At 62.1% G+C, this 57,047-nt stretch carries 50 protein-coding genes (1 of these 50 cut by a window edge); 26 read left to right on the top strand and 24 right to left on the bottom strand.

All coding sequences use genetic code 11. The features are described from left to right. Window positions 1–59: 59 nt before the first annotated feature. Genes RRF64_RS04085 through RRF64_RS04075 form a run of 3 tightly spaced genes read left to right on the top strand, consistent with a single transcriptional unit; the run spans window position 60 to window position 2,746 of the window. The gene (locus RRF64_RS04085) at window positions 60–878 is read left to right on the top strand and encodes an ion transporter (protein WP_323844547.1); all 819 of its coding nucleotides are present in this window, start codon (window positions 60–62) and stop codon (window positions 876–878) included. A gap of 15 nt (window positions 879–893) precedes the next feature. Beyond that, window positions 894–2,045, top strand: coding sequence for a sensor histidine kinase (locus tag RRF64_RS04080; RefSeq protein ID WP_323844546.1), 1,152 nt, complete (start codon window positions 894–896; stop codon window positions 2,043–2,045). A gap of 8 nt (window positions 2,046–2,053) precedes the next feature. Beyond that, window positions 2,054–2,746: a response regulator gene (locus tag RRF64_RS04075; RefSeq protein WP_323844545.1), complete on the top strand. Its 693-nt coding sequence runs from the start codon at window positions 2,054–2,056 to the stop codon at window positions 2,744–2,746. A gap of 138 nt (window positions 2,747–2,884) precedes the next feature. Here the strand turns inward: RRF64_RS04075 and RRF64_RS04070 are convergent, their stop codons facing one another. From RRF64_RS04070 to RRF64_RS04055, 4 genes are all read right to left on the bottom strand, one after another. Next, the gene (locus RRF64_RS04070; RefSeq protein WP_323844544.1) at window positions 2,885–4,348 is read right to left on the bottom strand and encodes a potassium transporter TrkG; all 1,464 of its coding nucleotides are present in this window, start codon (window positions 4,346–4,348) and stop codon (window positions 2,885–2,887) included. Between the two features lie 115 nt (window positions 4,349–4,463). Further along, window positions 4,464–5,831: a TrkH family potassium uptake protein gene (locus RRF64_RS04065; protein ID WP_323844543.1), complete on the bottom strand. Its 1,368-nt coding sequence runs from the start codon at window positions 5,829–5,831 to the stop codon at window positions 4,464–4,466. Continuing rightward, window positions 5,828–6,478 (bottom strand): potassium channel family protein, encoded by a 651-nt coding sequence (locus RRF64_RS04060; protein ID WP_323844542.1) that lies wholly within the window; start codon window positions 6,476–6,478, stop codon window positions 5,828–5,830. Before RRF64_RS04060 ends, RRF64_RS04065 begins: the two co-directional genes overlap by 4 nt. Window positions 6,479–6,538: 60 nt before the next feature. Then, the gene (locus tag RRF64_RS04055) at window positions 6,539–7,003 is read right to left on the bottom strand and encodes a PaaI family thioesterase (protein WP_323844541.1); all 465 of its coding nucleotides are present in this window, start codon (window positions 7,001–7,003) and stop codon (window positions 6,539–6,541) included. Window positions 7,004–7,070: 67 nt separating this feature from the next. On the opposite strand from RRF64_RS04055, the gene RRF64_RS04050 reads away from it, so the two are divergent. The 7 genes from RRF64_RS04050 to RRF64_RS04020 all read left to right on the top strand — a co-directional run bounded on the left by RRF64_RS04050 (window position 7,071) and on the right by RRF64_RS04020 (window position 12,848). Continuing rightward, a complete protein-coding gene (locus RRF64_RS04050; protein ID WP_323844540.1) occupies window positions 7,071–8,255 on the top strand; it encodes a serine hydrolase domain-containing protein in 1,185 nt (394 codons plus the stop codon). Next, a complete protein-coding gene (locus RRF64_RS04045; protein ID WP_323844539.1) occupies window positions 8,255–8,482 on the top strand; it encodes a SlyX family protein in 228 nt (75 codons plus the stop codon). Before RRF64_RS04050 ends, RRF64_RS04045 begins: the two co-directional genes overlap by 1 nt. A 641-nt stretch (window positions 8,483–9,123) precedes the next feature. Then, complete coding sequence (locus RRF64_RS04040; RefSeq protein WP_323844538.1) at window positions 9,124–9,774, top strand: YiaD family glycine zipper/OmpA-like lipoprotein; 651 nt, start codon at window positions 9,124–9,126, stop codon at window positions 9,772–9,774. 271 nt (window positions 9,775–10,045) lie between these two features. Beyond that, window positions 10,046–10,504 (top strand): hypothetical protein, encoded by a 459-nt coding sequence (locus tag RRF64_RS04035; RefSeq protein ID WP_323844537.1) that lies wholly within the window; start codon window positions 10,046–10,048, stop codon window positions 10,502–10,504. 511 nt (window positions 10,505–11,015) lie between these two features. Then, window positions 11,016–11,498, top strand: a complete 483-nt coding sequence (locus RRF64_RS04030) for a hypothetical protein (protein ID WP_323844536.1) — start codon at window positions 11,016–11,018, stop codon at window positions 11,496–11,498. Between the two features lie 119 nt (window positions 11,499–11,617). Beyond that, window positions 11,618–11,989 (top strand): SpoIIAA family protein, encoded by a 372-nt coding sequence (locus RRF64_RS04025; protein ID WP_323844535.1) that lies wholly within the window; start codon window positions 11,618–11,620, stop codon window positions 11,987–11,989. A 55-nt stretch (window positions 11,990–12,044) separates the two neighbouring features. Beyond that, on the top strand, window positions 12,045–12,848 hold the full coding sequence (locus RRF64_RS04020) for a class I SAM-dependent methyltransferase (protein WP_323844534.1): 804 nt from the start codon (window positions 12,045–12,047) through the stop codon (window positions 12,846–12,848). A 35-nt stretch (window positions 12,849–12,883) separates the two neighbouring features. On the opposite strand, the gene RRF64_RS04015 is transcribed toward RRF64_RS04020, so the two are convergent. The 4 genes from RRF64_RS04015 to RRF64_RS04000 form a co-directional block, all read right to left on the bottom strand. Next, a complete protein-coding gene (locus tag RRF64_RS04015; protein ID WP_323844533.1) occupies window positions 12,884–14,269 on the bottom strand; it encodes an L-serine ammonia-lyase in 1,386 nt (461 codons plus the stop codon). 199 nt (window positions 14,270–14,468) lie between these two features. Then, window positions 14,469–15,446 (bottom strand): tRNA 5-methoxyuridine(34)/uridine 5-oxyacetic acid(34) synthase CmoB, encoded by a 978-nt coding sequence (gene cmoB, locus RRF64_RS04010; RefSeq protein WP_323844532.1) that lies wholly within the window; start codon window positions 15,444–15,446, stop codon window positions 14,469–14,471. 8 nt (window positions 15,447–15,454) lie between these two features. Continuing rightward, a complete protein-coding gene (gene cmoA, locus RRF64_RS04005; protein WP_323844531.1) occupies window positions 15,455–16,198 on the bottom strand; it encodes a carboxy-S-adenosyl-L-methionine synthase CmoA in 744 nt (247 codons plus the stop codon). A gap of 290 nt (window positions 16,199–16,488) precedes the next feature. Further along, the gene (locus tag RRF64_RS04000; protein WP_323844530.1) at window positions 16,489–19,401 is read right to left on the bottom strand and encodes an insulinase family protein; all 2,913 of its coding nucleotides are present in this window, start codon (window positions 19,399–19,401) and stop codon (window positions 16,489–16,491) included. Window positions 19,402–19,779: 378 nt separating this feature from the next. Between RRF64_RS04000 and RRF64_RS03995 the strand changes: the two genes are divergently transcribed. Genes RRF64_RS03995 through RRF64_RS03985 form a run of 3 tightly spaced genes read left to right on the top strand, consistent with a single transcriptional unit; the run spans window position 19,780 to window position 21,638 of the window. Further along, window positions 19,780–20,493, top strand: coding sequence for a DUF599 domain-containing protein (locus RRF64_RS03995; RefSeq protein ID WP_323844529.1), 714 nt, complete (start codon window positions 19,780–19,782; stop codon window positions 20,491–20,493). 4 nt (window positions 20,494–20,497) lie between these two features. Then, the gene (locus RRF64_RS03990) at window positions 20,498–20,836 is read left to right on the top strand and encodes a MazG-like family protein (protein WP_323844528.1); all 339 of its coding nucleotides are present in this window, start codon (window positions 20,498–20,500) and stop codon (window positions 20,834–20,836) included. Next, the gene (locus RRF64_RS03985) at window positions 20,826–21,638 is read left to right on the top strand and encodes a methyltransferase domain-containing protein (protein ID WP_323844527.1); all 813 of its coding nucleotides are present in this window, start codon (window positions 20,826–20,828) and stop codon (window positions 21,636–21,638) included. The genes RRF64_RS03990 and RRF64_RS03985 overlap by 11 nt, the downstream gene beginning before the upstream one ends. Before the next feature lie 14 nt (window positions 21,639–21,652). Here RRF64_RS03985 and RRF64_RS03980 read toward each other — a convergent pair whose 3' ends face one another. Both RRF64_RS03980 and RRF64_RS03975 read right to left on the bottom strand, forming a co-directional pair. After that, window positions 21,653–22,147: a J domain-containing protein gene (locus RRF64_RS03980; protein ID WP_323845592.1), complete on the bottom strand. Its 495-nt coding sequence runs from the start codon at window positions 22,145–22,147 to the stop codon at window positions 21,653–21,655. A gap of 47 nt (window positions 22,148–22,194) precedes the next feature. Further along, a complete protein-coding gene (locus RRF64_RS03975; protein ID WP_323844526.1) occupies window positions 22,195–23,460 on the bottom strand; it encodes a porin in 1,266 nt (421 codons plus the stop codon). A gap of 324 nt (window positions 23,461–23,784) precedes the next feature. Between RRF64_RS03975 and RRF64_RS03970 the strand changes: the two genes are divergently transcribed. Both RRF64_RS03970 and msrA read left to right on the top strand, forming a co-directional pair. Continuing rightward, complete coding sequence (locus tag RRF64_RS03970; protein WP_323844525.1) at window positions 23,785–24,408, top strand: class I SAM-dependent methyltransferase; 624 nt, start codon at window positions 23,785–23,787, stop codon at window positions 24,406–24,408. Between the two features lie 65 nt (window positions 24,409–24,473). Beyond that, on the top strand, window positions 24,474–25,103 hold the full coding sequence (gene msrA / locus RRF64_RS03965) for a peptide-methionine (S)-S-oxide reductase MsrA (RefSeq protein WP_323844524.1): 630 nt from the start codon (window positions 24,474–24,476) through the stop codon (window positions 25,101–25,103). Between the two features lie 105 nt (window positions 25,104–25,208). On the opposite strand, the gene RRF64_RS03960 is transcribed toward msrA, so the two are convergent. The 4 genes from RRF64_RS03960 to RRF64_RS03945 all read right to left on the bottom strand — a co-directional run bounded on the left by RRF64_RS03960 (window position 25,209) and on the right by RRF64_RS03945 (window position 29,842). Beyond that, window positions 25,209–26,051 (bottom strand): sulfurtransferase, encoded by an 843-nt coding sequence (locus RRF64_RS03960; protein ID WP_323844523.1) that lies wholly within the window; start codon window positions 26,049–26,051, stop codon window positions 25,209–25,211. A 146-nt stretch (window positions 26,052–26,197) separates the two neighbouring features. Then, entirely contained in the window at window positions 26,198–27,793 is a 1,596-nt protein-coding gene (locus RRF64_RS03955) for an alpha/beta hydrolase (RefSeq protein ID WP_323844522.1), read from the bottom strand. A gap of 31 nt (window positions 27,794–27,824) precedes the next feature. Then, window positions 27,825–28,442 carry a trimeric intracellular cation channel family protein gene (locus tag RRF64_RS03950; RefSeq protein ID WP_323844521.1) on the bottom strand — a complete coding sequence of 206 codons (618 nt, stop codon included), beginning with the start codon at window positions 28,440–28,442 and terminating at the stop codon, window positions 27,825–27,827. Between the two features lie 215 nt (window positions 28,443–28,657). Then, window positions 28,658–29,842, bottom strand: a complete 1,185-nt coding sequence (locus RRF64_RS03945; protein ID WP_323844520.1) for an acyl-CoA dehydrogenase — start codon at window positions 29,840–29,842, stop codon at window positions 28,658–28,660. A gap of 394 nt (window positions 29,843–30,236) precedes the next feature. Here RRF64_RS03945 and RRF64_RS03940 point away from each other — a divergent pair, with 394 nt between their 5' ends. Genes RRF64_RS03940 through RRF64_RS03930 form a run of 3 tightly spaced genes read left to right on the top strand, consistent with a single transcriptional unit; the run spans window position 30,237 to window position 36,072 of the window. Then, a complete protein-coding gene (locus tag RRF64_RS03940) occupies window positions 30,237–31,679 on the top strand; it encodes an efflux transporter outer membrane subunit (protein WP_323844519.1) in 1,443 nt (480 codons plus the stop codon). Further along, entirely contained in the window at window positions 31,679–32,932 is a 1,254-nt protein-coding gene (locus tag RRF64_RS03935) for an efflux RND transporter periplasmic adaptor subunit (RefSeq protein WP_323844518.1), read from the top strand. Before RRF64_RS03940 ends, RRF64_RS03935 begins: the two co-directional genes overlap by 1 nt. Next, window positions 32,929–36,072: an efflux RND transporter permease subunit gene (locus tag RRF64_RS03930; RefSeq protein WP_323844517.1), complete on the top strand. Its 3,144-nt coding sequence runs from the start codon at window positions 32,929–32,931 to the stop codon at window positions 36,070–36,072. Before RRF64_RS03935 ends, RRF64_RS03930 begins: the two co-directional genes overlap by 4 nt. Before the next feature lie 185 nt (window positions 36,073–36,257). Here RRF64_RS03930 and RRF64_RS03925 read toward each other — a convergent pair whose 3' ends face one another. The 3 genes from RRF64_RS03925 to phhA form a co-directional block, all read right to left on the bottom strand. Further along, complete coding sequence (locus RRF64_RS03925; protein WP_323844516.1) at window positions 36,258–37,427, bottom strand: cation:proton antiporter; 1,170 nt, start codon at window positions 37,425–37,427, stop codon at window positions 36,258–36,260. Between the two features lie 244 nt (window positions 37,428–37,671). Next, complete coding sequence (locus RRF64_RS03920; protein ID WP_323844515.1) at window positions 37,672–38,142, bottom strand: Lrp/AsnC family transcriptional regulator; 471 nt, start codon at window positions 38,140–38,142, stop codon at window positions 37,672–37,674. A gap of 327 nt (window positions 38,143–38,469) precedes the next feature. Further along, window positions 38,470–39,273: a phenylalanine 4-monooxygenase gene (gene phhA / locus RRF64_RS03915; protein WP_323844514.1), complete on the bottom strand. Its 804-nt coding sequence runs from the start codon at window positions 39,271–39,273 to the stop codon at window positions 38,470–38,472. Window positions 39,274–39,520: 247 nt separating this feature from the next. Here phhA and RRF64_RS03910 point away from each other — a divergent pair, with 247 nt between their 5' ends. Beyond that, window positions 39,521–40,894, top strand: a complete 1,374-nt coding sequence (locus tag RRF64_RS03910; RefSeq protein ID WP_323844513.1) for a TyrR/PhhR family helix-turn-helix DNA-binding protein — start codon at window positions 39,521–39,523, stop codon at window positions 40,892–40,894. Between the two features lie 3 nt (window positions 40,895–40,897). Here the strand turns inward: RRF64_RS03910 and RRF64_RS03905 are convergent, their stop codons facing one another. Further along, window positions 40,898–41,215 (bottom strand): Mpo1-like protein, encoded by a 318-nt coding sequence (locus RRF64_RS03905; RefSeq protein WP_323844512.1) that lies wholly within the window; start codon window positions 41,213–41,215, stop codon window positions 40,898–40,900. 147 nt (window positions 41,216–41,362) lie between these two features. Between RRF64_RS03905 and RRF64_RS03900 the strand changes: the two genes are divergently transcribed. From RRF64_RS03900 to RRF64_RS03885, 4 genes are all read left to right on the top strand, one after another. Further along, window positions 41,363–42,586 (top strand): CaiB/BaiF CoA transferase family protein, encoded by a 1,224-nt coding sequence (locus RRF64_RS03900; RefSeq protein WP_323844511.1) that lies wholly within the window; start codon window positions 41,363–41,365, stop codon window positions 42,584–42,586. Between the two features lie 60 nt (window positions 42,587–42,646). Continuing rightward, window positions 42,647–44,107: an amidohydrolase family protein gene (locus RRF64_RS03895; protein ID WP_323844510.1), complete on the top strand. Its 1,461-nt coding sequence runs from the start codon at window positions 42,647–42,649 to the stop codon at window positions 44,105–44,107. An 82-nt stretch (window positions 44,108–44,189) separates the two neighbouring features. Beyond that, window positions 44,190–44,564 carry a VOC family protein gene (locus RRF64_RS03890; protein ID WP_323844509.1) on the top strand — a complete coding sequence of 125 codons (375 nt, stop codon included), beginning with the start codon at window positions 44,190–44,192 and terminating at the stop codon, window positions 44,562–44,564. 34 nt (window positions 44,565–44,598) lie between these two features. After that, window positions 44,599–45,195 (top strand): rod shape-determining protein, encoded by a 597-nt coding sequence (locus tag RRF64_RS03885; protein WP_323844508.1) that lies wholly within the window; start codon window positions 44,599–44,601, stop codon window positions 45,193–45,195. Between the two features lie 183 nt (window positions 45,196–45,378). Here the strand turns inward: RRF64_RS03885 and asnS are convergent, their stop codons facing one another. The 5 genes from asnS to metH all read right to left on the bottom strand — a co-directional run bounded on the left by asnS (window position 45,379) and on the right by metH (window position 53,802). Then, window positions 45,379–46,779, bottom strand: a complete 1,401-nt coding sequence (gene asnS / locus RRF64_RS03880) for an asparagine--tRNA ligase (protein WP_323844507.1) — start codon at window positions 46,777–46,779, stop codon at window positions 45,379–45,381. A gap of 213 nt (window positions 46,780–46,992) precedes the next feature. After that, the gene (locus RRF64_RS03875) at window positions 46,993–47,541 is read right to left on the bottom strand and encodes a DUF934 domain-containing protein (RefSeq protein WP_323844506.1); all 549 of its coding nucleotides are present in this window, start codon (window positions 47,539–47,541) and stop codon (window positions 46,993–46,995) included. Next, window positions 47,531–49,186 carry a nitrite/sulfite reductase gene (locus tag RRF64_RS03870; RefSeq protein ID WP_323844505.1) on the bottom strand — a complete coding sequence of 552 codons (1,656 nt, stop codon included), beginning with the start codon at window positions 49,184–49,186 and terminating at the stop codon, window positions 47,531–47,533. The genes RRF64_RS03875 and RRF64_RS03870 overlap by 11 nt, the downstream gene beginning before the upstream one ends. Window positions 49,187–49,753: 567 nt before the next feature. Further along, on the bottom strand, window positions 49,754–49,972 hold the full coding sequence (locus tag RRF64_RS03865; RefSeq protein ID WP_323844504.1) for a DUF2970 domain-containing protein: 219 nt from the start codon (window positions 49,970–49,972) through the stop codon (window positions 49,754–49,756). Between the two features lie 92 nt (window positions 49,973–50,064). After that, on the bottom strand, window positions 50,065–53,802 hold the full coding sequence (metH, locus tag RRF64_RS03860) for a methionine synthase (protein WP_323844503.1): 3,738 nt from the start codon (window positions 53,800–53,802) through the stop codon (window positions 50,065–50,067). A gap of 216 nt (window positions 53,803–54,018) precedes the next feature. Here metH and RRF64_RS03855 point away from each other — a divergent pair, with 216 nt between their 5' ends. From RRF64_RS03855 to nfuA, 3 genes are all read left to right on the top strand, one after another. Next, window positions 54,019–55,053 (top strand): NADP-dependent oxidoreductase, encoded by a 1,035-nt coding sequence (locus tag RRF64_RS03855; protein WP_323844502.1) that lies wholly within the window; start codon window positions 54,019–54,021, stop codon window positions 55,051–55,053. Window positions 55,054–55,092: 39 nt separating this feature from the next. Continuing rightward, window positions 55,093–55,773: a type 1 glutamine amidotransferase domain-containing protein gene (locus tag RRF64_RS03850; RefSeq protein ID WP_323844501.1), complete on the top strand. Its 681-nt coding sequence runs from the start codon at window positions 55,093–55,095 to the stop codon at window positions 55,771–55,773. A gap of 132 nt (window positions 55,774–55,905) precedes the next feature. Beyond that, the gene (nfuA, locus tag RRF64_RS03845; protein WP_323844500.1) at window positions 55,906–56,496 is read left to right on the top strand and encodes a Fe-S biogenesis protein NfuA; all 591 of its coding nucleotides are present in this window, start codon (window positions 55,906–55,908) and stop codon (window positions 56,494–56,496) included. 142 nt (window positions 56,497–56,638) lie between these two features. Here nfuA and RRF64_RS03840 read toward each other — a convergent pair whose 3' ends face one another. Then, window positions 56,639–57,047 carry the end of an endo alpha-1,4 polygalactosaminidase gene (locus RRF64_RS03840; protein ID WP_323844499.1) on the bottom strand. 596 nt of this gene lie beyond the right edge of the window, so only the last 409 of its 1,005 coding nucleotides appear in the window; the start codon falls outside the window, past its right edge; its stop codon occupies window positions 56,639–56,641.

The following is a 57,047-nucleotide window of genomic DNA, read 5'->3' as shown; positions in this document are numbered from 1 at the left end:
TGTCTAGCGGCGTCCCTTCACTGGCGCTATAGTTTGTGCCTCGAGAAAAGGGGAAATCTATGGCTTTGACCGGCAGACGCAAGTGGCTCAACGAGGTGATATTCGGCACGGATACACCGGCGGGCAGGGGTTTTGATGTCTTCCTGATCTGGGCCATTCTGATCAGTGTCGCGCTGGTGCTACTGGCGTCTGTTCAGAGGATCGCCGGTCAGTACGGCGAACTGTTGTTTGCCCTGGAGTGGTTTTTTACCGTTCTGTTTACCGTTGAGTACCTGCTCCGCATCTACTGTTCGGTAAACCGCCGCCTTTATATCACCAGCTTCTACGGCATCGTCGATCTGCTCGCCATACTGCCCAGCTACCTGGCCCTGATCTTTGCCGGAGCCAGCACCCTGCTGGTGGTGCGTCTGTTGCGGGTGCTGCGCATCTTTAGGATCCTGAAACTGGTGCGCTACCTGCGCGACGCCAATACGCTGATGCGGGCCCTTTACCAGTCCCGGCACAAGATATTGGTTTTCTATGCCAGTGTCCTGGTGCTGTGCGTGATTTTTGGCTCCGTGATGTTCCTCGTGGAAGGGCCGACCCACGGCTTTACCAGCATACCGAAAAGCGTTTACTGGACCATCGTTACCATCACCACGGTGGGTTTCGGTGATATCACGCCGCAGACATCTCTGGGGCAGGCGATTGCGTCGCTGACGATGCTGACCGGCTATGCCATCATCGCCGTGCCCACTGGCATAGTGACTGCGGAACTGGCCTCAGAGCTGCACTACGAGCGCACCCTGAACCGCTGTCACAACTGTAGCCGCACCGGCCACGACAGGGATGCGGAGTACTGTAAGTTTTGCGGGTACAAACTGGATGAGGTGGGGTAGATTCCGGGGGAGCGCATGACTGCACGGCCTGAACCGCCGAATGAAAAGCCGTCACCGGTGATTGGCAGCTGGCGGGGTCATCTCTTTGCGGTGACGGTAGTCGCCGCGGTTACTGCGGTTACGGTACTGCTCGAAGTCTGGATCAAGAACTACAATCTGGTGTTGCTCTTTGTCCTCGCCGTAGTCATTACGGGGCTCAAGTATGGCTCCCGACCCGCGATTGTCGCGGCCGTCCTTTCCTTCCTTGGATTCAATTTTTTTCTTACCGAACCGAAATACACCTTTGAGGTATCGCAGCGGGATGAGCTGGCGACGCTGGTAATTCTGTTTGCAATCGCTTTGATCTGCGGCCCGGCGGCGTCGCGTATCCGCAGCCAGATTCTGCTGCTACAGGAACGTGTTGCACTGACCCGCGACCTGCAGTCCGCGCGGCTGCAGAGCGAGATGGAGCAGTTGCGCTCTGCGCTGTTGTCCTCGGTATCTCACGATCTCAGGTCTCCGCTGGCTGCGATGATGGGGGCGGCGGAGAGTCTGAAGGTACTCGATAAGCAATTGACGCCGGTGGACAGGGATGACTTGCTGGATACCATATTGCAGGAGAGCCGCCGTCTTGATAGCTATATACAGAACCTGCTGGATATGACCCGCCTCGGCCACGGAACTCTGAAAATTGAGCGCGACTGGGTTTCCATTGCCGATATTATCGGCAGCGCCGTGGCGCGGCTTCGGCGTTATTTTCCCGGTGTGAAGACAGAATTTTTGGCCAAATCTCCCCCGCCGCTGTTGTACGCTCACGCGGCACTGATCGAACAGGCTCTTTTTAACATCCTGGAAAATGCGGCCAGGTACTCACCCGCGGATGAGTGCATCCGCATCAGCGTAGCGCGGCAGGGTGATACCTGTGTGATCGAAATTGAGGACCGCGGGCCCGGGATTCCGGAAGCCCTGCGCGAGCAGGTCTTCGACATGTTCTATGCGGTCGCGGAGGGGGACAAGAAGGCGCAGAGCACGGGCATGGGGCTGGCGATCTGCCGCGGAATGATAGGCGCGCATGGCGGTACCGTGCGTGCCCTTGCCGGCACGCAGGGGAGGGGTACGCGGATAGTGGTGAAGCTGCCCGTCGATTATCCAAGCAGTCCCGCTGGTGGTTTGCCGCCGGAACATTGAGGTAGCGAATGAGCGCGAAGATAGCCGTCATCGACGATGAAACGCAGATTCGGCGCATGCTGCGCATTGCGCTGAAAAGCGAAAGCTATGAAGTTGTCGAGGCGGATTGCGGCAAAGGGGGGCTGGCGCTGATCGCCCGGCAACAGCCGGATCTGGTGGTGCTGGATCTGGGGCTGCCTGACATGGATGGCCACCAGCTGCTCAGCGAACTGCGCGGCTGGTCATCGGTACCGGTCATCGTGCTGTCGGTGCGCGCCGGCGAACGGGAAAAAGTGCGGGCGCTGGACGCGGGCGCGCAGGACTATGTGACCAAGCCTTTCAGCATCGAGGAGCTGCTCGCGCGCATTCGCGCCGCACTGCGCGACCGCATCAAACCGGACCAGCCCGCGATGCTCGACGACGGCTATCTGAAAATCGACCTGAGCCGGCGCCTGGTCGAGGTCGAGGGCAGCAGGGTGGATCTGACCCCGAAGGAATATGCAGTGCTGTCGGCGCTCGCCAGATCCCCCAATTGCGTGATCACCCAGACCCATTTGTTAGAGGAAATTTGGGGTCCCGGCCACAAAAATGATACCCACTATCTGCGCATTATCGTTAGCCATCTGCGGCAGAAGCTCGGCGACGATCCCACAGAGCCCAAATACATCAAGACCGAGGCCGGTGTGGGCTACAGGTTTATCTATTCCGATAATTCTGTTTGATGGACCGACATGCAGTTGTTGAACAGGGAAAAATTCCGCTGTAGGAGCGGCCCATGGCCGCGATCGGCGGTCGGGAGTAACAGAGGTCCGATCGCGGCCGTGGGCCGCTCCTACAGGGCATTATCGTTTCCCGGACGATCAGTAGCGCCAGAATATCCGCGTAAAAATAATCAGCAGCGGGAATATCTCCAGGCGGCCGCACAACATGGCGGCGTACATCAGCCATTTGGCCTGATCGGTGAGGCCGCCAAAGCCGGCGGCGGTGTCGCCGTAGCCCACGCCCATATTGTTCAGGCAGGCTGCGACCGTGCCGAAAGCGGTCTTTAAATCATGCCCGCAGGCGACCAGCCCCCAGGTAAAGACACAGGCCAGAAACACATACAGGAAGAAGAGTCCCCAGACCGAGCGGATAACCCTTTCCGAAACTACATGACCGCCCACCTTGGGCAGGCTGAGGGCGTTCGGGTGCACCAGCTGCTTGATCTCCTCCTTGCCCTGGCGGTAAAGCACCAGGAAGCGCATCGCCTTGATGCCGCCACAGGTGGAACCCACACAACCGCCGAAAAAACTGGAGCCGATTAGCAGGATCGCGACATGGTCCGGCCAGTTGGGATAGCCGGCTGTGGTCAGGCCGTTGTCGGTCATGATCGACAGCGTCTGGAAAAACCCGTGCACCAGGGCGCCCTGGCTGTCGAAGGTACCGGAACGATACAGCTCCACAACGGTAAAGCTCACAAGTATCCCGGTGACCGTAATGAAAAAGCGGAATTCGGAGTCCCGGAATATCGGTTTCAGACTGCGCCCGCTGATCACCAGGAAGTAGAGCGCAAAATTGACCGCGGCCAGCAGGGTGAAGACACCGCCCACCAATTCGATGGCAATGCTGTTGTTGTAGAAACCGAGGCTGTCGCCGTGGGAGGAGAAACCGCCGAGGGAAACCGTGGACAGGCTGTGACAGACGGCGTCGAACCAGGTCATGCCGGCAAGGCGGTAGGACAGGGTGCAGAGCGCAGCCAGGGCCAGGTAGATAAACCACAGGTGCTTGGCGGTATCGGCGATGCGCGGGGTGAGCTTGGATTCCTTCAGCGGCCCGGGCATTTCGGACTGGTACAGCTTGGCGCCGCCGATGCCGAGCAGCGGCAACACGGCGATGGCCAGCACGATAATACCGAGACCGCCGAGGAAGTTCAGCTGGGCGCGGTAATAGAGGATGGAGGGCGGCAGCGTATCTATATCTGACAGTACCGATGCGCCCGTCGTGGTAATGCCGGAGATCCCCTCGAACAGTGCATCGGTCAGGGTCAGGCCGAGGCGGCTGTCGAGAATAAACGGCGTGGCGCTGGCCGCGGAAAAGATGACCCAGAAGAGCACCACCACCAGGAAGCCGTCGCGGGTGCGCAGGGTGGCGGTGCGCTGCTGCGTAGCCAGAAAGCCAGTCAGCCCCAGCACCAGGGTGATCGCGAAGGTGATCAGGAAGGCGGAGATATCGCTTTCGTCATACAGCCAGCCCACCGCCACCGGCACCAGTGTGGTCAAACTGAACAGCAGGACCAGGAAACTGCACAGGTGGAGAACGGTGGTTATTCGTTGGTACTTTTGCATCGAGTCGGCCGTGTGGCCCGCTAGCCGGAAACGCGAGGAGATGCTAGGGAAAGGCGGCGTAATGATTCCAGTCGAATTTGACGGAATTGCGTAAAGAATTCGTAAAATTGCCCGCTCAGCCGACCTGGACCTGTTCTTCCACGTAGCGCACGCGCCAGCGGCGCGGACGGGCCAGTGAGAACGCCAGGGCCAGTGGACCAATGCGGCCGGCGAACATCAGCAGCATCAATACCACCTGGGCGGGCAGCGAGAGCTGCGCGGTGATGCCCCGCGAAAGGCCCACGGTGCCGAACGCGGAGAAGCCCTCGAACATCAAGTCCAGCAGCTGCAGTTGTGGCTCGAAAACGACCAGCAGGAAGTTGCCGAGCATCACCATCAGCAGGCTCAGCACCACGACACAGTTCGCCCGGAATACGGCATCGGTGGCCACCGCGCGCCCGAAGGCACTGGGCTGGTGCCGCCCGCGCAGGAAGGAACGGGTGGCGAGGACTACCACCATAAAGGTGCTGACCTTGATACCCGAAGCCGTGGAATTGCTGCCCCCGCCGATAAACATCAGCAGCATGATCAGCAGGGTGCTCGGCACCAGCAGGCCGGCGGTGTCCAGAGTGTTGAAGCCGGCGGTGCGTGGCGCTACTGCGGTGAACCAGGCGGCCCAGGGGCGCTCGCCCGCGGCCAGTGCGCCCAGTGTCTGCGGATTTTGCCACTCGAACAGCATGATCAAGAGCCAGGCGCCGAGAGCGAGGATGGCGGTACCGGTGAGGGTGAGTTTGCTGTGCAGACTCAGGGTGGCGAAACGCCGCTGTCGGCGCAGGTCCATCAATACGGTGAAACCCAGACCGCCGATAATAAACAGTCCGCTCACCACCAGGTTGATCAGCGGGTGGCTGGCCCACCGCGTGAGGCTGTCCGGGGAAAGACCGAAGCCGGCGTTATTGAAGGCGGAGACAGCATGGAAAAAGCTGTACCAGATCCCGCGCCAGAAACCCATTTCCGGTACCCAGACCAGGGACATCAGCGCCGTGCCCAGCAACTCCAGCGACAGTGCCAGCAGGGCTACCTGACGCACCACGATCAGCATGTCGCCGGGGGAGGTGAGGTTCATTGCCTCGCGCACCAGCAGTTGGCGGCGCAGGCCGAAGCGCGCGCCCAGGGCCATCACCGTCAGCGCGGCGAAAGTCATCAACCCCAGCCCACCCAGGTGGATCAGCAGCAGCACCACGATCTGGCCGAACAATGTCAGTGCGCTGCCGGTATCCACTACGACCAGGCCGGTCACAGTTACCGCCGAGCAGGCGGTGAACAGGGCCTGGGAAAATGTCAGTCCGTCGTGACTGGAGGCGGGCAGCCACAGGAGCAGGGCGCCGAGTACGATCAGTACCAGAAAGCCGATCGCGAGAATGGCCGGCGGGCTGTAGCGCCAGGCGCGCCTCAGGTTGAGTTCCAATGCGTTGGCGCGAAGACCGGGAATCCAGAATCTCATAGTGTTTCGGCGAAGCGGCGCAGGGCCTCCTCGTCGCCGACCAGCACCAGGTGATCGTTGCGGTGCAGCCGGTGAGTGGGGTCGGGGTGGAGAGTCAGCTGCTGTCCGTGCTTGAGTGCCACCAGATGGATCTGTTCCCTGTCGTACGGCAGTTCTGCCAGCGGGTGGTCTTCCAGCAGGTCGCCGGGGCGTATCTCGATCAGGAAAAAGTTATCCCCCAGACTGATGTAGTCGAGCATGTTCGGATGCGCCATGCTCTGGGCCACGCGCAGTCCCATTTCGTACTCCGGGTGCAGGATGCGGTCGGCACCCAGCTTTTGCACGATCCGGTGATGGATGCTGGTGATCGCCTTGACCCAGACCTCTTTGGCCCCCAGAGATTTCACTAACAGGGTACAGAGCGTGCTGGCCTCGATATGCTCACCGATGGCGACGAGGACCGCGTCGAAACGCTGCAGGTCCAGTTCGCGCAGTGCCTCTTCATCGGTGGCATCGGCGATCACGGTCTGGGTGAGGCTGTCGGCGATGCGATTGGCCTCTTCTTCTCTGAAGTCTACGCCCAGTACGTCGTGGCCCAGGCGCATCAACTCCAGGGCGACGGCAGTGCCGAAGGCGCCGAGGCCGATTATCGCGAATTGCTTTTTCATGCGGCGGTCCTTGCATTGCCATCTATGCCAGCCTGCAACCGGGCACTCGCCGCCCGCGATTTACCAGTCCTCTGGCACCCGTACGGCGATGACTTCGGCGGTGGCACAGACCCGGCCGTCGCTGCTCAGGGTGCAGTGCAGCAGGGTTTTCCTTCCGTTGCGCTCGATGATAGTCGCCTCCAGCATAGCTGGCTTGTCGATGGCCGCCGGTGCCTTGTATTGCACCTCGAGCTTGCCCGTGGCGTACCAGATCTTGCCCCCGCTGCCGATATCGCGCCCGGCCTGGAGATAGCCGTCGGCAATGGCGGTGCAGATGGTGTGGCAGTCGATCACAGTGGCGATGATGCCGCCGTTCAGGTACTGGACTGGGCCGGCGCTGTGGTGGGGCTGGGGGAGGAAGGTGCAACGGGTCTGGTCGTTGCCGCTCCAGTAACTCTTGATCTGCAGACCGCGGTCGTTGTCCGGTCCGCAGCCGAAGCAGTGGTTGCCGGGGATCTGGTCCTGGATTGCCGGTTGTTCGGTCATGCATCTTCCCTCTTTTTTTGCTGGCGCCATGCTAACGATTTGCGCCGGGCGGGGGAAGAAATTACCCTTGCGCTCCCTCAAGTTGGATGTAGTCGAACTGGAACCCATGGATATCTACGGCTTTTGCGCCCCCGGCTTTGAGGCGCTCTATGACACCTTCGCCCATAACTTCCGCGAGTGCGGCGATAGTGGCGCGGCATTTGCGGTGCGCCAGCACGGCGAACTGATCGTCTCGCTCTGGGCCGGCGGCGCCGACCGGGACGGGGCCACGCCCTATACCGAAGATACCCTGGCCAATGTCTTTTCCTCCTCCAAGGGCGTACTGGCTGTACTCACCTTGCAGCAGGTGGCGGCCGGCAACCTGGATCTGGACCGCCCCGTGGCGGACTACTGGGCGGAGTTTGCCGCTGGCGGCAAGGAGGAAATTACTGCGCGGCAGCTGCTCTGCCACCGCGCCGGTCTGGTGGCGTTCCGCCAAAAGGTCACCGATGGACTGATCTACGACTGGGACGGCGCCTGCGCCCAGGTCGCCGCGGCGGAACCCTGGTGGGTCCCGGGCAGCCACCAGGGCTATGCCCCCTTCCTGTATGGCTGGAGCCTGGGCGGTCTGCTGGAGCGGGTTTCCTCGACCCCGCTGCCGGAACTTTATCGGCAGGGGCTGGCCAAACCCCTGGATCTCGACGGCGGCTTCGGTGCTCTGGGTCACCGCTCGGCACGCATCGCCGATGTGGGGCCGCTGAAGCAGCCGCTGCCGGAACTGCGGGAAAATGCCGTGGGGCGGGCGATCAAAGAGGATCGCAAGGGGCCGGTGGCGATGGCCTTCACCAATCCCGTCAGTCTGATGATGGGCACTAACAGTCCGGAGTGGCGCGGGGCGCTGATTCCCGCGGCCAATGGCCATTTCAGTGCGCGGGACCTGGCGGCGGTCTACGGAGATCTCGCCGCGGATCAGCCGACCGTCCTGACGCGGGAGTTGGTGGAAGAGGCCGCGCGCGAGCAGAGTCACGGGCGCGACGCGGTATTGCAGGCGGAGATCAGTTTCGGCTGCGGTTTCATTCGCAGTGGCCGGGCCGCCGACCTGCGCTTTGGCGGTGAGCGGGGCTTCGGCCACCCGGGTGCCGGCGGCAGTGTCGGTTTTGCGGATCCGCAGTGCGGTATCGGCTGCGGCTATGTCACCACGCGCCTCGGCCAGAGCCTGTTTATGGACCGGCGCTCGGTGAGCCTGGTGGAACAACTGTATAGGTTGCTGTGATGGAGCAGAAGCTGGCGGAGCTGACCGCGCGAGTGGAGGAGCTGGAAAGCCGCGTCGCTTTTCAGGAAGACACCCTGGCGCAGCTCAATGATGTAATCGTGACGCAGGATGCGAATATCCGCGCCATGCTGGCGCGCCTGCGGGAACTGGGAGACAAGTGCCAGGATCTCTCATTTGAATTGCAGGGCGGCGACAAGGGCACAGAGGATAAGCCGCCTCATTACTGATTTTTGTCCGACCAGTTGGAGTTGACCAACTGGTCCGGGAGAAATGCGGCAATGGCCAGGTGGTACTCGTGTGCCTTAATGCCTTTCGTAAAGTATATTCAAGCCCTTAAGCATAAAGTTTTCTAAAAAAAAATTTGGCGGCCCTCTAGTCAGCTATTGACAAAGTTTTTTCCACATGGCGAAGAGGGAGGATTGCAGCCGCGGGCGAGGGTAAAAAATTGGTACGCAAAATCTTGATATTTTTGTAACTTGTTGTTTTGTAAGAAAAAAATAGGCAAGTTTAAAAAGTGTGCAAAATGCTGGGGGCAAGAATCCGCGCTGCTTGGCGTAGCCTTTTACTGCTTCATGCACAGAGTTATCCACAGAAGCTGTGGACGAAGCGCCGGAAGGCCGGCGTATCCATTCAGGGCGTAGCCACACTGCCGCTACCTGTGCTGTGACACAATTCGAAGTCACAATTGGGCGCCAATCGGTAGACCTGCTTGCGAATTGGCCCTAGGCTTCGGTTCCGAAAAACAGAGCCCGGTTCAGCTGCCAGTCAGTTGACGGTGGCAATACTTTGATTCAAAGCGCGGGGGGGGGAATTACCCACCGTGCGTCTCGACACCCGTTCATAGACATAGCGTTTAGGAGAACCTTACATGAAAAAATGGGTAGCAATTCTCGCACTGGGCTCACTGGTGGGCTGTACCACGCTCGACCCCTACACGGGTGAAAGCAAGACCAGCAGTGCGGCCAAGGGAGCCGGTGCGGGCGCCGTGGCAGGGGCCATTATTGGCGCGGCTACCGCCAGCAAGAAAGATCGCAAGAAAGGTGCCCTCACTGGCGCCGTTGGCGGTGCGGCAATCGGCGGTGGTATCGGCTACTACATGGACCGCCAGGAGATGGCTCTGCGCCAGCGCCTGGAGGGCACCGGCGTGCGGGTACAGCGTGAGGGTGACAACATTCGCCTGATCATGCCCGGCAACATCACCTTTGCCACTGGCCGTGCAGATATTCGCACCGATTTCTACGACACCCTGGACTCGGTGATCATCGTGCTGAAAGAGTTTGACCAGACCGCTATCCGTGTCAGTGGACACACCGACAGCACCGGTTCCGACGTCTTTAACCAGAATCTGAGTGAGAGTCGCGCCAATTCCGTCGCTGGCTTCTTCACCGGCCGCGGTGTTGCCAGCGGTCGCGTGCAGGCGGTCGGTTATGGTGAGCGCTACCCCATTGCCGCCAACGACTCCGATGCTGGCCGCCAGGCCAACCGCCGCGTGGAACTGGAGTTGCTACCGCTCAAATAATATGAGACAAAACGGCCAGGAAGCCGTTTTGCACAGCCGCAGGCTGCCCCAAGGGTGAGGGCCACGGATGGCCCGAATGACAAAACGGCCAGGAAGCCGTTTTGCGCAGCCGCAGGCTGCCCGGGAGTAAGGGGCACGGATGGCCGGAATCGCGAAAGGGCACTTCGGTGCCCTTTTTTTGTTGCTGCGCGATTGACGGTGAGTTTCAGTTGCCAGCCACGGACCGAGTGTGACCCGCGTGTGTGTAAACAATGGAGATAACACGGTGGAAATGAATGGAAACAAATGGCGCCGCTATTTGAGCACCGCAATGTTGGGCATCGCGACGAGCCCGCTGGCGCCGGTCTGGGCCGAAGAGGCGCCAACAATGGCCGCCGGCGGTGGCGACGGTGACAGCTTCGCGCTGCGCTATGAGCAGGCGGAACTGGTCGCGCAGGTGCAGGTTACCGGTGTTCACCGCGATGTCGATAATGCACTGTCGGAACCGGGGATGGTCGCGATTTCCGGTTATGTTTATTCAGCTGTTTCGCGCCGGGTTTGGAAGGGTGAGGCGACACGCCTGGTTGCCTTTCGCCGCGGTCTGGATAAGTGCGAGGATAAGCTGAAAAAAGGTGAGAACTATCTGATCTTCGCCAGTCCAGACAGTTACGGCCGGCTGCAGCTGCTCAGTTGCGATGCGGCTGTGGCGGAATCCGAAGCGGTAAACCTGCTCGCCCGTCTGAATCAGTAACGGCTGCGGGACAGAAGTTGCACGACGCGTTGCAATCGCTGCCGAATTCATTACCCGCTCTGATTTTTCAATTTTTCCTCCGCGTGCATGCCGATTCACTCGCGACGGGGGCCGAAGCTTGTCCTTTCAGCATCGCTGACCTGGATCTCTTCCAGACCACAGACAGTACCACTGTTTGATTCTCTTGATTCTGCCAAACGCTGATTCTTTATAACTTCTGGTTTTAAAGCTCTTCGTGCTTACAGCAATCCGAACTGCATGCGAGGAATAATGTTCCTTGAAGAACGCGAATGGCGAGTTATTCTTATCAATATTGGCGTCACCTTCTTCCGAAGTTGTCGAAACTGTGGAGTACGTGTTGGCGCCAAGAGGCTAGGGTAAGACATATTGATTTCGCGAGGCCGGCTGGTTCGGGCAAATTTATTGTCACCCGTTCGGTTCCGTACAGCACAGCTGGCCTCGCGTACTATGTCTCCATTGACGAAAGAGCCAGGGGTTCAAAGGTGGGTTTATGAAGAAGCTATTGATTCCGCTGATAATTCTGTTGCTGATTATCGGCTATTTTATGTCGCGCGGCGGTGACCGCGAGGCGAGGGATGCCTACGATTCGCTCGATAAACCAGAGAGTGAACAAATGCAGGAGCCGACCACACCGCCGGATGATATGACCACGCCGCCGGATGAGACCAAAACACCCCCCGACGGCATGGGCACCCAGCCACCACAGGAACCGGATCGGCCGGATACCGTACCGCCGGGCACACCCGACAGCTCCACGCTGATGGAGAAGGCGGAAGATACCGCCACCGATGTCGGTGAAGCCGTCGGCGGTGCGGCGGAAAAGGCCGGTGAAGTCGTGGAGGGCGCGGCGGAGAAGGCCGGTGAAGCCGTCGAAGAGGCCGGCGATGCCGCGAAGAAAGCGGCGGAAGAGGCCGCTGAGAAACTGCGCGGCGAAGATACGGATACCAGCACCGAGGATGAGCCGCAGCAATGATGCTGGCGGTGCTTTCAGGACAGAGACAGAAGCCGCGTAATTTTTAGCGTGTCAGTAGTGCCCGATAGTACTGCCGTGAAAGTCCAGCCGCGAAAGTGCCGCGGCTTCTGTTTTTTCAAATGATGATTGATCACAACTGGCACCTGGGCCACAGCGTACTCGAAGTACAGCCATTGGGGCCGCTCACGGAAGAGGATTTCCAGTCGCTGGAGGCGCAGGTCGATCCGGTAATCAGCGAATATGGCCGGCTCTCGGGACTGCTGATCAACGCGGAGCATTTCCCCGGCTGGGAGAGTTTTGTGGCGCTGGTGTCACACTGCCGGTTCGTGCGGGATCACCATAAACACATCCGCAAGATAGCCGTGGTTTCCGATCACCGACTGCTGGGGGTAATGCCGCGGCTGGTCGACCACTTTGTCAGTGCCGAAGTCCGGCCCTTCTCAACAGGCGAATACCAGCGTGCCCTGGATTGGCTCGGTGAACCGGGTTAGCATCGCGCCAGCTTTATAACAGCCATTTTTTAAACCAAGATCCCCTGGAATTACTGTGAGTAACGCATTGGCGGTGGTGGCCGGCGCGGCGGAATACCTGCCCACAGCTCAAGCACTGGCGCAGGAACTCGGCACTCCCTGCCTGGATTGTCTGGATCCCAAGGAAATCAGCGAGCCTGACCACGTATTGCAATGTGGCGAGCAGTTGCAGCTCTGTGCTACCGGACGCAAAGCACCCGGCCCTGTGGCCGTTGATTTCGTCGGCGGCGCGCTTGCGCATAGACGTCAGTTCGGCGGCGGCAAGGGGCAGCAGATCGCCAAGGCTGTCGGCCTGCGCAGCGGTTTTCGTCCGCGCGTACTGGATGCCACCGCGGGGCTCGGGCGGGATGCGTTCGTGCTGGCGTCGCTCGGTTGCGAGGTGGCAATGCTGGAGCGCAACCCGGTGGTTCGCGCCCTGTTGCGGGATGGGCTCAGGCGCCTGCAAGAGGCCGCGTTGACGGATCCAGAGCTGGCGGCAATTGCGACGCGCTTGACCCTGATCGAGGAGCGCATTTCGGCCGCAGACTGGCTGGCGCAGCAGGCCGAGGAATCTGTGCCTGTGGTGTACCTGGATCCGATGTTTCCCGAACGCGGCAAGAGTGCCAAGGTCAAGAAGGAAATGGCGGCTTTCCACCAGCTGGTGGGGAGCGATGAGGACGCCGACGCTTTGCTGGAGCCGGCATTCGCGGCCTGCTATTACCGCACCGTGGTCAAGCGGCCGCGCCTGGCGCCTTTTCTGGCGGGCAGAAAGCCGGCGCTCTCTCTGGAAGGGAAATCGGGGCGCTTTGATATCTACACCAAGCACGGCGTGCCCGGATGAAAAGCGGGCGAACCTGATGTTCGCCCGTTGTCATATCAGCAGTTCACCGCGTTTACCGCCAGCCCACCCAGCGATGTTTCCTTGTACTTGCTCTGCATATCGATGCCGGTCTGGCGCATCGTCTCGATGACGCTGTCCAGCGGCACTATGTGCGCGCCGTCACCGCGCAGGGCCAGGCGGGCGGCATTGATCGCCTTTACCGCGCCCATGGTATTGCGTTCGATGCAGGGCACCTGCACCAGGCCACCGATCGGATCGCAGGTCAGCCCCAGATTGTGCTCCATGCCGATTTCGGCCGCATTCTCAATCTGCTGGTTGCTGCCGCCCTGGACTGCGGCGAGTCCGGCAGAGGCCATGGAGCAGGCCACGCCGATCTCACCCTGGCAGCCGACTTCGGCCGCGGAGATGGAGGCGTTTTTCTTGAACAGCATGCCGATGGCGCCGGCGGTAAGCAGGAATTTCACTACCTGATCTTTCAGCTCACCGTGCTCGCGCGGGTCGTGCACGAACTGCACGTAATAGGCGATCACCGCCGGAATCACGCCGGCGGCGCCATTGGTCGGCGCGGTGACAATACGGCCGCGAGCCGCATTCTCCTCGTTGACCGCCAGCGCAAACAGGCTGACCCAATCCAGAATGGCGAGGCCGTGGTTGCGTTCCTCTTCCGTCTGTTTGCTGAGTTCGCGGTAGAGCTCCGCCGCGCGGCGGCGTACTTTCAGGCCGCCGGGCAGAATGCCCTGCTGACGACAGCCGCGCTGAATGGAGGCATCCATGACCTCCCAGATATTCCACAGCGCGTCTTTAACTTCCCCTTCGCTGCGGAAGGCCTTTTCATTCTCCATCGCCAGATCGGCGATACTCCAGCCGCGCTTGTCACAGATTTCCATCAGCTGCTTGGCGGAGCCGAAATCGTAGGGTAGCAGGGTGGCGATCTGGTCCTTGTGGGCGAAGTCGTCTTCCGACAGCACGAAGCCGCCGCCGATGGAAAAGTAACTGCGCTCGAACAACAACTCGCCGCCGCTGTAGGCCTGGCAGGTCATGCCGTTGGCGTGTTGGGGCAGAAATTCGTCGTTGTGGAATACCAGGTCGCGATCGCGAATAAACTCGATATTGTGGTCACCGCTCAGCCGCAGCATGTGCCCCTGCTCGATCGTCGCCATCTTGTCGTCGATGGTATTCACATCGATGCTGTCTGGCGCCTCGCCGAGGAGGCCCATCAGTACCGCCATATCGGTACCGTGCCCTATCCCGGTCAGGGCCAGGGAGCCGTACAGGTGCACCTGCACCCGGTCGGTAACCTGCAACTGGTTCCGGCTCGCCAGGTCCTGCACAAACTGGTGTGCGGCGACCATGGGCCCCACGGTGTGGGAGCTCGAGGGGCCGACGCCAATCTTGAAGAGTTCGAAAACGCTAATGCTCATAGAAACACTCTAAGCCCAGTGTCATTGTAGGAGCGGATGGCCGCCCGCCGCTCCTACGGGGAATGGTTGCACCATTCGAGTGCGAACTTTGCCGAACAGGGCGTCACAATCAAGATGCTGGTCGCCAATCCACATAAAATTCTTTTAGCGGGTGATTTGGCAGCATTAATGCGTTTCTGAGAAGCGAGGGTAATAGAAGCTACGGCGCTTTTGCGACCAGGACGGCGCGTTTCGGCGCGGGGTGACCTTCGACGGTCTTGTTGGGTGACTCTGGGTCCAGAAAGTCGGCCAGGGACTCGAAGCGCATCCATGTGGTGCGGCGCTGCTCGCCGAAGCTGGTGGGGTTCAGATCCACGGTGGTCGGGTTTTCGAATCCGCACTTGCGCAGCCAGCTCTCCAGGGTGGCGCAGCTCGGAATAAACCAGACGTTGCGCATCTTCGCATAGCGACCCTCAGGCACCAGACAGTCACCAAGCTCGCCGTCGATCACCAGGGTTTCCAGCACCAGCTGGCCGCCGGGGCGCAGCGTTTCGCGCAACTCGCGCAGGTGGTCCATCGGCGAGCGGCGGTGATAGAGCACGCCCATGGAGAAGGTGGTGTCAAAAGCCTGCAGGTTGGGCGGCAGTGCCTCGATGCCGAGCGGCAGCAGGTCGACCGGTTTCTCCTCGCCCAGGTATTTTTTCAGGGCATAGAACTGGGCGACATATTTCGCCGACGGATCTATACCGATCACGCGACGGGCGCCGGCGCCAAGGCTGCGCCAGCAGTGATAGCCGTTGCCGCAGCCGACATCGAGTACCAGGCGGTTTTCCAGGGATTCAAGGTATGGCAGCACCCGCTCCCATTTCCAGTCCGAACGCCATTCGGTATCGATAAACAGGTCGAAAATTTCCCAGGGGCCCTTGCGCCAGGGGTGCAGCCTGCGCAGCTGGAGTTCCAGCTCTTGCAGCTGTTCCTCCGAGGCGTCGGCGCCGCAACCGATGCGTACTTTATCGGTTAACTCGATATAGGAGGGGGTTATCTCCGGCAATGCGTTCAAGGCTGCCTGCCAGTCGGGCAGATCGCCCCAGCGGTGCGGGCTCAGGCCCGCGGCAATCTGTTCCGGCAGCTGTGCCAGCCAGGCGCGCAGGGCGGGAATATGCTGCAGGTCGGCGTAGAGAGGCGTGTAGTCGATCACGACGGCAATTAATTCCCGGTTTTTCCCTTGATGGCAATCAGCGAGGCAAAATTAAAGCACTGGAACCAGACATCCACGCTGGTGAACCCGACTGCCTTCAGGCGCTCACGGTGGGTGTCCAGTGTTTCCGGAATCAGGACATTTTCCAGGGCGGTGCGTTTTTGCGCGATTTCCAGTTCACTGTAGCCATTGGCGCGCTTGAAGGCGTGGTGCAGATCGATCATCAGCTCGCTGTGGTCTGGATCGGAGAAGTCCACCTTCTCGGAGATGATCAGGATGCCGCCCGGGCGCAGGCCATCGTGAATCTTCTGCGCGATGGCCAGGCGCTGCGCCACCGGGATAAATTGCAGGGTGAAGTTCAGCACCACCACCGAGGCATTCTCGATCGCCACATTCTGCAGGTCGTCGCAGATCAGCTGCACCGGAATCTGGCCGCTGTCGGCGGCGAGCACCTTGCGGGCCTGTTCGATCATTGCGGCTGAATTGTCCACCGCGATGATTTCGCAGCCGGCCGCGGGAATGCGGTGGCGCATCGCCAGCGTGGCCGCGCACAGGGAACTGCCGAGATCGTAACAGCGGCTCCCCGCCTGGGCGTAGCGCTCCGCCAGGGTACCGATCATCGCCACTATGGTGGTGTAGCCGGGCACCGAGCGCTGGATCATATCCGGAAAGACCTCGACCACTGACTGGTCGAACTTGAAGCCGGCCACCTCGCCGAGGGGGTTTGCGTAGATATTGTCTTGTCTGCTCATCGAAGCGTCGTCAAAAAAAGCGATTATCCCTGTAGGAGCGGCGGGGCGGCCATCCGCCGGTGGCCGCGATCGATGCCGGCAGAGTCAAGCGCTCTCATCAGCTCGTCGACTGCAAGGCCCTGCTAGCGGTGGCGCTTCGGGAAATATTTGCCGATGAGGCTTTTTCCCGAAGGGCCACCGCTAGCCGGGCCGATCGAAACCACCAAACCAGGTGGCTTCTGCAAATATCGATCGCGGCCAACGGCGGATGGCCGCCCCGCCGCTCCTACAGGGGCGTTTTCGGTGTCAGTTCAGAGTTTTTCTTCCCGCAATTCCAGCTTCAGCCCCGCCTCGCGGCCCTGGGCGCCGGTGACCACGGCGGTGCTGGCTTGTTCCGGCTTCAGGTAAGTGGCGGCGACCCGCTTCAGGTCGTCCAGGCGCACTTCGGTTACCTGGCGGCGGAATTCCTGGCGCACCGCGTGGCTGCGGCCGTAGAGGTTGGAGTGGAAGGCCTTCTTGGCTTCGCCGGCGGGGGAGCCGGGTTTGTCCAGGGCGCCGACCACGCCGAGAATCGCTTCCTCGACCTGCTCGTCCTTGTGCTTTTCGTGCGCGAGCCACTTCAGGGCGGCGTCGAAATCCTGCAGTGTTTCCGCCATGCGCGGGTCGCGGTAGGAATAGAAACGGAAGACGCCGATATTGCTGTCGTGGCTGGCGCCGCCGCCGTAGGCGCCGCCCTGTTCGCGTATGCTGCGGTGCAGAAAACCGTTGCGCAGGAAGCCACCGAGCACCGCCAGCGGCGCGGCATCCGCATGGGTCATGGGCACGGTCGCGTAGGCCTTGGCGCAGAAGTTGACCTGACTGTTGGCGATCCAGAGCTGCTGGATGTGCTGCGTTTCGAATGGCGCATTGGGATCCGCCGGGGCCAGGCTCGCTTCGGCGGTCAGGGGTGCCAGCGCCTGGCTGAACTCCGGCAGTTTGTCCTCTTCGCCGATCAGCAGGAACTGCCGCGGTGCGGCGACAATCTTGTCGTGTATCGCCTGGAACTGCGCGGCGAGCTTTTCCAGGCCCTGCTCGCTGTCGAGACTGCGCACCATGGCTTTAAGGTTGCGCAGGCCCAGCAGGCCGCCGGTGGCATGGCTCTCGAAGGCAGCGCGGTTGTAACCGGCACTGGCCGCAGCCATTGCCAGCGCGTGGCCGTTCCCCACCACACCCTGTTCGCGACGCGCCAGCGTCTGCAGCAGCAATTCCTTGATGCGCGGCAGTTCGTCGAAGCGAATCTCCGCCATGGTCGCCTGCATCAGTTCGGTCAGCGCCGCCTGGTTGCGGGCCAGCGCCTTGCCGGACAGCACAAAGTGGCCGCTCAGTTGATGCAGGTCGTCAATCGCGGTGCGGCTGCTGGTAAACCCGTGCAGCGCGCCGGCGACGCGGGTCTGCCACTGCTGAACTTCCAGGTAGTCCTTGTCGCCGAGACCGACTTCGCTCAGTACCTGGCAGTAGTAGGGCAGCAGCTGCTTCTCCTCCTCGCTGAATTCCGGCAGGGCGGACACCATCTGCTGGTAGACGAGGCCGTTGGTGCCGGCGCTGTAGCGGGTCAGCTTCTGCGTGCCCAGATCGACTTCCTCGCCCTCCACCTTGGGCAGCTCCGGCGGGATATCCTCGACGCCGACTTTGGGCAGGATGGAGGCGTCGTCTTCGCGTTGCTGTCGTTCCGCCAGCGCGTGGGCGGTCTGGATGATCCGCTGTTTCTCGCCGTCGGACAGGCGCGCCCTGGTCTCCGCCAGCAGCGCCTTTTCCTCGGCTTCGCGGCGCTCGGCCAGCTTGTCGTCCGGCGACAGCACCAGGCGCACCCGGTGCTGGTTTTCCAGCAACAATTTTCGCGCCTTGTCGGCGATAAAGCGCGGGTCCCTGATCTGCTCGCGCAGCTTTTCCAGCGTGGCGTCGATATTGAGCAGGCCAATCGCGTCGCCGCGGTGGGTGGCGCCGGTCAGCGCCGTGAGAATCAGCTGCAGGCCGTAGGGGTAGCCGTCACCGGTGATCTCGCGCTGGTGCAGTTCCAGCTGGTGCAGGCTGGCGGCCACCTGCTCGTAGGGCACGCCTTTCTCGGCCACTTCCTCCAGCACGGCGAGCACCTGTTTCTCCAGCTCATCGGCGCGGTCGCGCTCGCTGCCCTCGATGCCGCACACGAACACCAGCTCGCGCTGGGAGTCGTCGAGGCCGACGAGCGGGGAGGGCGACGTGCCCAGTTCCGAGGTTTCCAGCAGCTTCATCAGTGGTGAGGCGCTGTTGTCCAGCAGTACGCCGGACAGCAGGTGGGCGGTCAGGGATTCTTCCAGGTCAGTGACATCGCCGAGCAGCCAGCCCAGCACGATATGGGTTTTCTCCTGGAGACCGTCTTCATCGCTGAGCGGGTAGTACTCTTCGACGCGCAGTGGCGCCTGGTAGCGGTCTTCGCGGCCGACCGCGATGACCTTGTGCAGCGGCTCGAACTTGTGCAGCGCCTTCTCCTCGAACGCCGCCTGGTGCTCGGCGGCGGGGATATCGCCAAAGGTCATGAAAATGGCGTTGCTCGGGTGGTAGTGGCTGCGGTAGAACTCCACCAGCTGCTCGTAACTGAGCTTGGGTATATCGGTCGGATCACCGCCGGAGTTGTAGTGGTAGGTGGTGGTCGGAAAGAGGTGCTTGCTCAGGGTTTGCCACAACTGGGAGCTGACAGAGCTCATGGCGCCTTTCATCTCGTTGTAGACCACGCCCTTGTAGACCAGCGGACTCTCCGGATTGTCGGTTTCGGCGAATTCCAGCCGGTGGCCCTCCTGGGCGAAATCCAGCGGATCCAGGCGCGCAAAAAAGACCGCATCCAGGTAGACGTCGAGCAGGTTGTCGAAGTCCTTGCGGTTCTGGCTGGCGAACGGGTAGGCGGTCCAGTCGGAACTGGTGAAGGCGTTCATAAAGGTGTTCAGGGAGCGCCTTATCATCATGAAGAAGGGGTCCCGCACCGGGTATTTGTCACTGCCGCAGAGCGCGGTGTGCTCGAGGATATGGGCGACGCCGGTAGAATCGTGCGGCACAGTGCGCAGCGCCACCAGAAAGACGTTTTCGTCGTTGTCGGCGGCGATATGCAGGTGCTGGGCGCCGGTGTTTACATGGCGGTACTCTTCGACACGCACGCCGAGGGATTCGATTTCTGCGCTGGTAACCAGTTCGAAGGCGGGATGTGAATTGCTCAAAAGACGGCTCCCTGGGTTTATACGAATTCTCTGGCCGGTGGCCAGTGCCCTGAGTCAGAAGTTTGTTCAATTTTGCCGGCGTCTTTTGCCGTCATGCTGCGTTGCGACTCCTCGCCATAGCCCTGCTATGACTCGTCGCCGCGCCTTGCCTGACGACTAAATCCGCTCGCCAATTCTTGAACAAACTTCTGACTCAGGACACCGTCGCCGGCGAATGGGGCGCCATTCTACCGCTTGGCCACACTGGAAAGACAGCGCCGCGCCGGAAAAAGCAGCGCCGCGGCGGACTAAAATCAGTGTTGACAAGGGTGCCAGCACAGCCAAGACTCCTGTGCCTGTAAGCCCCGGCATAAATGTAGACGAACACGGAGAGAGAAGTTGTCCTGGTTGGATATCGCCAGCGTCACTGGCTTTTTTATTACCTGGGCGGGATATACCGTCTTTGCGCGCAAGAAGGCCAAGGTGACCTGGTCGCTGTCGTCGTCGCTGCAGTGGTATCGGGTCGAGTGGATGCTGCGCATGCTGGAACGGGATATGCGCATGTCGGATGCGGCCATCATCGGCAATCTGGAGCGGGTCATCGGCTTTTTCGCCTCCACCAGCATCCTGATCCTCGCGGGCCTGGTCACCGCGTTGACCGCCAACAAGGCGGCGATCGAGGTACTCAGCAGCCTGCCGTTTGCGGAGCAGACCTCGGTGGAGCAGTTCGAGGTGAAAGTGCTGCTGCTGGTGTTGATCTTTATTTTTGCCTTTTTCAACTTTACCTGGTCGCTGCGGCAGTACTCTTTCGCCAACGTGCTGATCGGCGCCGCGCCGCCCCCCGACGCCGAGGGCATCTCCCAGGAGGAGCGCCGCCGCTTCGCCATCAATACCGCCAAGGTTATCGACCAGGCCGGGCACAGCTACAACTACGGACTGCGGTCCTACTATTTTGCGATGGCGGTAATGGGCTGGTTTATCCATCCGCTGCTGTTCATGGCCGGCTACCTGCTGGTGGTGTGGGTGCTGTTCCTGCGCGAATTCCGTTCCCGCACCCTGCAGTCGATCCTCGCTGCAGAAGGGCGCGCCCTCGGACACGAGCCGGAGAAATAACCCGATGGAAGCTGGTGAAATTCTGTCCGCCTTCGACGAAATCGCACGGCGGCGCGGCTGGCAATCGCTGCACACGCCCAAGAACCTCGCCATGGCGCTGTCGGTGGAGGTGGCCGAGCTGTGCCGCCATCTGCAGTGGCGGACCGACGGCGAGATCCGCGAACTGATGCATTCCGAGGCGGCCGCACAGGTGGCGGCGGAACTGGCGGATATCCAGATGTACCTGAGCAAGCTGGCCGCGGCCCTGGGTGTGGACATGGACGACGCGCTGCGCGACAAGATCGCGGAGAACCGGCGTCGCCACGGTGAAGCTGGCTCGGGCGAAGACACCAATGACGTCTGACGGCAACTCAAACCGCGACTCATACCGCGATTCGGACCGTAATTTCGATGACCTGGCGCACCGCTTCCGCAATCGGATCTACGGCGGCCTGAAGGGCGATATCCGGCTCGCGGTGCTCAACCGGGATCTGGCGCCGCTACTGGCGGATGCCGCTACCCTCAAGATCGTCGATGCCGGCGGCGGCCAGGGGCAGTTTGCGCTGGACCTGGCCGAGGCCGGGCACAGCGTCTACCTGGCCGACATCTCCGCAGAGATGCTCGATCTGGCCGCCGAGCGGGTGGCGGAGCGGCAATTGCAGCGGCGTGTCACCCTGTTGCACCGGCGGCTGCAGGAGCTCCCGGAAATTGCCGAACTGCAAGGTGCCGACCTGGTGATCTGCCACGCGGTGCTGGAGTGGCTGGCGCAGCCAAAGCGCGCGGTGGCGCAGTTGCGCAGTCTGTTAAAGCCCGGCGGCTATCTGTCCCTGACTTTCTACAACCGGCGCGCGCTGGAATTCCGCCTGCTGCAGCGCGGCAGCTTCCGCCAGCTGGACCGCAATATCGACAGCGATCACTGGGGCGGGCACCCGGGCAGTCTGACGCCGCAGAACCCGCTGCTGCTGGAATGGGTGCAGGACTGGCTGGCGCAGTCCGGGTTGAATGTAGTCGCGCACAGCGGTATCCGCTGCTTTCACGACTTCATGACTCCGTCGATTCGCGAGAAGCTGCCGGCGGCCGCGATCGTGGAGAAAGAGCTGGAATATTCCCGCGTGGATCCCTACCGGCAGTTGGCGCGTTACGTCCATCTGCTCTGCCGGTTATAGAGGGTGGCGCCCGATTACAGGTTGCGCAACAGCAGCTCCTTGGCGGCGTTGATGCGCGAGGCGAGGTAGTCGTTGCCGCCGCGGTCCGGGTGCAGTTTCTGGATCAGCTTGCGGTGGGCGCCGATGATTTCCTCGCGGCTGGCCGCCGAGCCGACGCCGAGAATACGGCGCGCCTCGTCCGGCGTCAGAGGCGGGGCCTTGTCCGCGTCGGAGGCGTTTTCCTGCGCCTTCTGCTGCTGCCGCGCCTGGGCGTGCTTGGCGAGCAGTGGGGCCAGCCAGGGCAGGTGTCGGCCGAGCCAGCTCAGGGTGCGCCCGAGCACCGGCAGGGTCAGGGCGATGGCAGCGCCGACCCAGTGCAGTCGACCGCTGATTGCCAGTAACACCGCTATCAGCGCCAGACCGATCAACAGCCATTGCAGCAGTAACTTGCGCCGCTCTTGTGGCGCACTGGCTTTGAATTTTTGCCACGCCAGCCAGGCGAAGATGCCGACGGCAATCAACAGGATCATGCGGCCCAAATGGATAGTCCTCTGCGAGATCTTGGACCGCTAGCTTATCAGATGTCGACGCGGATGCCTGCGGCAACGAATCCATCCGGGCGCTCAGCTACATCGTTGTTGTCGCCAATGGCACCTTCCAGATAGATACGCACGCGCTCGTTCCAGAGGTACTGGAAGCCGTAGAAGAGCGCGCCGAGACGATATTTATCGCCGGTTATCAGCGCCTCTTCGAAAATTTCGTCGTTGTGGGACTTCAGCAGGTTGTGGCCACCGTAGATTGAGTAGCAGTTGTATTTGCCCCAGGTCCAGCTGATAAAGCTCTCCGAACCGATGGCGTTGAAGAAATTCGTCGCCCCCATTGTCGAGCCGGGCGGCGCAATTTCGTTGTTGTGCGAGCGGTGCCAGTTGAAGGCAGCATAGAGTCCCCGCTCAAAGGCGCCCTTGCCGTAGGCGATACCGCCGATGAAGGCGAAGTCGTTGCTGCTGGCATTGATCTCCACGTCGTCCCTGATCAGGATCATATCGGCGGGGTTAGAGATGTCGAATAGCAGGCCGCGGTCCGTCTGGATATCCAGATTAACGCGATTGTATGCCAGGCCGAAAAACCAGCCGTCGCCGACGTCCAGCGTGTAGGTCAGGGAAGCGCCGCGAGACAAGCCATATTCACAGTCCCCGGGTGGACACACCAGCAGGGTATCTTCACCCCTGGCGTCCTCGGCCTGGATATCCAGGTCGGCGACGTGGGCGGCGTATTGCAGGCCGATCTGGAATTCGCCGCAGAGGGCCTTCCAGTCCTTGCGCCAGGTGATGGCACCGTCGGCGCGCCCGGTGCCGGTAATACCGCCGTCGCCGCCGAGGGCAAAAGCACCGCTGGCGAGGCCGCCGGACACGTTGTACCAGTCGGTGATGCCTGCCACATCGTAGTAGACGGACCACTGTTTGCCGGCGACGAAGTTGCCCCAGAATTCATGCTTGGCGTAGGCGTTTCCCTGGCGAGTATAGAGAGGGTCGGCGCGCTCGCCGGGGGAAGCCTGCTGGTCACCGGAGATCACGAGCACCTGGTTGGGGGAAACGGCCTGGATGCCCCATTCGATCAGAAAGCCGACGTTCCAGTCTTTGTAGGCGGGAACATCGAGGTTGAAGCCGATGCGCGATGGGCCGTCATCCATAGAGGTGCTCCCTTCGATGTTGATCTGATGGGTGCTGAACCAGCCGTGGATATAGAGGGCCACTTCGTTAGATTCGTATACCGGCAGTGCATGGCCGTTCGATGCCGCCAGTAGAGGAATGCTGGCTAAGCCAGTTCGGATAAACTTGCGCATAGCACTGATCACATCTTCCCTGTCGTGCTTGGTGGCTATTTAATGAGCAGTCAAGTAAAAAGGTAGCGCAGCACAGTGATTCGGAGAATGTCCTCGACAGAGGTGCGCACTTTTTGGCGGCAGTGGCCCTGTAGTGGCGGCAGATTTTCGGGATTAGCCGGTGCTAGCATATATGTGCGCCCGCGGCAGGTGAGGGGGGCGCGGCCGCCCTGCACTGGAATGACAGAAATTTGCCGTTAAAATTGTCGGTCAGTTGCAATTGCTGCATTCGTCTGGCGGCACTTTGCCGCGTGGGATTCAATTAAAAGGAAGTGAGGCAGGACCATGTCTTCCCGTCAATTCAGTCGCCGCCTATTCGGCCTGACCGTTCGCCAGAATGCCCATCCGGATATGCGCCGCCTGCGCCGCGAGGCCGGAGATCCGAGCCTGCACGGCAACAAATTCTGGAAGAGTTCCTGTCTGACGATGGATTACCTGAAGAAGAACCCACCTCATCAAGGGGTGCGGGTGCTGGATCTGGGCTGCGGCTGGGGACTGGGCGGTATCTTCTGCGCCAGGGAATTTGGGGCGCGGGTAACCGGACTGGATGCGGATCCGAGTGTTTTTCCGTTTGTGCATTACCATGCCGAGCTGAACGGCGTCGAAATGGAAACCTGGCGCTGCCGCTATGAGAAGGTGACGCAGTCCGATCTGGGTCGGTTCGATCTTCTTATCGGCACCGATATTTGTTTCTGGGACCAACTGGAGCCGGCGCTGTACAATCTCACCCGCCGCGCCATGCGCGCCGGCGTACAGCGCGTGGTGTTGTCCGACCCGGGGCGCTCGCCGTTCCGCCGCCTGGCGGCGCGCGCAGAGGACAAGCTCGGCGGCAGTTACCGGGAGTGGAGCGTGAGCCGGCCAATGAAGGCCAGTGGCTGTATCCTCGAGGTTGCCAATCCGAGCCCCTGAGGGCTCCCGGGCAGCGGCGCGCGACAGGTTTTCCCGAGTCAGGTTCTTTTTGTCAGAGGTAGAGAATGCACTACGACAAATCCTCCATTCCCAGCGCCGCAGAGGCGCTGCCAGGTCGCGAGGAAGCCATGCCCATCAGCGGTGTGCACTTTGTGAACGGCCATACCATGTTGGAGCCTTTCCCCGCCGGCCTGGCAAAAGCCGTGTTCGGCATGGGGTGTTTCTGGGGCGTGGAGCGCCTGTATTGGGAGCTGGACGGTGTTTACACCACCGCGGTCGGCTACGCCGGTGGCAGTACGCCGAATCCGAATTATCGCGAGGTGTGCAGCGGTGGCACCGGCCATGCGGAAGTGGTGCTGGTCGTCTTCGATCCGCACAAGGTTTCCTACCGGGAATTGCTGCGCCACTTTTGGGAGGAGCACGATCCCACCCAGGGTATGCGCCAGGGCAATGACCTGGGCACGCAGTACCGCTCCTGCATCTATTGCTATGGCGAAGAACAATTGAAAGAGGCGCGGGAGACTGAGGCGCAGTTTCAGGAGGCGCTGCAGCAGAAAGGGCTGGGCGCGATCACCACCGAAATAGCGCCGGCGCCCGTCTTCTACTACGCCGAAGAGGACCACCAGCAGTACCTGGCGAAGAATCCGGGTGGCTACTGCGGTCTGGCCGGTACCGGCGCCTGTCTGTTGCGTTGATAGTTCCCTGTTGCGCCGGCAATCCCCGCCGGCGCTTTACCTTTTAACTTTCTCATCCCGGTCGCTTGTGGTCGGGCCGATCGAAATTGCGCGGCGGAAGGACGGTCAGGTCGACTCGGATTCCGGATAGACGATGTGCGCACACCAGTCGCTCCAGCTGCCCGGATAGAGCAGGGCATCCGTGTATCCGATCAAATGCAGGGAAAACAGGTTGACGCAGGCGGTGACGCCGGAGCCGCAGTAATTCGCCAGACGCTCATCGGCCGGAACGTCCTGCCAGTGATTGCGGAGTTCATTCACTGACTTGATCCTGCCGTCCTCACGGGTCACGCCCTGCCAGGGTTTGTTTAGGGCCGTGGGAATGTGGCCGGCGATGGGATCCAGCGGTTCCTCGATACCGGCGAAGCGCTGCGCATCGCGGGCGTCGATCAACTGCCAGGGCGGATTATCCAGCCGGCTGTATATCTGTTTGTGATCGAGCAGGAGATCGTCCCGCGCACTGGCGACAAAGTCGCCGGGCGCGGCAGGCGCGGAAGGGTTGGTGTCGAGCGCCAGGCCGGCTTCGCACCAGGCCGTGAGACCGCCATTTAGGACAGCAACGTTTGCGTGGCCGAAATAATGGAACAGAAACCAGGCGCGCGCGGCGAATGCCAGGCGGTTATCGTCGTAGACCACTACCCGGGTATCGCGGTCTATCCCGCAAGCGCGGGCAAACTGCTGAAACTGCTCGGCACTGGGTAGCGGGTGGCGCCCGCCATAGCGGCCCACCGGACCGGACAGGTCCCGATGCAGGCTGGCATAGTGGGCACCGGGGATGTGCGCCTCGGCAAACGCCCGGGCTCCGGCTTCCCTGTCGACCAGGCTGTAGCGGCAATCCAGAACCACCACATCGGGTTTCCGGATGATATCCGCCAGCTCCGCTACCTCTATGACTGCCTTTTCGCTCATGCTCTTCGTGCCGGGTCCGTTATCGTTGTTATAGGGCCGAAATTAAGCGCAAGCGGGATATTTGTCCAGCAGCCGGTTCAGCTTTTCCCATCCCTGGCGAAGCCCGGCACAAAACGCCTATTTTGTACGCGATTATTGGCCAGCGCTTAATGCTGCTGGCTGTATTGGCTGTCCGCGGGTACTTCACCCCCCGCAGGGATCTTGCCGGCCAGCTCTTCCCGGCGGCAGGCTTTCACCAACTCCTGCTGGTCCTGCTCGGGATTGTCGAGAAAACGCGCCGCGGCCTGCTCCGCGCAGTTACTGGCCGAAATGATGTCGTGCGCCAGCAGCGGAAACAGCAGCCACTGGTGATTCGGCAGTTTGCGGCGCGCCTTGTCGACGTCATCGGCGGCGAGCACGGGGTCGAGGCCGCCGTGCAACAACATGACCGGCAGGGGCGTTGTTATTGCCTGGGACTCCATTTGCGGCGCCGAGGGCAGGGCCCAGATTCGGCACTGTATCTGCATCAAGTCGATATCTGCGCGCACCGCGCCGCCGAGGATGCCGGTGTCGGCGGCATTGGCTCGCGCCTTGTCGAAATCGACAAAGGGTGCCTCTTCGTAACAGAAATGGCTGACGCCGGCCGCGTCGCCGAAATAGGGATCGAGCAAAATTTCCATGAACTTCGCGATCGCGCCCTGAACCGGCCCCTGGCTGTCAGCGTCGTTGGTTTCCAGCGCTTCGATGACCTTGGGTAAATCGCCGTAGAAATTTTCGTCGTACAGCGCCTGGAACAGGACTCGCAGCAGTCGCTGCCCGGTGAGGACAAAATGGTAGGGTTCATTGGAGAACCGGTGCTCGATGGCAATGGTGCGCGGACTCTCATCCAGCGACTGCACCAGGCTCTCCAGGCGCCGCTGCAGGTCGGGATAGCGGCTGTTGCACAATTTGTCCTCGATACAGTGCTGCAGACCGCGCTGATAGGCCGCCAGCGAGTCTTTGGCCAGCTGCTGCGTGTAGATGATATTGGGGAACACCGCGCTGTTGAGCACCAGTGCGCGCACGGATTCCGGGTAGTCCCGGGCCAGGGTGAGCGCGTAGCGGGACGCGTAGGAAACCCCGTACAGATTGAACTTCTCCACGCCCAGCAGCTGCCGCAGGGACTCGACGTCCCGGGCAATGGTGGCGCTGTTGTAGGTGGCCATATCGGCGGTTTTGCTCAGCCGGCTGTAACAGCGCTCCATGCTGAATGTGAATACCCGGGCTTCCTCGTCGGCGGAAAGATTGCGCTGGAAGGCGGTCTGGGCATCCTCGATAAACTCGTCGCAGGTGAGGCGGGGCCGGGCCATGCCGGTGCCGCGGGGGTCCATCAGGATCAGGTCGCGGCCGTCCTCGACGGTCATCGCCGCATAGTTGATCCAGAGCCAGTCACTGGCATTCTCCGGTTCCAGGCCGAGACTGGCGCCGGGGCCGCCGGCGCCCAGGTGCAGCAGTGGATACTTGTCGGCATCCGGTTTGGCGGCGAGGAAGCGCACTACCGGAAACTGGATCTTGCGCTCCGTCGGTTTGGCGTAGTTCTCCGGCACTTCCACCATAAAGCACTGGGTGACCGGCCAACTGTCATCGGTTTCGAACCAGCAGGGTTTCGGGATCAGGCGCGTCGGGCCGGCGGTGCTGTCGTCACGCGCGGCGCGGTCACAGGCGCCGAGCAGAAGGGCGGCCGCGAGCAGGGTGGCTTTTATGAGTAGTCGGAGATCACACACAGCGGTAATTCCTGTGAAAAATGCTGGCTGGTCAGTTGTTGCCGAAACGGGCGATGGGTGCGGACAGGTTCCAGCGCAAGGCCGCGAGGCGAATCGACAGGGTCACCAGTACCGCGATGGCCACCACTACCTCGCCCGGCACCCTGCCGCTCGCGTCGAGCAGCACCAGGGCGGCCGCGCCGCTGAGCGCGGCGGTGGCATAGATCTCGCGGCGCAGCAGCAGCGGTATGTCGCCGGCGAGGATATCGCGGATCAGGCCGCCGAAAGTCCCGGTCATCACCCCCATCACAATCGCGATCGCGGGGGAGTGGCCCAGGTCCAGCACCTTCTGGGTGCCGATGACCACGAAGACCGCCAGGCCCATGGCGTCGGCGATCATCAGCAGGCGCATCGGCACCTGCAGGTAACGGATCAGGTAGAAGCTGATCACGCCGGTGGTGGCGGCGATCCACAGATAGTGGCTGTCCTGCAGCCAGAATACCGGAATATTCAGGATCATGTCCCGCGTGGTGCCCCCGCCGGTCGCGGTCACACAGGCGAGCACCACCGCCCCGAACAGGTCCATCTGCTTGTGGCCCGCCGCCAGTACGCCGGTAAAGGCAAAGACGACTATGCCGATTAGATCGAACCAGTGCAGCAGTTGTTCCATAACTTTTTGTTTCTGGGGCGGGAGTAGTATTTAGATAGATACGGGCGGCCCTGCTGCCGGGCGCCGTCCGCTCAACAGCCTCATCGGGCCATTTTCGGCCGCAGGCGCGTTGCCCGGACGGCCCCCGGCATCAGGGCCTTCAATTCATACTGCAGTATTCTTTAGAAATGTAGGGGCGAACCTTGGGTTCGCCCCGGCGGGCCGCAGGCCCGGATTTAGAAGAACGCCTGCAGCCCAGTCTGCGCACGCCCCAGAATCAGTGCGTGTACGTCGTGGGTACCCTCATAGGTATTCACCGCTTCCAGGTTCATCACGTGGCGGATCACGTGGAACTCGTCGGCAATGCCATTGCCGCCGTGCATGTCGCGGGCCACGCGGGCAATATCCAGGGCCTTGCCGCAGTTGTTGCGCTTCATCAGTGAAATCATGGTCGGGTCGAAGTGCTTGTTCTCGTCCATGAGCCGGCCCACGCGCAGGGAGCCCTGCAGGCCGAGGGCGATTTCGGTCTGCATGTCGGCGAGCTTCTTCTGGAACAGCTGGGTCTGTGCCAGCGGCTTGTTGAACTGCTTGCGGTCCAGGCCGTATTGGCGCGCGGCGTGCCAGCAGAATTCGGCGGCGCCGATGGCGCCCCAGGAGATGCCGTAGCGGGCGCGGTTCAGGCAGCCGAATGGCCCGCGCAGTCCGCCGATATCCGGGAACTTGTTCTCTTCCGGCACAAACACATTGTCCATCACGATCTCGCCGGTGATGGACGCGCGCAGGGAGAACTTGCCCTCGATCTTGGGCGCGGACAGTCCCTCCATGCCTTTGTCGAGGATAAAGCCGCGGATAACCCCTTCATCGTCCTTGGCCCAGACGACGAAGACGTCGGCGATCGGGCTGTTGGTGATCCACATCTTGGAGCCGCTCAGGCGGTAGCCGCCGTCCACCTTCTTGGCGCGGGTCTTCATGCCACCCGGATCGGAACCGGCATCCGGCTCGGTCAGGCCGAAGCAGCCCACCCACTCGCCAGTGGCCAGTTTCGGCAGGTACTTTTCTTTCTGGGCCTCGCTGCCGTAGGCGGAGATCGGGTACATCACCAGGCTCGACTGCACGCTCATCGCGGAGCGGTAGCCGGAGTCCACGCGTTCCACCTCGCGTGCCACCAGGCCGTAGGACACATAGTTCAGACCGGCGCAGCCGTAACCCTCGATGGTGGAACCGAGCAGGCCCAGTTCGCCCATTTCCCGCATGATCTCGCGGTCGAATATCTCGTGGCGATTCGCCTCCAGAACGCGCGGCATCAGTTTTGACTGGCAGTATTCGCGCGCGGTGTCGCGCACCATACGCTCTTCGTCGCTCAGCTGGCGGTCCAGCAGCAGAATGTCGTCCCAGTGGGCGAGGGGCTGATGTTTACTCATGGTGTTTCTCGTCTACTTCCTTTAGGGGCCTCTCAAAAAATCTACTGTGCGTGCGCCTGGCGGCGATTTTCAGAGATGCCTGTTATTGATCTCAACCGGCGTGTCCGGCCGGTCCAATTATGCGGGCGGCGTTGATCGCGCGACCCGGATCAGGCGCTGATGTGGAGTCGCCGGCAAGACTTGCGACAATACCCGATGACCGATCAGTTTAGTGTGGCGCATGATACCTAAGTAGGGACGCCGGAGCACTCCTGCTCGGGGCAATTTTTCCGTGCATTTATCCAATCAAGCGTAAACAACCGTAAATTACCTTGCAGCGCTTAGTGCGAATTCCATAATAGGCGCAATAATGTTCTAACTTTCGTGCTGATTCAGACACTCTGGTGATATTTCCTTGCGTTTTTTCCGTGTCTTAGCCATTTGCCTGCCGCTGCTCTCCGCCTGCGCCGCCCAGCCCCTGCCGCCGGATCTGGCGCAGGAGACTCTGGGGTTGCCGGACGGGTTTCGCGCCTCCGGCAGCGAGGCGCCGGAAGTGCGCTGGTGGCGCAGTTTCGACGACCCGCAAATGAACCGGCTGGTGCAGCTGGCACTGCACGACAATCCGGACCTGCAGGCCACTCTGTGGCGCCTGCAGCAAGCCGAGGCGGCGGCGGTGGGCGCGAGATCCGGCTTCTGGCCGCGCCTCACCGGCCGCCTGGACAATACGGAGCAGCGCATCGCCGACGGGGATTTCGACTTCGAGGGCAGCGAGAACGAGGGCAACTCCTGGAGCGGGCGCCTGGCCGCCAGTTACGAGATAGACCTCTGGGGCCGGGTGCGCGCGGGCGCGCGGGCCGCGGAGGCCGGGCGCCTGGCGCAGGAACAGAATCTGCAGACCGCGGCGCTCAGCCTGGCCGCGGAAGTGGCCATCACCTGGCTGCAGCTGCGCGAACAGTGGGGGCAGCGCGAGTTGTTGCTGCAGCAGCTGGAGACTAACCGCAAGACACTGCAGGTACTCGAACTCCGTTTCGGCCGCGGTGCCAGCGCGGCTGCGGATGTACTGCAGCAGCGCCAGCTGGTACAGCAGTCAGAGCAGGAGTTGCAGCAGGCAGAAGCCGATATCCAAACCTTCAAGGTCCAGCTGGCGGCGCTGCTCGGTGTTGCCGATCAGGCGCTGGAGGGGCATCTGCAGTTCGCGGCCGGAATGCCGTCGATGCGATCGCTGCCGGATACCGGTGTGCCCTCGCAGTTGCTGCTGCGGCGGCCGGACGTACAGCAGGCCCAGCGCCAGCTGCTGCAGGGCTACTATCTGGCGGACCAGGCCTGGGCGGAGCGGCTGCCGGTATTCAGTCTGGCGGCCATTGCCAGCGGCGGTGGCAGCGCCATCAGCGATATCACCAAAGACTGGCTCCTGACCATTACCGCCGCCGCCGAAGGCGTGATCTTCGACGGCGGGCAACTGGCGGCCGCCCAGGACCAGCAGGACGCCGTCCTGCAGGAGCGCTGGGCCCTCTACCGCAGCACCGTGATCCAGGCTCTGTCTGAGGTGGAACAGGCCCTGATCCGCGAGCGCGCGATTGAGGAGCGGCTGCTGCACCTGCGCGAGCGCGAACGCCTTTCGGATCTGATCGTCGTGCGCCAGCGGCGCGCCTACGCCCGCGGTGCGGTGGATTTTCTTAACGTGCTGACGGCGACCAATGAACAACAGAGCCTGGCGCGCCAGATCCTGAGTGCGCGGCGCGAACTGATGGAGAACCGGGTAACCCTTTACCGCGCGCTCTCCGGGGGACTTCCGCGGGAAGACCTGCCCCCGGCAGCGCCGGTAGAGCTGGAGTTGTACCGGGAGGGGAACAGCTGATGTTGAAGAAGCTCAACTGGAACTTTGCGATACCGGTCGCGCTGATCGTGCTGGCGCTGCTGATTTCCAGCTGGCTGATGCGGGAGAAGCCCACTCTGAGCCGCGGTGAGCGCAGGACACCGCCGCCGACCGTCGATGTCGCGGTGGCCGAACGCGGCCGCTTTCCGCTGACGGTTAATGCGCTGGGCAAGGTGACTGCGCGGGAGCTGGCGGAGTTGCAGCCGCAGGTGGACGGGCGCGTCGAGTGGCTCGACTACGACCTGGGGCCCGGCTCCACCCTGGAGAAGAACCAGTTACTGCTGCGTATCGAATCGGAGCCTTATCAACTGGCCCTGCAGACGGCGCGCAGCAGTCTCGCCGAGCGCCGCGCCGAGTTGCAGCAGGAGCAGGGCCAGCGCCAGGTGGCGGAGGAAGAGTACGAACTGCTCGGCAGTTCGCTGCCGGCGGCGGATCGCGCACTCGTGCTGCGCGAGCCGCAGTTGGCCGCCGCAAAGGCGCGGGTCGACGCGGCCGAGGCGCAGGTGGGCCTGGCGCAGCGCGACCTGCGCCTGACAGAGATCCGCGCGCCCTTTGGCGCGCTGCTGGTGAGCCGCAGCGTCGATGTCGGCGATCGCGTTGCGCCGGGCACGGTGCTCTACTCGCTGGCCGGTGCCGAACGCTTCCAGATCGAAGTCGAAGTGCCGGCGGCCCAGCTCGGGCGCGTCAACAGCCCGGATGCCGAGGTGCGTATCCGCGGCAGCCAGTGGCCGACCGGGGAGTACCGCCGCGGCGAGTTCGTGCGGGTGATTCCGGTGCTGGAGGAGCAGGGCCGGCTGGCGCGGGTGCTGGTCGAGCTCACGGATCCGCTGGCCATCGACGACCCGAATCAGCCGCCACTTCTGCTGAATGACCTGGCGCGGGTGGAGATTACCGGCCGTGCCACCCGTGAGCGGGTGCGCGTCCCCCTGACCGCGGTGCAGGATGGCGACCGGGTGTGGCTGGTGCGCGACAACCGCATTGTCGTGCGCCCGGTACAGATCGCCTACCTGAGCGGGGATTACGCGGTACTGGATAGTGGCCTGGACGGCGGTGAAACCCTGGTCACCACGCGCCTGACCACGGTGACCGAGGGCATGCCGGTGCAGGTCGCCGGCCAGGCGGCAGGGCCCGAGGGCGGAGCCCCGCGCGAGAAACCGGGGACTGCGCCTAAGCGCGGCAAAGGGCCGCAAGAGGAACCGCCTGCCGCCGAATCGCAGAAGGGAGAGCGCGGATGAGCCTCGGCAGCGCGAACCGGCCGCCGGTAGATACCCGTTCCGGTGCCATCGCCTGGATGGCTCACAACCATGTGACCGCCAACCTGCTGATGCTGGTGTTTATCGTCGGCGGTCTGATCTTCTCCCTGACCGTGAAAAAGGAAGTTTTTCCCGAATTCAGCATGGACACCATCAGCGTGCAGATCTCCTACCCGGGCGCGAGCCCGGCGGAGGTCGAGCGCGGCGTGCTGGTGGCGGCCGAGCAGGCGGTGCAGGGCATCGTCGGTATCAAGGAAATGCGCGGCTCCGCCTCCGAGGGCGGCGCCAGCCTGATGCTGGAGCTGGACGAGGACGCCAACGCCAACCAGGTGTACCAGGACGTACAGCAGGCCATCGATCGCGTGACCACCTTCCCGTCGGATATCGAGCGCCCCCAGGTCAGCCTGGCGGAGCGCAAGCGCGATGTCATGGACCTGGTGATACACGGCGACCTGGACGACCGCACCCTGCGCGATATCGCCATGCAGATCTACGACCGACTGGAGGTACACCCGGATATCACCCAGCTGGAAACCTCCGGCGTGCGCGATTTCGAGGTGGCGATCGAGGTGCGCCGCGACGACCTGCGCCGCTATGGCCTGTCGCTGCCGGACGTGGCCCAGCTGGTGCGCAATGCGGCCGTGGATGTGCCCGCCGGCGGGGTCAAGTCCGAGGCCGGAGAAATCCTGGTGCGGGTGACCGAGCGCCGCGACTGGGCGCGGGAGTTTGGCGATATTGTCGTAATCCAGGGCAGTGGCGGCGGTACCGTGCGCCTGCGCGATGTTGCGACCATCCGCGATGCGCTGGTGGATGAACCGCGCAACATGGTCTTCAACGGCGAGCCGGCCGTGGGCATCGATATCTTCCGCGTCGGCGACCAGACCCCGATGAGTGTCAGTGAGGCCGCGCGCGAAGTGCTGGCCGAGCTGGAGCGTAACCTACCGCCCGGCGTGCACATCAGCATTCGCGACGACGACTCGGAGATATTCAAGGAGCGCCTGTCACTGCTGCTGAAGAACGGCTTTATCGGCCTGCTGCTGGTCTTTGTCGTGCTGGGTGCTTTCCTGGAGCTGCGCCTGGCATTCTGGGTGACGCTGGGTATTCCCACCAGTTTTCTCGGTGCCCTGCTGTTCCTGCCGGCGCTGGATATCTCGGTGAACATGGTCAGCATGTTCGCCTTCATCATTGCCCTGGGTATCGTGGTCGACGACGCGATCATCGCCGGTGAGAACATTCACGAGTGGCGTCGCCTGGGCTACAGCAACCTGGAGGCGGCCATCGGCGGCGCGCGCCAGGTGGCGGTGCCGCTGACCTTCGCGATCCTGACCAATATCGTCGCCTTTATTCCGCTGATGGAGCTGCCCGGTTTTATGGGCAAGATCTTCGGCATCATTCCGTTCGTGGTCGGCTCGGTCTTTGTCATCTCCTGGATCGAGGCCCTGTTTATCCTGCCGGCCCACCTGGCGCATTCCCGTCGCGGCTACCGGAACGGCTGGGCGCGGCGCCTGGCCGCGCGGCAGAAAATGATCGCGCGCAGCCTGGACCGTTTCGTGGAAGTGCGCTTCAAGCCGCTGCTGGATCTGTGTGTGCGCCGCCGCTATATCACCATCGCCGCTGCCATCGCTATTTTGCTGGTGGTCGGCGGCTATGCCGCCAGCGGGCGCATGGGCTTTACCCTGATGCCGAAAGTGGAGCGGGACTCGGGGCGTGTCGAGGTCACCTTCCCCGCGGGCACCGCGGAACAGCAACTGGAAAAGGCGCGCAGTCAGATCATGGCCGCCGCCGAGCGGGCGCTGGTGGGGACGGATCGGGAAAAGGTGGTTCTCGGCGTGCGCGGCCTGGTGCGGGACAATTCGGTGCAGGTGGATGTCTACCTGGTGCCCTCGGACCAGCGTCCCTTTACCACGGGGGAGTTCGTGCGCAACTGGCGCCGCGAAGTGGGGCCGGTGCCCGGTGCCATGAGCTCCAGTTTCGCCGCCGACCGCGGCGGCCCCGGCGCGGGCGCCGCGCTGACGGTGGAGCTGCGCCATACCGATACCGGAATCCTCGAAGGCGCGGCACAGCGGCTCGCGCGGGAGCTGGAGAGGTTTCCGCAGGTCAGCGATATCGATGCGGGTATCTCTCTCGGCAAACAACAGCTGGACCTGACCCTGACCGAAACCGCGAAGAGCCTCGGTCTCTCCGCCGAGGATATCGGCCGGCAGCTGCGCGCTTCCCTCTACGGCGCCGAGGCGCTGCGCCAGCAGCGCGGCCGCGACCAGGTGAAAGTGATGGTGCGCCTGCCGGAGCGGGAGCGGGTTTCGCTCGACGATGTATCCAGCATCATGATTCGCGCCGGCAACGGCCTGTGGCTGCCGCTGCCGGACCTGGTGGAGGTGGACAAGGGCCGGGCCTACGCGACCATCAATCGCCGCGCCGGGCGCCGGGTCATGACGGTCACTGCCAATGTGGACCCGCCGGACCAGGCGGCGCTGGTGATCAACGCGCTGAATCGCAGTGTGGTGCCGCAGCTGCAGGCGGAGTTTGCCGGCCTCAGCATTTCCTATGAGGGCAGGCAGGCGGAAGAGCGCGAAGGCCTCGCTTCGCTGGGGCTGACCTTCTCCCTGACGATGGCCGCGCTGTATCTGTTACTGGCGATTCCGCTGAAGAGCTATATCCAGCCGCTCACGGTGATGGTAGCGATTCCGTTCGGCGTCATCGGCGCGCTGCTCGGGCACCTGGTGATGGGCTATGGCCTCAGCATGGTGAGCCTGCTCGGCATGGTGGCGCTGGCCGGTGTGGTGATCAACGATACGCTGGTGATGATCGAGTACGGCAACCGGCTGCGGGAAAACGGCACTGACCTGACCGACGCGATCAAACAGGCGGCCGCGCGCCGCTTCCGCCCGATCATCCTGACCACGGTGACGACCTTCTGCGGCCTGATGCCGATGATCTTCGAGACCTCCGTACAGGCGCGCTTTATGATCCCGATGGCGATTTCGCTCGGCTACGGCATACTCGCGGCGACCGCGATTTCGCTGCTGCTGGTGCCCTGTCTTTATCTGATGTTCGCCAAGGATATCCCGCGCTTCTTCGGCCTGCTGAAAAACAGCCGGAAACCCGCCAAGGTGCAGGGTTGAGGCGGTCCCGCTGCCGGTAGCTGTTTGCGGGACACGGGCTAGGCGCCCCCCTAAATACATCCATGGACCCAATGCACTCGCTGCGCACGCGGGGCCGGCCCTACGCTCTGCGCGGCCATCCTTGGCCGCGAAAGGTCCCGCAAACAGCTGCCGGCAGCAGAACCTTCGCATCAAGGTCAGTGTTCTTAATCCCTGCGCAACTCGTCCTTGATTGCAATCGGATTGGGGAAATTGAGCACGACAATGTAGGAGGAGACCAGGAAGGTCAGAATCGCCGTGGCCTGGATCAGGTGTGATGCGCCGCTGCCAATCAGCTGCTGGTTAAACGCGAGAAACGCGATCAGCAGCGAGAACTCGCTGATCTGCCCGAGGCGAAAACCGATGTCCCAGGCCAGTACCTTGTGCTCGCTCTGGTTGCCGAGCAGGTAGCGGAAAACCACCGGTTTGATCAGCAGTACCGCCGCCGCAGTGACCAGCGCGGGCAGGGCGATTTCCGGCACCATCGACAGCTTGAACTGCGCACCGAGGCTGAAGAAAAACAGGATCAGGAAGAAATCCCGCAGGGGTTTCAGGCTCAACGCTATGTACTGGGAAATCCGGCTGGTGGCCAGGGTAATGCCGGCGATGAAGGCGCCGATTTCCCGCGACAGCCCGAGTATTTCCGCGAGTTCGGCCAGGCCCATGCACCAGCCCAGTGCCAGCAGAAATACGTATTCGTGAAAGCGGTCGAAACGGGTAAACAGCGGCAGCAGCAGGAATTTCACCGCCACCCAGGCGAAGAACACCAGTAGCGGCAGGGCGGCGAAGGAGAGGCCCAGCTGTGCCAGATCCATTTCGCCGGTACTGCCGGAGAGCAGGATCATCAGGCAGGTGATGGCGACAAAATCCTGGAACAGCAGCAGGCCTACCATCATTTCGCCCAGGTGTTTGTGGTGCAACACGGTGGTGGGCAGCAGTTTGATACCGATAATGGTGCTGGAGAACATCAGCGCCATACCGATCACCCAGGACTCGGTATTGGTGAAGCCGAATAGCTGCCCGATGGCAAAGCCCAGCCCGAGAAAGACGGCGCAGCTCACCAGGCCGACAAAAGTGGCTTTGCGCAGTACCGAGAGCAGCGCCTGCGGTTGCATGTCGAGACCGAGCAGGAACAGCAGGAAAATAATGCCGACGTTGGACATATCGGCCAGCAGCTGCACATTGTCGATGATCGCCAGGCCGGATGGGCCGAGCAGGACGCCGAGCGCTATGTAGGCGACCAATAAGGGCTGGCGCCCGAACAGCGCCAGCGACGCGACAATGGCGGCGCCGCTGAATATCAGGAAGAAAGACTGAAAGAGAGAGGTTTCCGCCACAGGACATCCTTGTTTGAAAGCGCATTCGGCCCATTATCCATAGTTGTCGGCACGGCCGAAACAGCCGCATGAATGTCGTTGCTGTGCCCCCGTAGGGTGCGCCGTGCGCACCGCTTGAACATTTCGGTGCGCCGTGTGCACCGAGCGAACATGTCGGCGCGCAGGGCGCGCCCTGCGGAGCATGGTTCAGAAGCGCGCGGCTTTATTCGCCGGGCGGAAGGCTTTATTCGCCGGGCGGAAGGCTCTATTCGCCGGGCGGAATGGGCAGTTCGGTGGTGCTCTTGATCTGCTCCAGGGCGAAATTGGACATTATGTCGCTGATGCCTACGTGGCGGATCAGCTCCTTGTAGAAGCGGTCGTAGGCGGCGATATCACTGACCACGATGCGGAGCAGGTAGTCGTAGTCGCCGGCCATGCGATAGCAGTCCACCACTTCCGGCAGCTCCGCCATATGGGCGGCGAAGGAATCCGCCCACTCTGGCGTGTGCTGGTCGGTTTTGACCTGGGCAAACACCGAAACCGGCAGCCCCAGAATCTCCGCGTTCAGCAGTGCCACCTTGCGGCGGATGATGCCGCTTTTTTCCAGTTTCTGAATCCGGCGCCAGCAGGGGGTTTTGGTCAATCCCACCCGCTCGGCCAGCTCCTCGATGGAGAGGCTGACATCAGACTGCAGGATGGCCAGAAGTTGTCTATCGATTGCATCGAGTGAGGACATAATTCTACAGAGCTCCCTAAATCACGGGGCCGTGTATCCCTGAGCGTCGATCTCAGCGCCATCATTGGCGCGGTTACCCCTTGTGAATGTCCTGTGTCGTGAGTGCTGTGGAGCTACCCGCCGCGCGGGGATAGTTGGGCTCCGACTTCACCCTCCGATGTAACGATAGGCTCCGAATGGGGGCGCTGGTAGCGAAAAGTTTCAGTGGCGGGTGATAGGTGGTGAATGTAGGAACGGCGGGGCGGCCATCCGCCGGTGGCCGCGATCGATGCCAGTGTTGTCCCGGGATCCGATCGCGGCCATGGGCCGCTCCTACCGGCAATTGTCTCAGGCGGCGTCTTTTGGCGGAAAGCGCGGCTCGAACAGACCCAGCTCCATGGCCTGGTGCACTTTGGCCATCAGGTCGATCTCGGTGAGCTGCTGCAGCTGCTGCAAGTCGCTCAGCACATAGTAGATCGGCTGCACTATATCGATGCGGTAGGGGGTGCGCAGGGCGTCGAGCACGTCGAAATCGTAGCGCTCCGGCTCATTGCCGAGCGCGTACATGGTCTCTTTGGGGGAGGAGAGGATACCGCCGCCGTAGATGCGCAGGCCGTCGCTGGTGTTGAGCAGGCCAAACTCGACCGTGAACCAGTAGAGGCGGGCCAGGTAGGCGCGCTCCTTGGGCGTCGCCTTCAGGCCGAGTTCGCCGTATTTCTGCGTGAAGTTGGCGAACGCCGGGTTGGTGAGCATCGCACAGTGGCCGAAGATCTCGTGGAAGATATCCGGCTCCTGCAGGTAGTCGAACTCCTCGGGCGTGCGGATAAACGTCGCCACCGGGAATTTGCGGTCGGCGAGCAGGCCGAAGAAAGTCTCGAAGCCGATCAGCGCCGGCACCCGCGCCACTTCCCAGCCGGTTTCGCGGCGCAGTACGCTGCTGACTTCCTCCAGCTGCGGAATGCGGTCGCGGGGCAGATCGAGCAGTTCCAGGCCGTGCAGGTATTCGTCACAGGCGCGCCCGGGAACCACTTTCAGCTGGCGTTCGATCAGCCGCTGCCACGTCTGGTGCTCGATATCGTCGTAGTGGATAAAGCCCTGCTCGTCGGGCTTGCGCGCCACGTATTTGCTGGGCTTTTTCGCGTCTTTCTTCATGCTGCTGCACTCCCGCGGTCGCTCGGATCACCGCCCGTTCAGGGGCTTGGCCGGTGCGCCGCTCTGTGTTTGTTGTTATCTCTGTCCCTTATTTTTAGTCAGTGGCGCGGCCGTAGGGGAGAGTGGATCAGGCAGTCTTGTGATCGCGGATGTGCTGTTGCTACACTTCCTGTAAAGAAATTTTTACAGTATCGCGATGAGAGTCGAAATAACCTGTGCTAATCGTGTCGGTATTCTGCATGAAATTATGCAGATATTTGGTGAATACCGGATAAATGTTACTTCTGGAGAGCTCGGCGGCGACAGCGGGGACAAGGTCTACCTGTCGGCACCCAGCATGCTCGCGACCCAGTACCAGGCCATCGAGAAATCCCTGTTAAAGGTTCCCGGTGTGCAGCGGGTGCGGCGCATCGCCCTCATTCCCTCGGAGAGGCGCCATTTCGAACTGGATACCCTGCTGCGCCATGTGGCCGATCCGGTGCTGAGCGTGGACCGCGAAGGGCGGGTGATAGCCGCAAACCTGGCCGCCGCGCGCGCCTTCGGCGTGAACCTGGACCGGGTGCCGGGGCTGCAGTTGCAGCGCTTCCTGCCGCTGATGCAGGTGGCAGAGCTGCTGCGCGATTTCGCCGTACCCCGCTACGGCCTGCCGGTGGCGGTGCGCGGTCGCGCCTATCGGATGGAGTGGTCGCCGATTGCGGTGGCAGACAGCCCCGGCGCCGTGGACTCCCTCGCCGGTGCGGTGCTGACATTGCAACGGTGGGACGCGGATCAGACCGGTCCCGAGCTGCCGCGACCGGTGGCCCTGTGGGATTACGACCGGCGCCGCCGCAGCTGCCTGGATTTGCAGGAGCTGGCGGCCTATGGCGCGCCCCTGCTGATCGCCGGCGAGCGGGGCAGCGGCAAGACCACATTCGCGTCGGCGCTGCACTATCTGTCGCCGATGGCGGCCGGCGGCGACTGCCAGCGTTTCGTTCCGCGGGATGGGCAGCTGCAGTTGCCGGCGCAGTTGCGCGGCAGCGGCACACTGATACTGGAGGATCTGCACAGTCTGTCGAACGAGGCGCAGCTGGCACTGGTGCGACAGCTGCGGGACCTGCCGCCGCAGTTGCGCCCGGTCGCTACCTGCACCAGCGCCGATCGGCTGGCGCCGGCGCTGGCCCAGCTGTTCTCGTCGCTCGCCATTTCCCTGCCGCCGCTGCGCAATATGCGGCCCGCGCTGCCGCGCTTCGCCGCGGCGTTGATGCGCCAGGAGGGCGGCAGCGGGCAGCTGCAGGAAGATGTGCTGGATGTGATCAGGCGGCACGACTGGCCGGATAACTTTAACGGGCTGCGGGACTACCTCGGCGCCGCGGCGGACCGCTGTCGCGCGCGCGGCGCCACCGAAATCGCGCTGGATGACCTGCCGGAGCTGACTGCGCGCGCGCAGTTGCCCTGGAGCGACTGGGCCCGCGGCCTCAGTTACCGGGAAATGCTGGAACAGCTGGAGCGGGCGCTGTTCAGCGACCTGGCCGCTGAGCAGCCCTCGACCAGAGAGCTGGCCAAACGCCTCGGCATTTCCCATACCGCTGTGGCCAACAAGCTGCGCAAGTACGGCTTGTCAAAAGCGGGAGTCAGGGGCTGAGGGTTAGCGCTCGATGCGGCCGAGCAGCATGTCCTTGAACATCACGAAGTCCCCCCACAGGCTGTAGAAGGGGTGCTTGAAGGTAGCGGGTCTGTTGTGCTCGAAAAAGAAGTGGCCGACCCAGGCAAAACCGTAACCGGCAACCGGCACGGCGGCGAGTAACAGCAGCTTGCCGGTTACTACGGCTAGGACGACCAGTGTAATCACGATAGTTGTGCCGACGAAATGCAGCCGGAGGCAGGTCAGGTTGCGGTGCTCTTCGAGGTAGTAGGGGTAGAAGTCGCGGAACGACTCAAATTTTTTTGTCTGTGCGGCGGACATTCCGCAGCTCCTTATTCTTCTGGTATTGGCGCCAGTGTACGGACATTTTCTGTGGCGTCCAAGTCGAGCACCGACCGGTCAAATCTGATAGTCTGCGGCAAATTTTGCTCGGGGCTCCCACCCGTAGAAGAACAAGACGAGGAAGTTATGGCAGGTCCACTCGCGCAATTAAAAGTTCTCGATCTCAGCCGTATATTGGCCGGTCCCTGGGCCAGTCAGGTGTTCGCCGATTTCGGTGCAGAAGTCATCAAAATCGAGCGCCCGCAGCGCGGCGATGACACCCGCCACTGGGGCCCTCCCTACCTGAAAGATGCGCAGGGCGCGGATACCGCGGATGCGGCATATTACCTGAGCGCGAATCGCGGCAAGAAGTCCGTTACCGTCGACATCACCACGGAAGACGGACAGCAGCTGATCAGGCAGCTGGCGGCGCGCTGCGATATCCTGCTGGAAAACTACAAGGTCGGCGGCCTCAGGAAATACGGCCTCGACTATGACGCCATCAAGGCCATCAACCCCGGCATCATCTACTGCTCTATCACCGGCTTCGGCCAGTCGGGTCCGTACAAAAACCGCGCCGGCTACGACGCGATGATACAGGGCATGGGCGGCCTGATGAGCATCACCGGGGTCCCGGACGGGCAACCGGGGGCCGGACCGCAGAAAGTGGGCGTCGCGGTGGCGGACCTGATGACCGGCATGTACGCGGTCTCCGCCGTCCTCGCCGCGGTGATTCATCGGCAGCGTTCCGGGGTCGGTCAGCACATCGACCTGTCCCTGCTGGATACCCAGGTTGCCTGGCTCGCCAACCAGGCACAGAACTTCCTCACGTCCGGCAGGAATCCGGAGCGCCAGGGCACGGGTCATCCGAACATAGTGCCCTACCAGGCGGTGGCCTCCAAAGACGGCTACTTTATGCTCGCCGTGGGCAATGACGAGCAGTTCAAGCGCTTCTGCAATATCGCCGGCCTCGGTGAAATCGCCGAGCAGCCCGCCTATGCCAGCAATGCCGCCCGAGTGCTCGCGCGCGAGCAGCTGGTGCCGCTGATCGAGGAGGCCACCCGCAAGCGGGAATCCGCCTGGTGGCTGGAAAAGCTCAGCGATGCCCATGTGCCCTGTGGCCCGATCAACACCCTGGACCAGGTATTCGCCGATCCCCAGGTGCAGGCCCGGGGCATGGTGCTGGAGCAGGCGCATCCGGTGGCGGGAACGGTCAAGACCGTCCGCAACCCGGTGATCTTTTCCGAAACGGCCCTGGAATACGAGCAGGCGCCGCCGGTGCTCGGCGAACACACCGAACAGGTATTGCGCGACCTGCTGGCGAAAAGCGATGCGGAAATCGGCGCGCTTAAAGACAAGGGCGTCATTTAAAGCTGCTCCCGATCAATAGACGGAAGCGCCCGGGAAACGAATATTTTGTGGGGTTCTATTATGCGGATTTTTTCCCTGTTTTACTGTGCCATTGCCTTGCTCATATCCGCCCAGTCCGCGGCGGATGCCAGTGAAGAGTCGAGCTACGATCTGCTGCTGAAAAATTTCCAACTGGTCGACGTGGAGACCGGCAGGGTCCAGCGCGACCGCCTGTTGCTGATCGAGGGCGACAGGATTGCCGCAATGCTTCCCGCTGCCCGGCGTGGCGAGGTGAGCGCGGACAGGGTGGAAGACCTGGGCGGCCGCTACCTGATTCCGGGGCTGTGGGATATGCACGTGCACTTCGAGGGCCGCGATCTGCTCGAAGACAATGCGCTGTTGTTTCCGGTGTACCTCGCCTATGGCATTACCGCGGTGCGCGATGCGGCCAGCGACCTGGCGCCGCAGGTGCTGGCTTGGCGGAGCGAGATCGACGGTAAAAAACGGCTCGGCCCGAAAATATTCACCGCCGGACAGAAATTTGAGGGTATCGACTCCATCTGGAAAGGCGACCTCGAGGTCGGCGACCGCGAGTCCATGCTGGCCGGCATGGACAAGCTGGAAGGGATGAAGGTCGACTTCATCAAGATCACCGAAAATACCATGGCGCCGGAACTGTTTCTGGAGACGGTCCGGGAGGCCCGCCGCCGCGGACACCTGGTATCCAGCCATGTGCCCTACGGTTTGAGTATTGAGGAGCTTGCAGACGCCGGCTTGTCCAGTATCGAACACGCCTCTTACGTGCTGCGCCTGGGTAACGCGGAGGAGGCGGCCATAGCCGCAGCCGTGCGCGCGGGGAAGCTGTCGAAAGAGGAGGCGGCAGAGCGCTATCGGGAGCAGTTCGACCAGCAACAGGCAGAAAAAGGCTATCAGATGCTGGCGCGCAAAGGAGTCGCGGTGACGCCGACGCTGATCGGTGGGCGCCAACTGGCTTACCTGGCGGAGACAGACCACAGTGGCGACAAGTTTCTGCGCTTTCTGACCGATGCGTTCACGAGCAACTATCAATGGCGCATCGATCGCATGGCGGGAGAGACGGAGCAAGACCGCCAGGCGCGCAAGGCGCGCTATCAGTTGACAGCGGGCCAGCTGCCACTGCTCGCGGATGCCGGGGTAACCCTGCTGGCGGGCAGCGATTCGGCGGCACTGAATACCTACGTCTATCCGGCCGAGGCGCTGCACGATGAACTAGTGTTATTTCAGGACGCCGGCCTGAGCCCGCTGCAGGCCCTGCAGGCCGCCACGGTGAACGGCGCCAGATTCATGGGCCAGTGGCGCGATTACGGCAGCATTGCCGAGGGCAAGAAAGCCGACCTGGTGATCCTGAACGAGAATCCGCTGAAAAATATCAGCGCCACGCGCAGTATCGAGGGTCTCGTGCACGGCGGCGCACTCTACCGCCGCGATCAGCTGGATGCTCTACTGGACGAGGCGGCTTCGACCAGGGCGCGACTAGACAGATCCCGCGCAACTGCCGAGTGACGCCGGCGCCCGACAACCGTATCGATAACTCGACCATGCCCTTGCCGCGGCGGTCGGCGCGGGCGGGGCAACAAATGCTGGAGTGAACAGGGTGCGCCTGGACCATATCAATATCAGTGCCCCGATGGACCTGCTGTTGGAGGTCCGGGATTTTTACTGTTCCGTGCTCGGCCTGGTGGAGGGATACCGGCCGGCATTTTCCCGTCGGGGCTTCTGGCTGTACGCGGAAGACAGACCACTGGTCCACCTGGTGGAATGCAAGGTGCACTTCGAGGGCGAAGCGCCCGGTTACCTGGATCATGTCGCCTTCCAGACGGCCGATCTCGACGCCGTGATTGGCGGCCTCGAGGCGCGCGGCGTCAGCTATACCAAGACCCATGTGCCCGCCACTAATATGGCCCAGCTGTTTTTCCGGGATCCGGCGGGTACCGGCATCGAGGTCAATTCGATCGCTTGAATGTGTTTGGGGGAGGCCGGGCAGGGACATTCGCGTGCTCAACAAACTTGTCGACAGTCTGGGAACCAAGCTCTATGTGCAGATCTGGGAAAAGCGCATCAGGGTAACCAATATCGACAGCGGCAAGATTTTCGATGAGTCCCCGCTGGTCGCGCTGGAACAGAAAAAGAACCGGAGCATAGTGGCCGCGGTGGGGAATCGCGCTGCTTCGGTATCGGGCAAGAGCGTCGAGGTCATCAATCCTTTCTCCCATCCCCGCACGCTGATACGCGATTTCACTGCCGGCGAGAAACTGCTGCAGCAGATATTCCGCAAACTCTCCGGCGATACGCTGCTGACACCTTCGCCGATCGTCGTGTTGCAGGCGATGGAAAAATTGCAGGGCGGGCTGACCGAGATAGAGTTGCGCGCCTTTCGCGAAATGGCCCTCGGCGCCGGCGCGCGGGAGGCGCTCGTTTACCAGGGCGAAGAGCTGACACGGCATACGTTTGACTACGAAAAAGTCAAAGCGAAAAGTGGGCCCGCGGCAGCAGCCTCTGCAAATGCCGGTGGTCAGGCGGTGCAGTGGTTCCTGGTGCTGCTGTGGATTATCTTGATTGTCCTGATGGCCGTGTTTGGCGGCGAACGGTGACGGTGACTGGTGGACTTTTCGACTTGCTTTTTTAACCCGTCAATACTCTGATCCGAGTCGAGCTGTAGTTTGATCGTCATTCCGGCCTGCGTCGGAATGACAGAAAGTATTCTGTAGGAGCGGATGGCCGCCCCGCCGCTCCTACAGGGAAAAAAGTAAGCCCCGCTGTGCGGGGCTTCTTTATTAGAAGGCGATATTCTTCGGCGTGCGCGGGAAGGGGATCACATCGCGGATATTGCCCATGCCGGTCACATAGGCCACGATGCGGTCGAAGCCGAGTCCGAAGCCGGCGTGCGGTACTGTGCCGTAGCGGCGCAGGTCGCGGTACCAGTACAGATGCTCCTTGGGGATGTGCATCTCGTCCATGCGCTCGTCCAGCTTCTCCAGACGCTCTTCGCGCTGGGAACCGCCGATGATCTCGCCGATGCCCGGCGCCAGCACGTCCATCGCCGCGACGGTTCTGCCGTCGTCGTTCATGCGCATGTAGAAGGCCTTGATGTCCTTCGGGTAGTTCATGACGATGACCGGCTTCTTGAAGTGCTTCTCTGCCAGGTAGCGCTCGTGTTCGGAGGCCAGGTCGATGCCCCAGGACACCGGGAATTCGAACTTCTCCTTGCACTTCTCCAGGATCTCGATCGCATCCGAGTAGTTGATGCGCGCGAAGTCGTTGTCGATGATGTTCTGCAGGCGCGAGATGGCCTCCTTGTCGATGCGCTGGGCGAAGAACGCCATGTCGTCGGCGCGCTCTTCCAGCACCGCCTTGAACACGTACTTCAGCATCTGCTCGGACAGATCGGCGATATCGGCCAGGTCCGCGAAGGCCACTTCCGGCTCCACCATCCAGAACTCCGCCAGGTGGCGGGTGGTGTTGGAGTTTTCCGCGCGGAAGGTCGGGCCGAAGGTGTAGACCTTGGACAGCGCCAGGCAGTAGCTCTCGACGTTCAGCTGGCCGGATACGGTCAGGAAACTCTCCTCGCCGAAGAAATCCCGGCTGAAGTCGATGTCGCCCTTGTCGGTGCGCGGCAGGTTTTCCAGGTCGAGGGTGCTGACCCGGAACATCTCGCCGGCGCCCTCGCAGTCGGAGGCGGTGAGGATCGGCGTGTGCACCCAGTTGAAGCCCTGCTCGTGATAGAAGCGGTGAATGGCCTGGGCGATGCAGTTGCGCACCCGGGCCACGGCGCCGCTGACGTTGGTGCGCGGGCGCAGATGGGCGTGTTCGCGCAGGTGCTCCATGGTGTGGCGCTTCGGCGACATGGGATAGGTGTCCGGGTCCTCGACCCAGCCGACCACGTGCACTTCGCTGGCCAGCAGTTCGATAGCCTGGCCTTGCCCCTCGGATGCCTTGATCGTGCCCTCGATATCCACCGCGCAGCCGGTCGTCAGGCGCAGCACTTCGGACTGGTAGTTGTGGACGTTGGCCTCGACCACCACCTGGATGGGATCGAAGCAGCTGCCGTCGTGCACGGCCAGGAAGGACAGGCCGGCCTTGGAGTCGCGGCGGGTTCTGATCCAGCCCTGTATGCGGGTCTTGCTGCCCTCGCGGCCGCTGGACTTCAGTAGGGAATCTACGGATTCAACTTGCATTGTTCTCGCTTACCTGAACTCTCCGCAGGCCGCGCAAATTTTAGGCGATCCGCGGTCGGTGAATGTCGGCCGGAATATTGACGTTTTGGCGGTGGGAAATCCAGTCCTGCGGACACGACTTAGGGCATTCATTTACCCCGGCGCGGGCCGGGGTCCAGTGGAGGGGGAAGAATCCGGTCGGGACCGGCGAAATCGCCGAGTTGGCCAGCCGCGTTAGCGGCGGCGGAAGAGTGGCAGTTTCTGGTCGGCGGCGGCCTGGTAGCTCTCACTGAAATCGTGCAATGAGTTCAGCAGGGCCTCGAGGGGCTGCGGGCCTTCATAAGCGAAAGCGTTGAAACCGCAGCGGCGCAGGTAGGTGAGCTGGTCGCGCATAAAGGCGCCGACCGCACGCAGCTCACCTTCGAAACCGTAGCGCTCGCGCAGCAAGCGCGCAGTGCTGAAGCCGCGGCCATCGGTTACGGCGGGGAAGTGTACTGCGATCAGCGGCAGCTCCGCGGCTGCCGCACCGACCAGCTCGACGGGATCGTCGCTGTCGAGCCACACGCCGATTTCCGCTTGCCGGTCGCCGAGGTCGCGGTGCAGCGCCTGCCAGGTGGCGAGAGGCAGGATCACCTTGCCCGGTGCCAGAGACGCGGCAGTGATTTCCCCGTTGCCATCATCCTGCGGTAGCAGGCGCCACTCGTTATGGGCTATGACGCCATCGATGATCAGTTGCGCGGGATTTTGCGGTTGCGGTCCCTGCGCTGGTCCATTAGCGGCCATAAACACGCTCCTTGAATGGCTGCAGTCCGATGCGAATGTAGGTATCGAGAAACAGCTCGTCCGGACGGCGCAGCTCCACATAAAGATCTAGAATGCGGCCGATCACGTCCGGCACTTCCGCCCTCGAAAAGCTCGGGCCGAGCACCGTCGCCAATCGGGGATTCTCTGACGAGGAGCCGCCCAGCTGGATCTGGTAGAACTCCTCACCTTTCTTGTCCACGCCGAGGATGCCGATTTGGGCAACATGGTGATGGCCACAGGCGTTCATGCAACCGGAGATATTCAGGGTCAGGTCGCCGAGGTCGTAGAGGTAATCCATGTCGTCGAAGCGACGCTGGATGGCCTCCGCCACCGGGATCGACTTGGCATTGGCCAGCGAGCAGTAGTCGCCTCCGGGACAGCAGATCATGTCAGTCAGGGTGCCGATATTCGGGGTGGCAAAGCCGTGCGCGCGCGCTGCCTGCCATACATCGTAGAGCTTTTCCTGCGGTACGTCCGCGAGCACCACGTTCTGGTCGTGAGTGACGCGGGCCTCCCCGAAACTGTAATTGTCGGCGAGGTCGGCAATCGCCTCCAGTTGCCGGTCGGTGGCATCGCCCGGCGGCACACCGGTGGGTTTGGTGGAGAGCTTCACAGCGCGGTAACCGGGTACCCGGTGCGGAAAGGTGTTGCGCTCCAGCCAGCGGGAGAAAGCCTTGTTGGCATCCGCCTGTGCCTGTAGTGCGGCGTCGCTGGCGGCGCCGTCGAAGGGCTGGTACGCGGGCGCGCTGAAGAAGGACTTGGCCCAGGTCAGTCCCTCCGGGGTGAGCTCGTTGACACCGTCGCGGATCTGTTCCCACTCCGTTTCGACGCGGCGCGCGAATTCCGCCGCGCCCATGGCCTTGACGAGAATCTTGATGCGCGCCTTGTACTTGTTGTCGCGCCGGCCCAGCTCGTTGTAGATGCGTACGATCGCTTCCAGGTAGGACAGCAGGTGGCGCTCGGGCAGGAAGTCGCGGATCAGTTCGGCGATCACCGGCGTACGGCCCTGGCCGCCACCGACGAATACCTGGAAGCCGATTTCCCCGTCGCGCTCGACAACCTGCACGCCAATATCGTGCACGCGCATCGCCGCCCTGTCGCCTTTGGCACCGTTGACCGCAATTTTGAACTTGCGCGGCAGGAAGGCGAACTCCGGGTGGAAGGTAGACCACTGGCGGATCAGTTCACAGTAGGGGCGCGGGTCGACGATCTCGTCGCGGGCCACGCCGGCATAGGGGTCCGAAGTGGTGTTGCGGATGCAGTTGCCGCTCGTCTGCACTGCGTGCATCTCCACTTCCGCCAGCTCGGCGAGAATATCCGGCACATCCTCGAGCTGCGGCCAGTTGAGCTGCAGGTTCTGGCGGGTGGTGAAGTGGGCGTAGCCCTTGTCGTAGTCGCGGCTGATGCGCGCCAGGCGGCGCAGCTGGGTGCTGTTCAGCAGGCCGTAGGGCACGGCGATGCGCAGCATCGGCGCCAGCCGCTGGATATAGAGGCCGTTTTGCAGGCGCAGTGGCAGAAATTGTTCCTCGCTCAGCTCTCCGGCCAGGTAGCGTTCTGTCTGGCCGCGGAACTGGATCACGCGATCGCCGATAATGGCGCGGTCCCGGTCGTCATATCGATACATAACAGCTTGATTCCATTGCCTTTTTTGCGCACTTTTTTCGAGGTCAGGGGAGAGCGGGCGGCACACCGCACAGTCTCCGATGGCGCATAACATACCAGCGCTCTTATGCAAAAAATAACAATATTTTTCGCTATGGCTGTAACCAATGGTTATAAGGATTGGAGATTGCCGGGAGGGCGTCGCTTGCGCCACGAACGGGGATTTGCTCTACTTGACTTGCCGTTCTATACGGTCCATCTACTTTGAATAACAATAAAGAGCAATCGGAGTAATTCGATGAGTGAAGAAGTAGTTGTATCCAATGAAGACGATAACGTGGCTGACGCCTTTGCCGCGGTGGCTCTGGTAGCCATTTTTGTAGTGACCTGCATTTACTGGGTGGCCTCCCAGTAATTCATCCTCGGGCCCGGAGCAGAGCGGTGCCGGGCGGGGTTCCTTTCTTTTCTTTAATTCCTTTTTTCCGGCTTGTGCCTGGTGGCGGATGCTCTGCTGTCGGTCTGAATTCGATCGCGGCCATGGGCCGGGATAGCCAGCGGCCGCGATCGATACACGAAAGACTATGGCGGGTCAGCCCATATTGCCGAGCACTGTCTTCACCACCAGTACCAGCGTCAGCACAAACAGCGCGGTGAAGATCACCCCCGCGGCGATATAGGTCTTGATACTGCCACCCTTGAAGTCCCGCTCGCGGTTTTTGCTGCTCTGCACACCGATGGCGGCGGCCAGGGTGCTCAGCACTACCTGGCCGAAAGATGGTTTCTCGTTTCCAGTGTCATCTTCGTTCATCTACTGAGTCCTGCGGTTGAGTAGGGTGTGCCGTGCGCACCATAGCAGACGTCCGGTCTCGCATTGGTGCGCAGGGCGCACCCTACGGATTCTCAATCCTCGAGATTGGGGCGCAGCCAGCGTTCCAGCTCCTGTTCGCTGACGCCCTTGCGCTGCGCCAGGCTCTGCAACTGGTCGCGGCCTATCTTGCCCACGTTGAAGTACTCGGCCTGCGGGTGGGCGAAGTACCAGCCACTGACGGATGCCGCGGGCAGCATGGCAAAGTGTTCCGTCAGGTTGACGTTAATATTGTGCTCGGCATTCAGCAGTTTGAAAAGGGTTGCCTTTTCCGAGTGGTCCGGGCAGGCCGGATAACCGGGGGCAGGGCGGATGCCGCGGTAGGCTTCCTTGATCAGCTCTTCGTTGCTGAGCTGCTCGTCCGGTGCATAGCCCCAGTAATTCTTACGCACCTGTTTGTGCAGTGTTTCGGCAAAGGACTCGGCCAAACGGTCAGCCAGCGCCTTGACCATAATCGCGTTGTAGTCGTCGTGCCTGGCTTCGTACTCGGCTGCCAGCTCGTCGGCACCGATACCGGTGGTAACCGCAAAGCCGCCGACATAATCGGCGACGCGAGAGCCATCAGCCCTAAAAGTGTCCACCGGGGCGACGAAATCCGCCAGTGAACGACAGTGGCCGTCGCCGCCGCGCTTCTGGATCTGCTGGCGCATATGGTGCAGGCGGGCCAGCTCCTCGGTGCGGCTCTCGTCCCTGTAGACGATGATGTCGTCGCCGTCGCTGTTGGCCGGCCAGAGGCCAAAGACGGCGCGGGCGCGCAGCAGTTTCCCGTCGATGATCTGCTGCAGCATCAGCTGCGCATTCTTGTACAGATCGGTGGCCGCCTCGCCGACCACTTCGTCATTCAGGATCGCCGGGAACTTGCCGGCCAGATCCCAGGAGATGAAGAAGGGCGTCCAGTCGATGGTGTCGACGAGTTGCTCCAGCGGGAAGTCGTCGATTACGGTTACACCGGTTTTTTGCGGCACGGCCGCGCTATAGCCCTGCCAGTCGAACTGCGGCGCCGCGGCCAGCGCCTGTTCGTAAGTGAGACGGGTATCGTTGCGCTTGCGATTGGCGGTACGGGTGCGCACCTTTTCATACTCTTCCTGCACACCGCGCACGAACGCCGGGCGCAGTTCGTCGGATATGAGACTGCTGGCCACGCCCACCGCGCGGGAGGCATCCGCCACATAGACCGTCTGGTTGCGGTTGAACTGCGGATCGATTTTGACGGCGGTGTGCGCCTTGGAAGTCGTGGCGCCGCCGATCAGCAGCGGGATGTCGAAGCCCTGGCGCTCCATCTCCGCGGCCACGTGCACCATTTCATCCAGCGACGGCGTGATCAGGCCGGACAGGCCGATGATGTCGCACTGCTTTTCCCTGGCCGTCTGCAATATGGTTTCGCAGGGGACCATCACCCCTAGGTCGATCACCTCGTAATTGTTACAGGCGAGCACCACGCCGACGATATTCTTGCCGATATCGTGCACGTCGCCCTTTACCGTCGCCATCAGGATGCGGCCGTTGGGTTTGCTCTCCGCAGTCTTTTCCGCTTCGATAAACGGCTGCAGGTAGGCGACCGCCTGTTTCATCACCCGTGCGGACTTCACCACCTGCGGCAGGAACATCTTGCCCTCACCGAACAGGTCGCCGACGACGTTCATGCCGTCCATCAGCGGGCCCTCGATCACGTCCAGTGGCCGTGTGGCTGCCGCGCGGGCCTCCTCGGTGTCTTCCACAATATAATTGTTGATGCCCTTGACCAGCGCGTGTGCCAGGCGTTTGTTCACCGGCAGTTCGCGCCAGCTCAGATCCTCCTTGCGCGCCGCGCCGCCGCCGTCACCCTGGTACTTCGGGGCTATGTCGAGCAGCGCTTCCGTGGCGTCGGGGCTGCGGTTGAGGATCACGTCCTCGACTTTCTCGCGCAGCTCCGCCGGCAATTCGTCGTAGACCGACAGCATACCGGCGTTGACGATGCCCATATTCAGGCCGGCCCTGATCGCGTGGTACAGGAACACCGAGTGGATGGCTTCGCGCACCGGGTTGTTGCCGCGGAAGGAGAAGGACACGTTCGACACGCCGCCGGAGACATTCGCACCGGGCAGATTCTCGCGAATCCAGCGCGTGGCCTCGATAAAGTCCACGGCGTAGTTGTTGTGCTCCTCGATGCCGGTGGCGACGGCGAAGATATTCGGGTCGAAGATGATATCGGCCGGCGCAAAGCCGACTCTCTCCACGAGGATGTCGTAGCTGCGCTGGCAGATCTCGATCTTGCGCGCGAAGGTATCCGCCTGGCCCTGCTCGTCGAACGCCATCACCACCACGGCCGCGCCGTAGCGCAGGCACAGGCGGGCCTTGTCGATAAAGTCCTGCTCGCCTTCCTTGAGGCTGATGGAGTTGACGATCGGCTTGCCCTGGATGCACTGCAGGCCCGCCTCGATCACCTCCCACTTGGAGGAGTCGACCATAAACGGCACCTTGGCGATATCCGGTTCGGTAGCGGCGAGGTTGAGGAAGCGGTGCATGGCGGCGACGGAGTCCAGCATCGCCTCGTCCATGTTGAAGTCGATCACCTGGGCACCGTCCTCCACCTGGGCGGCGGCCACCTGCAGGGCGGCCTCGTAGTCCTCGTTCAGGATGAGGCGTTTGAAGGCTGCGGAGCCGGTCACGTTGCAGCGCTCGCCCACGTTGACGAACAGCGAATTCTCGTCGGCCACGAAGGGTTCCAGCCCGGACAGGCGCAGGGCGGGTTTGATCTGCGGCAGCCCATTGTGGTCCCGGGGCGCGGGCGCTCGCGGCGGTATGTCGGCCACAGCATCGGCGATCGCGCGGATATGTTCCGGGGTGGTGCCGCAGCAGCCGCCGAGAATATTGATAAAGCCACTGCGCGCGAACTCGGCGACGATCGCCGCGGTCTGTTCCGGGGTCTCGTCGTACTCGCCGAACTCGTTCGGCAGGCCGGCATTGGGGTGCGCGGAGACATGGCAGGCAGCAACGCCGGAAAGCGCCTCGATATAGGGGCGCAGCTCGGTGGCGCCGAGGGCGCAGTTGAGGCCAACGCTGAGCGGCTTGGCGTGGGCCACGGAGTAGTAGAAGGCCTCGGTGGTCTGGCCGGACAGGGTGCGGCCGGACGCATCGGTGATGGTGCCGGAAATCATGACCGGCAACTCGAAGCCGATCTCCTCGAACAGCTGCTGCAGCGCGTAGATGGCGGCCTTGGCATTCAGCGTATCGAAGATGGTTTCTATCAGGATTATGTCGCTGCCGCCCTCGATCAGCGCGCGGCCGGCCTCGACATAGTTCTCCACCAGCTGGGCGAAAGTCACGTTGCGCGCGCCCGGATCGTTCACGTCCGGGGAGATGCTCGCGGTGCGCGAAGTCGGGCCGATGACGCCGGCCACCCAGCGCGGCTTGTCCGGGGTGGAGAACGCATCGGCCGCCCGGCGGGCGACTTCGGCGGAGACCCGGTTCAGCTCCGGCACCAGGTCCTCGAGCTCGTAGTCCGACTGGGACAGGCGCGTCGCGTTGAAGGTGTTGGTCTCGATGATGTCGGCCCCGGCCTCGAGATAGTCCCGGTGTATCCGTTCGATCAGTTCCGGCCGGGTCAGGCTGAGCAGGTCGTTGTTGCCCTTCAGGTCCCGGTGGAAGTCGGCAAAGCGTTCGCCGCGATAATCGCCTTCTGCCAGTTTCTCCCGCTGTATCATCGTGCCCATGGCCCCGTCCAGAATCAGGATGCGCTCGGCGAGCGCGGCTTGAAGCTGTTGCAGGCGTTGACTGCGGGACTGCTGGGACATGGACAATTCCTATCTGTTGCTGGCGGCGAGAGGGCGGCAATCTTAGCACAATCGTCTCGCGGGACCCGGCTTTGCCGCGGATTCCTTGCGCGGCTGGCGGTGCCCCGGGCTGGTCATTGGTCATGTAATCAAAAGATCCGGGGGACCGGTCCGATAGAGCGCCGTGCAGGGCGAGCATTCGCGGCTAATCTGTCTTTGACAAACCAGGAGATAGCCATGAACCAGCCCAGTGATAAAAACCGGCGCATCGTGCTGGCATCCAGGCCCAAGGGCGCGCCTTCGCCAGAAAATTTCCGCCTGGAGGAGGTGGCGCTGCCCAGGCCCGCCGACGGCGAAGTTCTGCTGCGCACCGTCTATCTGTCCCTGGATCCCTATATGCGCGGGCGCATGAGCGATGCGCCTTCCTATGCCGAGCCGGTGCAGCTGGGCGAGGTCATGGTGGGCGGGACCGTGAGTCGGGTCGTGGAGTCGCGCCACCCGGACTTCGCCGAGGGCGACTGGGTGCTGGCCTACAGCGGCTGGCAGGACTACGCCCTGTCCGACGGCACCGGGCTCACCAACCTGGGCCGCGATCCCCAGCATCCCTCCTACACTCTGGGAGTATTGGGCATGCCCGGCTTCACGGCTTACATGGGACTGCTGGACATCGGTCAGCCGAAGGCGGGCGAGACTCTGGTGGTGGCTGCGGCCACGGGTCCGGTGGGGGCTACTGTCGGCCAGATCGGCAAGATCAAGGGCTGCCGGGTGGTCGGTGTCGCCGGTGGACCGGAAAAGTGCCGCTACGCGGTGGAGGAGCTGGGTTTCGACGCCTGCATCGATCACCACGCGGATGATTTCGACGAGCAGCTGGCCGCGGCCTGTCCGGATGGCATCGATGTCTACTTCGAGAATGTCGGCGGCAAGGTGCTGGATGCGGTGCTGCCGCTGCTGAATACCTTTGCGCGCATTCCAGTCTGCGGTCTGGTGTCCCAGTACAACGCATCGTCGCTGCCGGAGGGCCCGGACCGCATGGGCTGGCTGATGGGCCAGACGCTGGTGAAACGCCTGAAGATCCAGGGCTTCATCATCTTTGACTACCAAAACCGCTTTGGCGAGTTCTTTCCGCAGATGTCCGAGTGGCTGGCGAGCGGCAAGGTCAAGTACCGCGAGGATATTGTCGAGGGTCTGGAGCGGGCGCCGCAGGCGTTAATGGGCATGCTGGAGGGCAAGAACTTCGGCAAGCTGGTCGTGCGCGTCGGCGCCGACGACTGATCCTGATTTTCAAGTCTATTCACTACAGGAGACCAATCGATGAAGATTCTGATGGTGCTTACCTCCCACGACCAGTTGGGCGATACCGGCAAGAAAACCGGTTTCTGGCTGGAGGAGTTTGCCGCGCCTTATTACATCTTCCACGATGCCGGCGCCGACGTTACGCTGGCATCCCCGCAGGGCGGCCAGCCGCCGCTGGACCCGAAGAGCGACGAGCCGGATTTTCAGACTGCGTCGACCGAGCGCTTCCGCCAGGACGACGCAGCCCGGCGCGCGCTGGCGAATACCCTGCCGCTCGCCGATGTCCGAGAGGAGGATTACGACGCGGTCTTCTATCCCGGCGGCCACGGCCCACTGTGGGACCTGGCGGAGGACAAGTACTCCATCACCCTGATCGAGTCCTTCTACACCGCCGGCAAACCGGTCGGGGCCGTCTGCCACGGCCCGGCCGTATTCCGCCATACCACGGTAAACGGCAGATCTCTGGTGCACGGCAAGAATGTCACCAGTTTCACCAACTCCGAAGAGGAGGCGGTTGGGTTGACCGATGTGGTGCCATTTCTGGTGGAAGACATGCTCAAGTCCAAGGGGGCCAGGTTTTCCAAGGCGGACGACTGGCACCCCTACGTGGTTGTCGACGGCAAGCTGGTCACCGGGCAGAATCCACAGTCGTCCGAGGAGACGGCCGAGACTCTGCTGGGGTTTGTCAAAGAGCCCTGAATGGACGGTCCGACGGGGGACCGGGTGGAGCGCGCAGCCCGCCTCAGCCGGGCAGGTTTAACTTGGCCGCAACTGAGAGTAAAATACCCGACAAAGGAACTCGGTTATTTGCTCGCTTATTAGAGAAGTCTTATGTCTGAATTGAATGTCACCATTACCGAATCCGCCCAGGAGTACCTGCGCGAGCTGCTGGAGAAGCAGGACTGTGAGGGCATCGCCATCCGCATGTTCGTCTCCAACCCGGGTACCCCGAACGCGGAGACCTGCATTGCCTACTGCCGTCCGGGCGAGGAGCAGGAGGGTGACGTGACAATGGATATGAACGGCTTCAGGGCCTACTTCGAGGGCCGCAGCGTGCCCTACCTGGACGAGGCGCGGGTCGACTACTCGTCGGACAAGATGGGCGGCCAGCTGACCATCCGCGCGCCCAACTCGCGCATGCCCAAGATCACCGATGACAGCCCCATCGAGGACCGCATCAATTACGTGCTCTACAACGAGGTCAATCCCGGCCTCGCCGCCCACGGCGGCCAGGTGAGCCTGGTGGAGGTCACCGAAGACGGCTACGCGGTACTCAAGTTCGGTGGCGGCTGCCAGGGCTGCGGCATGGTGGACATGACCCTGAAAGAGGGTGTCGAGAAAACCCTGAAGGAGAAGATTCCGGAGCTGGCGGGGGTCAAGGACATCACCGACCACACAGACAAATCCCAGGCTTACTACTGAGCCGGGCAGGGCACTGCATTGGATCCGTAAGGGCGAACATCGAGTTCGCCCTTTTTAATTGCCGGTTTATTGCGGAGATGGGCCTCTGCGATTGCGCAGGTCGCAAATCATTAGCTAGCGCAACAGAAGCTCGGAGGGGGCGCTAGGTGCCGTCCGCAGCGCTCCGGTCTTCGAAGAACTCGAACACGTCGACGTTGTCCAGCAGTACCCCGTCAAAGTTCGCGTCCAGAATCCTGAACAGGTAGGACTCGTTATTGCCGAAAATGATGTCCTGCCACTCGTCCCGCCAGTACTCCACGTAGTAATTGCCCGGCATGCCGGAAACTTCCTCTTCCAGCCATACGGGCGGGTTGGTGAACCAGAAGGACTGCCAGTAGAAACGGTTGTCCTGGGCCAGACCGATGCTCATGTAGGCGATCAGCAGCCTGCGACCGCCGTTGTTCTTCACCTTGAGCTGTTCGACCTGTTCCGCGGTGAATTCCAATCCGTTGAAGAAAAAGTCGATGATGACGATGTCGTAGTCCGTTGCGCTGATCGCGTCGACCAATTCC

It is taken from the genome of Microbulbifer magnicolonia, from assembly GCF_035117725.1.
GTDB lineage: Bacteria > Pseudomonadota > Gammaproteobacteria > Pseudomonadales > Cellvibrionaceae > Microbulbifer > Microbulbifer magnicolonia.
Note: the sequence above shows the minus strand (reverse complement) of the source record. Positions and strands in the feature narration are given on the sequence as shown.

Coding starts and splice junctions, on each gene's coding strand:
- RRF64_RS04085 (WP_323844547.1), top strand. CDS start 60: ATGGCTTTGACCGGCAGACGCAAGTGGCTCAACGAGGTGATATTCGGC.
- RRF64_RS04080 (WP_323844546.1), top strand. CDS start 894: ATGACTGCACGGCCTGAACCGCCGAATGAAAAGCCGTCACCGGTGATT.
- RRF64_RS04075 (WP_323844545.1), top strand. CDS start 2,054: ATGAGCGCGAAGATAGCCGTCATCGACGATGAAACGCAGATTCGGCGC.
- RRF64_RS04070 (WP_323844544.1), bottom strand. CDS start 4,348: ATGCAAAAGTACCAACGAATAACCACCGTTCTCCACCTGTGCAGTTTC.
- RRF64_RS04065 (WP_323844543.1), bottom strand. CDS start 5,831: ATGAGATTCTGGATTCCCGGTCTTCGCGCCAACGCATTGGAACTCAAC.
- RRF64_RS04060 (WP_323844542.1), bottom strand. CDS start 6,478: ATGAAAAAGCAATTCGCGATAATCGGCCTCGGCGCCTTCGGCACTGCC.
- RRF64_RS04055 (WP_323844541.1), bottom strand. CDS start 7,003: ATGACCGAACAACCGGCAATCCAGGACCAGATCCCCGGCAACCACTGC.
- RRF64_RS04045 (WP_323844539.1), top strand. CDS start 8,255: ATGGAGCAGAAGCTGGCGGAGCTGACCGCGCGAGTGGAGGAGCTGGAA.
- RRF64_RS04040 (WP_323844538.1), top strand. CDS start 9,124: ATGAAAAAATGGGTAGCAATTCTCGCACTGGGCTCACTGGTGGGCTGT.
- RRF64_RS04035 (WP_323844537.1), top strand. CDS start 10,046: ATGAATGGAAACAAATGGCGCCGCTATTTGAGCACCGCAATGTTGGGC.
- RRF64_RS04030 (WP_323844536.1), top strand. CDS start 11,016: ATGAAGAAGCTATTGATTCCGCTGATAATTCTGTTGCTGATTATCGGC.
- RRF64_RS04025 (WP_323844535.1), top strand. CDS start 11,618: ATGATGATTGATCACAACTGGCACCTGGGCCACAGCGTACTCGAAGTA.
- RRF64_RS04015 (WP_323844533.1), bottom strand. CDS start 14,269: ATGAGCATTAGCGTTTTCGAACTCTTCAAGATTGGCGTCGGCCCCTCG.
- cmoA (WP_323844531.1), bottom strand. CDS start 16,198: ATGAGCAGACAAGACAATATCTACGCAAACCCCCTCGGCGAGGTGGCC.
- RRF64_RS03990 (WP_323844528.1), top strand. CDS start 20,498: ATGGAAGCTGGTGAAATTCTGTCCGCCTTCGACGAAATCGCACGGCGG.
- RRF64_RS03985 (WP_323844527.1), top strand. CDS start 20,826: ATGACGTCTGACGGCAACTCAAACCGCGACTCATACCGCGATTCGGAC.
- RRF64_RS03980 (WP_323845592.1), bottom strand. CDS start 22,147: ATGATCCTGTTGATTGCCGTCGGCATCTTCGCCTGGCTGGCGTGGCAA.
- RRF64_RS03975 (WP_323844526.1), bottom strand. CDS start 23,460: ATGCGCAAGTTTATCCGAACTGGCTTAGCCAGCATTCCTCTACTGGCG.
- RRF64_RS03970 (WP_323844525.1), top strand. CDS start 23,785: ATGTCTTCCCGTCAATTCAGTCGCCGCCTATTCGGCCTGACCGTTCGC.
- msrA (WP_323844524.1), top strand. CDS start 24,474: ATGCACTACGACAAATCCTCCATTCCCAGCGCCGCAGAGGCGCTGCCA.
- RRF64_RS03960 (WP_323844523.1), bottom strand. CDS start 26,051: ATGAGCGAAAAGGCAGTCATAGAGGTAGCGGAGCTGGCGGATATCATC.
- RRF64_RS03950 (WP_323844521.1), bottom strand. CDS start 28,442: ATGGAACAACTGCTGCACTGGTTCGATCTAATCGGCATAGTCGTCTTT.
- RRF64_RS03945 (WP_323844520.1), bottom strand. CDS start 29,842: ATGAGTAAACATCAGCCCCTCGCCCACTGGGACGACATTCTGCTGCTG.
- RRF64_RS03935 (WP_323844518.1), top strand. CDS start 31,679: ATGTTGAAGAAGCTCAACTGGAACTTTGCGATACCGGTCGCGCTGATC.
- RRF64_RS03930 (WP_323844517.1), top strand. CDS start 32,929: ATGAGCCTCGGCAGCGCGAACCGGCCGCCGGTAGATACCCGTTCCGGT.
- RRF64_RS03920 (WP_323844515.1), bottom strand. CDS start 38,142: ATGTCCTCACTCGATGCAATCGATAGACAACTTCTGGCCATCCTGCAG.
- phhA (WP_323844514.1), bottom strand. CDS start 39,273: ATGAAGAAAGACGCGAAAAAGCCCAGCAAATACGTGGCGCGCAAGCCC.
- RRF64_RS03910 (WP_323844513.1), top strand. CDS start 39,521: ATGCAGATATTTGGTGAATACCGGATAAATGTTACTTCTGGAGAGCTC.
- RRF64_RS03905 (WP_323844512.1), bottom strand. CDS start 41,215: ATGTCCGCCGCACAGACAAAAAAATTTGAGTCGTTCCGCGACTTCTAC.
- RRF64_RS03900 (WP_323844511.1), top strand. CDS start 41,363: ATGGCAGGTCCACTCGCGCAATTAAAAGTTCTCGATCTCAGCCGTATA.
- RRF64_RS03895 (WP_323844510.1), top strand. CDS start 42,647: ATGCGGATTTTTTCCCTGTTTTACTGTGCCATTGCCTTGCTCATATCC.
- asnS (WP_323844507.1), bottom strand. CDS start 46,779: ATGCAAGTTGAATCCGTAGATTCCCTACTGAAGTCCAGCGGCCGCGAG.
- RRF64_RS03875 (WP_323844506.1), bottom strand. CDS start 47,541: ATGGCCGCTAATGGACCAGCGCAGGGACCGCAACCGCAAAATCCCGCG.
- RRF64_RS03870 (WP_323844505.1), bottom strand. CDS start 49,186: ATGTATCGATATGACGACCGGGACCGCGCCATTATCGGCGATCGCGTG.
- RRF64_RS03865 (WP_323844504.1), bottom strand. CDS start 49,972: ATGAACGAAGATGACACTGGAAACGAGAAACCATCTTTCGGCCAGGTA.
- metH (WP_323844503.1), bottom strand. CDS start 53,802: ATGTCCCAGCAGTCCCGCAGTCAACGCCTGCAACAGCTTCAAGCCGCG.
- RRF64_RS03855 (WP_323844502.1), top strand. CDS start 54,019: ATGAACCAGCCCAGTGATAAAAACCGGCGCATCGTGCTGGCATCCAGG.
- RRF64_RS03850 (WP_323844501.1), top strand. CDS start 55,093: ATGAAGATTCTGATGGTGCTTACCTCCCACGACCAGTTGGGCGATACC.
- nfuA (WP_323844500.1), top strand. CDS start 55,906: ATGTCTGAATTGAATGTCACCATTACCGAATCCGCCCAGGAGTACCTG.